Below are 56,607 nucleotides of genomic sequence, written 5' to 3'. Positions count from 1 at the left end.
GGGCCATGGAGATGCCGCCCGCCATGATCTTGGGATCGCCGGTACCGAACTGGGTGATGGCCTGGAAGGTGCCGATCATACCGGTCACTGTCCCGAGCAGACCCAGCATGGGGGCGATGGCCGCGATCACCTTGACCATGCCGATGCCGCGCTCCAGGCGAGGGGTCTCCTGCAGGATCGCCTCATCCAGACGCAGTTCGAGGGTCTCCATGCTCAGTTCTGGATGCTTGTCAGCCACCGTCAGCACCCGGCCGAGGGCGTTGTCGGCATGATATTCACCGCTCTTGAGCTGGCGACGAACCCGACCCAGTTCGCGAGAGAGGCTCCACAGCCGTACTCCAGCGATCCCCAGGCCGATGGCTGCCAGCAGCACGATGATGGCGCCGACCTGGCCGCCCTGCTGGACTTGCTGCCAGAAGGTGGGCGCCTGGGCCAGCATATCGAGCAGAACACCGTGGGAGGGATCCAGCGGCAACGCTTCTCCCTCCTGACCCTGATAAGCGGCCACAGCGGAAAGCACGCTGCCTGGCAGGCCCAGCACCGGACTCAGGCCTTCGGCCCCCGGTTGCAAGAAACCAGCATCGCCCAGCAGGGCGAAGCTGCCGATCCGGGTCAACGTCTGCTCGCTGGCAACGCCCTGGGCATCAAGCACCTTGCCGTTGAACTGGGCAACCCGGCCCGATTCGCGGATCTCCTGCAGCAAGGTGGCTGGCAGCAGGGCAAGGGCGGCGCGATCAGGCACCTGTTTATCCTGTGCCATGGTTTTCAGCGGGGCGAGACGATCAGGATACTGGCCCTCGACGGCGGATTCGCTCAGCAACTTGACCGCATCGCTGGCGCCCTGACGGGTGACCGCAAAGATGTCGTTCATGTCGCCGGAGGCTTGCTCCCATTGGGTATTGAGCTCCACCAGCTGCTTTTCATTGGCCGCGAACTGGCTGGCCAGCTCCTTGCTCAGGCGCTGGGCCTCGGCCAGCTTGGTACGGGCACTGCTCAGCTCCCTGGAGACAGACGCCAGATCCTGCTGAGCCTTCTGCTCACGGGCCTGTTCCTGCTGCTGCCAGGCTTCCTCGGCCACGGCGGCTGTGGTGCCCAGAGAGAGGGCGAGGGCAAGGGGTAACCACTTCATGGTGACGCTCATGACTGGACCTCCTGACCACGGCTGACGGAAAGGGGGACATTCAACAACTGGGGAACTTTCTTGTCGGCAGCCATTTCCAACGCCTCGGCGATGGGGGAGAGCCACTGGCCGTCGAGGGCTTGCCACTGCTTGTGCTCGGCAGACCAACGCCACGCCTGGGAGCGATCGGCGGTCATCGCCAGCAGGGAGACCCGACCCAGAGCCAGCACATCGACCCGGCGCGGTGCGCCATCCAGCACCAGCTCGGCGGAATAATGGTCCAGCCTGCTGCCGTATTCGGCTTCAATCTGATAGGCCTGCAATAGCTGGCGGAACTTCTCCGCCTCGCTCACATCGGCTCTGGCCAGCGTCGCTTTCAAGGCAGCAACCCGCGCCAGACGATCCTCCCTGCGCAGCGGGATGTCATCCTGTACCAGCTGTTCCAGATCGGCTTGCATCTGCAGCATCAGGGGGACAAGCCCCTGTCTGGTCTCCTGTACCGCCTCCAACTGCTGGCTCAGCTTGCCCAGCTCGTTTTGCTGATCGGCCACCAGAGACTGCATGTAGCGGTTGTAGGCTTCCAGATCCCGCAGTTGCAGTTGGGCATTTTGCAGCTCAATCCTGGCGGCGACGGCGCCATCGGCGGCTTTCTCCACACGCAGCTGGGAGGCTTTCCCGTCGGCGATACTGTTCTTCAATGCTGGCGCAACCACCTCTTCGGCGGACACGACGCAATGAACGGCCATGGGTAACAAGGCCAGACCCCAAAACTTGTTCATGATATAAATCTTAACAATGATAACTATTCTCATTGTCTCAAAGAGTAGGGTCACTGGCAATCAGATGATTTTCTTGGCCTCTGGCCGAAAAAACAGGATACTTTTTAGACAAGTACGGGAATAACTGGCGTTGGTAGTCGCAACACCATTTTAAATAACTAAAAAATGTCTTTTCGATCAGCAAGATAAGTGATCGAAAAAGGAGACTTACATGTTTAACGATGCGATCTGGGAACACATAGATCGGTTCACCAAGGCGAAGAAGACCAGCGAGATCCAGCAACAACTGGAGCGCTTCAGTCATCAGATGGGGTTTGATTACTTCCGTTTGCTGATTATTTTCCCCATCAGCATGCAGAAATCCCATGTGGCCTTGTTCAACAACTGCCCCACCAGCTGGTTTGATGCCTATTCGGAACGGCACTACCTGACCCAGGATCCGGTCGTCTTCCTGGGACTGAAGCAGACCCAGCCCATCTTCTGGAACAAGCTCGATTGTGATGCCCCCTGGTTGCCCAGCGCCAGCAGGGAGGTGATGAACCTCGCCGCCGACTTCGGGGTGAGGAACGGCGTCTCCTTCCCGCTGCACACGCCGCAGGGGGAACACGGCATCCTCTCTTTCATCAGCAAGGAGAAGTCCAATTCCGATCTGATGTTTGAAAACGTTCCCCTGCTGTCATTCTGCGCCAGCTACATCTTCAACTCGGCCCTGACCCTCATCAAGGCCAGGCCAGATCTGATGAAATACCTGGCCGAGCTGTCGGATCGGGAGAAGGAATGCCTTTTCTGGGCCAGCGAGGGCAAGACCTCCTGGGAGATCGCCACCATCCTCGGCATCAGCGAGCGAACCGTGAACTTCCACCTCAATCAGGTCACCAACAAGACGGATTCGCGCAACCGCAACCAGGCAATCGCCAAGAGCATCTCCAGCGGCATCATTGTGCCTTCTCTGGACGACGTGACCATCACCAACCTGCGGCTGTCGTAGCCTGTTTTGCCAAAACAAGAAGAGCCGCAATGCGGCTCTTTTTTCATTTCCGGCGACGGCTTATTCCACAGTCACGGATTTGGCCAGGTTGCGCGGCTGATCCACGTCGGTGCCCTTGATGAGGGCGACGTGGTAGGAGAGCAACTGCAACGGCACGGTATAGACGATCGGCGCGATCATCTCTTCCACGTGGTTCAGGCTCATCACCCGCATGGTCTCGTCGCTCTTGAAGCCGGCGTCCGCATCGGCGAACACGTAGAGGATTCCGCCACGGGCACGCACCTCTTCCACGTTGGACTTGAGCTTCTCCAGCAGATCGTTGTTCGGCGCCACGACGATGATGGGCATCTCGGCATCGATCAGCGCCAGCGGGCCGTGCTTGAGCTCACCGGCGGCATAGGCCTCGGCGTGGATGTAGGAGATCTCTTTGAGCTTGAGCGCCCCTTCCATGGCGATGGGATACTGGCTGCCACGACCGAGGAACAGGCTGTGGTGCTTGTCGGCAAACTCTTCGGCCAGGGCTTCGATATCCTTAGCCAGCGCCAGGCTCTCTTTAATACGCAGCGGCAGGGCTTGCAGCGCCTTGACCAGTTCGGCCTCGGCGGCGGCACTCAGGTTGCCACGGCAGTGACCGACCGAAGCCACCAACATCAGCAGACCAGCCAGCTGGGTGGTGAACGCCTTGGTGGAGGCCACCCCGATCTCGGCACCAGCCCGGGTCATAAAGGCCAGGTCGGATTCGCGCACCAGGGAAGAGCCCGGCACGTTGCAGATGGCCAGCGAGCTCATGTAGCCGGACTCCTTGGCCAGGCGCAGGGCGGCCAGGGTATCGGCGGTCTCGCCGCTCTGGGACAGGGTCACCAACAGGCTGTTGGGGCGCACCACCGACTTGCGGTAGCGGAACTCGGAGGCGATCTCCACGTCGCAGGAGACGCCGGCGATCTCTTCAAACCAGTAGCGCGCCACCATGCCGGAGTTGTAGGAGGTGCCGCAGGCGACGATCTGGACGTGCTCGACCTTGTCGAAGATGGCGCGGGCGCCGTTGCCGAACGACTCGACCACCACGTGATCCGAACCCAGACGACCTTCCAGGGTATTGGTGATGGCCTTGGGTTGCTCGTAGATCTCTTTCAGCATGTAGTGACGGTATTCACCCTTGTCACCGGCATCGTGGGAGAGCTCGGACTCCAGCTCCTCGCGCACCACGACCTCGCCGTGGGTATCGAAGATGTGTACGTCGCGGCGGGTCACTTCGGCCACGTCACCCTCTTCCAGGAAGATGAAGCGGCGGGTCACCGGCAGCAGTGCCATCTGGTCGGAGGCGATGAAGTTCTCGCCGATGCCGCGGCCGATCACCAGCGGGGAGCCGGAGCGGGCCACCACCACACGGCTGTCGTCACGGCTGTCCATCACCACGGTACCGTAGGCGCCGCGCAGCTGCTTCACCGCTACCTGCATGGCCGCCAGCAGGCTGGGAGCGGATTTCAGCTCGTGGTGCACCAGGTGGGCAATCACCTCGGTGTCGGTGTCGGAGCTGAACACATAGCCCAGCGCCTTGAGCTCTTCACGCAGCTCTTCGTGGTTCTCGATGATGCCGTTGTGCACCACCACGATATGCTCGGAGACGTGAGGGTGAGCGTTGCGCTCGGACGGCTCGCCATGGGTAGCCCAGCGGGTGTGGGCAATGCCGGTACCACCGTGGACGGACTGCTCTTCCAGCGCCTTGGCCAGTTCGGCCACCTTGCCCAGCCGACGCACCCGCTGCAGCGGCTGGTTGGCGCTGAACACGGCGACACCGGCCGAATCGTAGCCACGGTATTCCAGACGGCGCAGGCCCTCTACCAGGATTTCAGCCACATCACGTTGGGCGACGGCCCCGACGATGCCACACATACACTTCTCCTTGAGACGTAAGACGTTAATTCGGTTGGATAATGGTTTGTTCAGGTCAAACGGCCACGGGGGCGCAAATCAGCTGGATCCCCCTGGCCTGGATCTGTTCTCTGGCCGCACTGGCCAGCCCCTCGTCGGTCACCAGGGTATGGATGCCGGACCAGGGCAGTTCGAGATTGGGGATCTTGCGGCCGATCTTCTCCGACTCCACCATGACGATGACCTCCCGCGACACCTCGGCCATGACCCGGGAGAGGCCCACCAGCTCGTTGAAGGTGGTGGTACCGCGCTCCGGATCGATGCCGTCGGCACCGATGAACAGCTGGTCGAAGTCATAGGAGCGCAGCACCTGCTCCGCCACTTGTCCCTGGAAGGATTCGGAGTGGGGATCCCAGGTACCGCCGGTCATCAGCAGGGTGGGTTCGTTCTCCAGCTCGCGCAGGGCGCCGGCCACGTTGAGGGAGTTGGTCATCACGATGAGACCGCGCTTGTTGCCCAGCATGGGGATCATGGCGCTGGTCGTACTGCCGCTGTCGATGATGACGCGATTGTGATCACGGATCCGTTCGGCGGCGGCTCGGGCGATCGCCAGCTTTCGTTTCGAAACTTGCTCGGGATTGCTCTCCACCACCATCTCTGAGGGCAGGGGAACGGCACCGCCGTAACGGCGCAGCAGCAGGCCACCGGTCTCCAGCACCGCCAGATCTTTGCGGATGGTCACTTCGGAGGTGGCGAAGTGTTTGGCCAGGGCATCGACGCTGACTTCACCTTGCTCCTGCACCAGGCTCACTATGGTGTGACGGCGCTGCTGAGTATTACGTTTGGTCATCTTTAAGTTTCGATTCGAAAGAATTGCGAAATATTAATACCTTTTTTGAAAAAATCAAACGGCAAATAGGATCCGATTTGGTTCGATGCCAGAATGGGGCAGCTGATTTGCGACGAGGATGCCATGCAAAAACGAACCATCTGGCTGGTGGAAGATGAAGCCAGCATCGCCGACACCCTGATCTATGCGCTGCAGACCGACGGTTTCGAGGTGGAGTGGTTTCCCCTCGGTCAGCCGTTGCTGGCGCGACTGGAACAGACGCGACCGGATTTTTTGATCCTGGATGTGGGGCTGCCGGATATCAGCGGTTTTGAACTGTGCAAGCGGGTGCGGGCACTGACCGATATTCCCCTGATGTTTCTCACCGCTCGCAGCGAGGAGATAGACAGGCTGATCGGGCTGGAGATAGGGGCAGACGACTATGTGGCCAAACCCTTCTCACCCCGTGAGGTGTGCGCCCGGGTGCGGGTCATCCTGCGCCGCAGCCAGCCCGCCCCCTACCAGCCGATACAGCCACTCGCCCTGGACGAGGAGCGGGCACGAATCTGCTTCCTGGGCCAGCCCCTGACGCTCACCCGCTATGAGTACCTGCTGCTCAAGACCCTGATGCTGGCGCCGGGTCGGGTCTACTCCCGCCAGCAGCTGATGGATCTGGTGTGGCAGGATGCGGAAGAGAGTCTGGATCGCACCGTCGATACCCACATCAAGACTCTGCGGGCCAAGCTGCGGGAGCGGGACCCTGACGCCAACCTGATCCTGACCCACCGCGGGCTGGGCTACAGTCTGGAGCTGGCATGAACTCGGGGTGGCCGGGCATCGGCAGGGGGATGAGATGAGAATCGGATTGCAACTGCTGTGCGGCCTGGTGCTGATCTTCGCCCTGGCCGCCTGGTTCGTGCTGGAGATCTTCGTCGAGGAGATCAAGCCCGGGGTACGCAGCGCCACCGAAGATACCCTGGTGGACATGGCCCAGATGCTGGCCCCCCTGGCCCTGGACGACATGCAGGAAGGCAAGATGGCGAATGGCCGGCTGGCCAGCGCCTTCGCCCGCCTCAACCAGAGTCCCATCAATGCCCTCATCGATGGCCACCTCAAGCAGCAGGCGGAGTACCGCATCTATGTGACCGACGCAAAAGGCAGGGTGGTCTACGACTCGGACGGGGTGGATCTGGGCAAGGACTACTCGCGCTGGAACGACGTCTACCTGACCCTGCGTGGCGAATATGGCGCCCGCAGCACCCGCAGCGACCCCGACGATCCCGCCAGCTCGGTGATGCACGTGGCCGCCCCGCTGCGGGAAGGGGATGACATCCTCGGCTCCCTCACCGTCGCCAAGCCCAACAGCACCCTGCAGCCCATGATAGAGCGCAGCGAAGACCAGTTGCTGAAAGGGGCGGCCCTGCTGCTGTTCATCTCGCTGCTCATCGGCGCCTTGCTGGTGTGGTGGCTCAACCGCGCCATCGGCAAGCTGGTGCACTATGCAGATGCAATCAGCCAGGGTCAGCCCGCCAGCCTGCCGCGCCTCTACAGCCCCGAACTGGACAGGCTAGGCCACTCCCTGGAGACCATGCGCCGCCAACTGGACGGCAAGGCCTATATCGAGGCCTATGTCCACAGCCTGACCCACGAGCTCAAAAGCCCGCTGGCGGCCATTCGCGGGGCGGGGGAGATCCTGGCCGAGGCGCCGCCGCCGGACATCGCAAAGCGCTTTATCGGCAACATCAATCTGGAGACGGCCCGCATGCAGCAGCTGATCGAGCGCATGCTGCAACTCGCCCGCCTCGAATCAGGGCAGGGGCTGGACAGACAATCCGTCGAGCCTGCCCGGCTGGGCAGACGGGTGCTCGACGCCCGCCAGATCCAGGCCCAGCGCCGCCAGATCTCCCTGCACGCCGAGCTGGGGGAAGGTCAGAAGCAGAAGTGGGATCCCCTGCTGGTGGAGCAGGCCCTTGGCAACCTGCTGGACAACGCCCTCGATTTTGCCCCCGCCGGCAGCACCCTGGTGCTGAGCGGCGCCATGGAGGAGGGGGGTTACTGCTTCCGGGTGCGGGATCAGGGTCCAGGCATTCCCGACTTTGCGCTGCCCAGGATTTTCGAGCGTTTCTACTCCCTGCCAAGGCCAGACAAGGGAAAAAGCAGCGGCCTCGGGCTCAGTTTTGCCATGGAGGTGGCACGCCAGCATGGCGGCCATCTTGCTCTTGCCAATCAGCCGGGCGGGGGGGTGATGGCCACACTCTGGCTGCCCGGCAACTGAGGACACTTCACACCAAGCACACAGAGCCGGGCTAAGCTGCACCTCCTCGATGACGACCGTCCCCGTCGATGCGCATTCATATTAATCAAGGAGATAGATATGCCCCGTATGCTGTTGTCCGGTCTGCTTGCCGCCGGCCTCTTCTGTGCACTGCCTGCCAGCGCCGCTTCTGGCTGCATGCTGTTTGCCGATGGCACCGGCAAACCCGTCAGCACCCAGGGGGACTGTGCCGCACAGTTGACCCCGGCCTCCACCTTCAAGATCCCGCTGGCACTGATGGGCTATGACAGCGGCTTTCTGGTGGATGAACAACTGCCGGCCCTGCCGTTCAAGGCCGGTGATCCTGATTTCCTGCCGGAGTGGAAACAGACCACCACCCCGAGCAGCTGGATGCAATTCTCGGTCATCTGGTACTCGCAGCGCCTCACCGAGTGGCTGGGAGAGGCTCGCTTCCAGCACTACGTGGACAGCTTCGACTACGGCAACCGGGATCTCGAAGGCAACCCGGGCAAGCACGACGGTCTGACCCAGGCCTGGCTCAGCGCCAGCCTCGCCATCAGCCCCCAGGAGCAAGCCCGCTTCCTTGGGAAAATGGTGAGCGGCAAGCTGCCGGTCTCCGCCAAGACCCTGCGCCATACCGCCAACCTGATGCGTCAGCCCGACATCGACGGTTGGCAGATCCACGGCAAGACCGGCATGGGTTACCCCAAGCTGCTGGATGGCAGCCTGGACAGGGAGCAGCAGATCGGCTGGTTCGTCGGCTGGGCCAGCAAACAGGACAAGACGCTCATCTTCGTCCACACCGTTATCCAGAAGCCGGGCAAGCAGTTCGCTTCCCTCAGGGCCAGGGAGGAGGTGTTCGCCGCCCTGCCGGCCCGGTTGAAGACACTCTGATGCCAGCAACACCGGCGCCTGGCGCCGGTTTTTTTATCCCCCTTCACCACCACTTCACACTGCCCCATCCTCCCTTCACGCGACCCCGGCACACTCCCGTTCAACAACAAGGAGACGTGTCATGGTCAAACAGATTTTCACCCACAAGATCGCCCTGCTGCTGTTGCTCTGCCTGCTGATGATGATCCCGGTTCACGCCATCATGGAGCTGAATCGGGAGCGCCAGGCCTATCGCAATCAGGCCATTCACAGCATCATGGCCAGCCACAGCGGGCCTCAGCGCCTGATGGGGCCCGTACTGGTGCAGCCCTATACCCGGGCCGTCACCGTCGAGCAGGATGGCAAACATTTCGTGCGCAAGGAGCAGGTCTATCGCTACCTGCTGCCCCAGAGGCTGGACGTGCGGGCCAGCATGGAGGTGACCCCGCGCAAGCTCGGCATCTATCAGGCCCAGATTTATCACAGTCGCCTCTCCCTCTCCGGCCTGATGCCCACCAGCCTGGCTGACAAGGGGCTGGTGGCCGGCAACCCGAACCTGAGCTTCGACCCGGCGGATCCCGCCCTGGTGCCGGGCAAACCCTATCTCAGCCTGATCCTCTCCGATGCCCGGGGCATCAGCCGCGTACCCGAACTGCAATGGGGAGAGCAACGCATCCCGTTTGCCCCTGGTGCCCAGCTGGGGGACGGGCGAGTGGGGATCCATGCCCCGCTCGACGCCTTGCCAGACGAAGATGGCCGCTTTCACATCGAGCTGGATCTGCAGGGCATGAATGCGCTGGAAGTGGTGCCGCTCGGACAGGACAGCCGGTTTCACCTGAACGGCAACTGGCCCCATCCCAATTTTCTCGGCGACTTTCTGCCCGGTGAACGCACCCTTGCGGATCAAGGGTTCGAGGCAAGCTGGCAGACCAGCTGGTTCGCCACCGACATGGAGAGCCGCTTCAACCGCATGATGAAGGGAGCCGGTACCAAACTGCCGTCATTCAGCGTCAGCCTGGTGCAACCGGTGGATCACTATCAGCTGAACGAGCGGGCCGCCAAATATGCCCTGCTGTTCATCGGCCTCACCTTCATCAGTTTCTTCATGTTCGAGCTGCTCAAGGGGCTGCGGGTACACCCCATCCAGTACGCACTGGTGGGCATGGGGCTGGCCATCTTCTATCTGGTGCTGCTGGCGCTGACCGAGCATCTCGGCTTTGCCTGGGCCTATCTCATTGCCGCCCTGGCCAGTGTGGCCCTCAACGGCTTCTACCTGAGCCATGTACTGGGCGGCCCGAAACAGGGCATGGGATTCGCCGCCCTGCTGGGGCTGGTCTACGCCATCCTGTTCGGGCTGCTGCAGGCCGAGGAGACAGCCCTGTTGCTCGGCGCCCTGCTGCTGTTCGCCACCCTGGCGCTGGTCATGGGGCTGACTCGCAAGCTCGACTGGTATCAGGTGATGGAGAACAGTCCCTCCGCCACCGCATGGGCGGCCCCCCAGCCATCGACCAGTGACACCAGTCATCAGCCATAAGCAAAAAAACCGGCGCCCTCGGGCGCCGGTTTGCATTTCATTGATCGGGCATCACTTCTTCTTGACCGGGCGAGCCCAGTTCGGAATGTGGCGCTGGGGCACCCGGGTGATCACCAGCTCGTTTTCCGCCACATCCTTGGTGATGGTGGAACCCGCTCCCAGGGTCGCCCCCTTGCCGATCCGCACCGGCGCCACCAGCTGGGTATCGGAGCCGACGAAGACATCGTCCTCGATGATGGTCTGGAACTTGTTCACCCCGTCGTAATTGCAGGTGATGGTGCCAGCACCGATGTTCACCTTGGCGCCGACGTCCGCATCCCCCAGATAGGTCAGATGACCGCACTTCGAGCCCATACCCAGCCGCGCCTTCTTCATCTCGACGAAGTTGCCGACATGGGCATCCTGCTCCAGCACGGCACCCGGGCGCAGGCGGGTAAAGGGCCCGACCGAGCACTGGTCGGCAATTTGCGCACCTTCGATGACGGAGTAGGGTTTCACCTCGGTGTGGTCGCCGATGACGCAATCCTTCAGCACGCTGCCGGCACCGATGCGCACGTGATTGCCCAGCACCACCTTGCCTTCGATGATGACGTTGACGTCGATCACCACCTCCTCCCCGATTTCCAGGGTGCCGCGCAGATCGAAACGGGCCGGATCGATCAGGGTGGCGCCGGCGATCATCAGCTTCTCGGCCTGCATTTGCTGGTAGCTGCGCTCAAGCGCAGCCAGCTGCACCCGGTTGTTGGCCCCTTCCACTTCCATGGCGCTGTCAGGGTGGACGGCGGCGATGGCACAGCCATCCCCATGGGCCATGGCGATGACGTCGGTCAGATAGAACTCGCCCTGGGCATTCTTGTTGTCCAGGCGGGAGAGCCAGCTACGCAGCTGACCACCGTTGGCCACCAGCACGCCGGTGTTCACTTCGCGGATGGCCAGCTGCTCGGCGTTCGCATCCTTCTGCTCGACAATGCCGACCACCTGACCATGTTCCCGCACGATGCGGCCATAGCCGGTCGGGTTGTCCAGTACCACGGTCAGCAGCGCCATGCCATCGTCGGTCTTGGCGGCCAGCAACCGTTGCAGGGTCTCGGGCTGGATCAGCGGGGTATCGCCGTAGAGCACCAGCACGTCGTCTTCGTCATGCCAGAACGGAATGGCCTGGGCAACGGCATGGCCGGTTCCCAGTTGCTGGGCCTGCAGCACCCAGTTCAGGTCGGATGCCTGGATCCGCTCCTTCAGCAGTTCGGCGCCGTGGCCATAGACTAGGTGCAGCTGTTCGGCACCGATCTGGCGGGCGGTCTCGATCACATGGGAGACCATGGGCTTGCTGGCAACGGGGTGCAGCACCTTGGGCAGGGAGGAACGCATGCGGGTGCCTTTGCCCGCAGCCAGGATCACGACGTTGAGAGACATAGCTAGCCTTTGAAACAGGTGGAAATGCTGGGCGGAGTCTATCCAACGGGCAAAAAAAAAGCGACCCGAAGGTCGCTTTTTGCATCTTTTGCATCACCGTGATTAACGGTAATTCTTTTTGACGATATCGATAACCCGCAACTGGGCCATCGCTTTGGCCAGCTCGGCAGACGCCTGAGCATAGTCGATATCACCATGGGAGCTGTTGATCCGCTCTTCGGCACGACGCTTGGCTTCCTGGGCTTTCGCCTCATCCAGATCGTCGGCGCGAATGGCGGTATCGGCCAGCACGGTCACGGCTTCGGGTTGTACTTCCAGCATGCCGCCGGAGATGTACAGCACCTCTTCGCTACCATTTTGCTTGATCAAGCGGACCAGGCCCGGCTTGATGGCAGTCAGCAACGGAGCATGACCGTGGCGGAGACCCAGCTCACCTTCGGAGCCTGATACCTGGGCAGATTGCACGCGACCGGAAAACAGTTTTCCTTCGGCGCTCACCACATCCAGGTGAAAGGAGATCATCTCAGCCATGGGCCCTCCTATCGAGGCTTACAGTTTCTTGGACTTCTCGACGACTTCGTCGATGCCGCCAACCATGTAGAACGCCTGCTCCGGCAGATCGTCATACTCGCCCTTCAGGATGCCCTGGAAGCCACGGATGGTTTCCTTCAGCGGCACGTATTTGCCCGGAGAACCGGTAAACACTTCTGCCACGAAGAACGGCTGGGACAGGAAACGCTCGATCTTACGGGCACGGGCTACGGTCAGTTTGTCTTCTTCTGACAGTTCATCCATACCCAGGATGGCGATGATGTCCTTCAGCTCCTTGTAGCGCTGCAGTACGGTCTGAACGCCACGAGCGGTCTCGTAGTGCTCCTTGCCAACCACCAGCGGATCCAGCTGACGGGAGGTGGAGTCCAGCGGGTCAACGGCCGGGTAGATACCCAGAGCCGCGATCTGACGGGACAGTACGACGGTCGCATCCAGGTGGGCGAAGGTGGTCGCCGGAGACGGGTCGGTCAAGTCATCCGCAGGCACGTAAACGGCCTGTACGGAGGTGATGGAACCGGTCTTGGTGGAGGTGATGCGCTCTTGCAGAACACCCATCTCCTCGGCCAGGGTCGGCTGGTAACCTACTGCGGAAGGCATACGGCCCAGCAGTGCGGATACTTCGGTACCGGCCAGGGTGTAACGGTAGATGTTGTCCACGAAGAACAGCACGTCACGACCTTCGTCACGGAACTTCTCGGCCATGGTCAGGCCGGTCAGCGCCACGCGCAGACGGTTTCCGGGCGGCTCGTTCATCTGACCGTAAACCAGAGATACTTTGTCCAGTACGTTGGACTCCATCATCTCGTGGTAGAAGTCGTTACCCTCACGGGTACGCTCACCTACACCGGCGAACACGGAGTAACCGCTGTGCTCGATCGCGATGTTACGGATCAGCTCCATCATGTTGACGGTCTTGCCTACACCGGCGCCGCCGAACAGACCAACCTTACCACCCTTGGCGAACGGACATACCAGGTCGATAACCTTGATGCCGGTCTCCAGCAGCTCGGTGCTGTTGGACTGATCTTCGTAGCTGGGGGCTTCGCGGTGGATGGACCAACGCTCTTCTTCGCCGATCGGACCCTTCTCGTCGATGGGGTCGCCCAGTACGTTCATGATACGGCCCAGGGTCGAGGTACCGACCGGTACCTGGATGGCCTTGCCGCTGTTAACTACTTCCAACCCACGACGCAGACCGTCGGAGGAACCCATGGTGATGCAACGCACGACGCCGCCGCCGATCTGTTGCTGAACTTCCAGTACCAGACCCTGGCCTTGGCCTTCGCTGACAACCTTCAGTGCATCGTACACCTGGGGCACGGCATTCTGCGGGAACTCGATGTCCACCACAGCGCCGATGATTTGGACGATGAAACCGTTACTCATGTCAAATCCTCTAAACCTTTGATAACCCTTGCCTTACACCGCAGCAGCACCGGAAACGATCTCTGTGAGCTCCTGGGTAATACTGGCCTGACGGGCCTTGTTGTATACCAGTTGCAGATCGTTAATCAGGTTGCCGGCGTTGTCAGTCGCGGCTTGCATGGCAACCATTCGGGCTGCCTGTTCACTTGCCAAGTTTTCTACCACACCCTGGTAGACCTGGGATTCGACGTAGCGAATCAGCAGGGTATCCAGCAGTTGCTTGGGATCCGGCTCATAGAGGTAGTCCCAGTGGTGCTTCTTGGCGAGCTTGCTGTCTTCTGTTACGGGCAAAGGCAGCAGTTGATCGACTTTTGGTTGCTGAACCATGGTGTTGACGAACTTGTTGTACACCAGATACAGCCTGTCAATCTCACCGTTGTCGTAAGCCTTCAGCATGACCTTCACTGAACCGATCAGGTCATTGACGCTCGGGTTGTCACCCAGTCCGGAGACGTGGGCTTTCACCTTGGCGCCGTGCCGTTCAAAGAAGTTGGAGGCCTTGTTACCGATCAATGCCAGGTCAACCTTGGCACCTTTCGCGCTCCATTGCTTCATATCATTGAGGGCAGCCTTGAACAGGTTGATGTTCAGACCACCACACAGGCCACGGTCGGTGGAGACGACGATGTAACCCACTCGCTTCACCTCACGTTCGATGAGGTAGGGGTGCTTGTATTCCAAGTTCCCCTGAGCGATATGGCCGATCACCTTGCGCATGGTTTCAGCGTACGGACGGCTGGCAGACATGCGTTCCTGCGCACGGCGCATCTTGCTCGCTGCCACCATTTCCATAGCGCTGGTGATCTTCTGAGTGTTCTTCACACTCCCGATCTTGTTACGTATCTCTTTTGCGCCGGCCATCTCTTCTCTCCATCAGGTGGCAGCTTGCGCTGCCACACACGCTTACCAGGTCTGGGTTGCCTTGAAGTCATCCAGCAACGCAGTCAGCTTGCCAACGATCGCGTCGTTGTAGTCGGCCTTGGCATTGATTTCAGCCATCAGCTCGGCATGCTGGGTATTGGCGTAAGAGAGCAGAGCGGCTTCGAAGTCGACGATCTTGCTCAGTTCGACATCGGCGAGATAACCCTTCTCGGCGGCGAACAGCACCAGGGATTGCTGGGCCACGCTCATCGGAGAGTACTGCTTCTGCTTCATCAGCTCGGTGACTTTCTGACCGTGATCCAGCTGCTTGCGAGTAGCATCGTCCAGGTCGGAAGAGAACTGGGCAAATGCCGCCAGTTCGCGGTACTGGGCCAGCGCGGTACGGATACCACCGGACAGCTTCTTGACGATCTTGGTCTGAGCAGCACCGCCCACACGGGATACGGAGATACCCGGGTCAACCGCCGGACGAATACCGGAGTTGAACAGCTGGGAGGTCAGGAAGATCTGGCCATCGGTGATGGAGATCACGTTGGTCGGAACGAACGCGGAGACGTCACCGGCCTGGGTTTCGATGATCGGCAGGGCGGTCAGGGAACCGGTCTGGCCTTTCACGGCACCGTTGGTGAACTTCTCTACGTACTCGGCGTTGACGCGAGCAGCACGCTCCAGCAGACGGGAGTGCAGATAGAAGACGTCACCCGGGTAAGCTTCACGTCCAGGCGGACGGCGCAGCAGCAGGGAGATCTGGCGATAGGCAACGGCCTGCTTGGACAGGTCATCATAGATGATCAGTGCGTCTTCGCCGCGGTCACGGAAGTACTCGCCCATGGAGCAACCGGCGTAGGGAGCCAGGTACTGCAGAGCAGCCGCTTCGGAGGCAGAAGCCACGACCACGATGGTGTTGGCCAGGGCGCCGTGCTCTTCCAGCTTGCGCACCACGTTGGCGATGGTGGAGGCCTTCTGGCCGATCGCAACGTAGACGCACTTAATGCCGGAATCTTTCTGGTTGATGATGGTGTCGATGGCGATGGCGGTCTTACCAACCTGGCGGTCACCGATGATCAGCTCACGCTGGCCACGACCGATAGGGATCATGGCATCGATGGCTTTCAGACCGGTCTGGACTGGCTGGTCAACAGACTTACGCTCGATAACGCCCGGGGCGATCACTTCGATCGGCGAGAAGCCGTCGTTGTCTACCGGACCCTTACCGTCGATCGGCTGACCCAGGGTGTTGACCACCCGGCCCAACAGACCACGACCGACCGGCACTTCCAGAATGCGGCCGGTACCCTTTACCTTCATCCCTTCGGCCAGATCGGCATAGGGACCCATTACTACGGCACCAACGGAGTCACGCTCCAGGTTCAATGCCAGAGCGAAGCGGTTGCCCGGCAGCTCGATCATCTCACCCTGCATGGCATCGGCCAGACCGTGGATACGAATGATACCGTCGCTTACAGAAACGATGGTACCTTCGTTACGCGCTTCGCTTTTGACATCAAACTGCGCAATGCGCTGCTTGATCAGCTCGGCGATTTCAGTGGAATTCAGTTGCATGCTCTAATACCCCAATCAAGATTGCAGCGCATCGGCCATGCGATCCAGCTTACCGCGGACCGTGCCGTCGATAACGAGATCACCGGCCTTGATGAGCACCCCGGCCATCAAGGACGCATCTGTGCTGCAATTCAGCTTCACTTTGCGCGCGAGACGTTGTTCCAGAGAAGCCTGAATATTGGCTTTCTGCTGGTCGGTCAGTTCGATCGCCGAAATCACGTCAGCCTGAACTTCTTTGTCCAGTTCAGCCTTGAGCGCGACGAATTCGGCAACGACCGCCGGCAGCACACCCAAGCGACCATTCTCGGCCATCACCCGGATCAGGTTCTGACCGTGCTCGTTGAGCTGCTCACCGCAGACACCGACAAACAGCTTTGCCAGTTCTTCGGCAGCAACGGAGCCGTTTACCAGGCTGTGCATGGTCTCGTTTTCTGCCACCTGAGCGGCGAAATCGAGCATCTCCAGCCATTGGTCAACCGCCTTGTGCTCAACGGCAAACTCGAAAGCAGCCTTGGCGTAGGGGCGAGCGATTGTAGTCAGTTCAGACATAGCCCCGTTCCCGTTACAGTTCTGCTACCAGTTTGTCGACGATGTCGCTGTTGGCAGCCTGGTCGATTTGGCGTGCCAGGATCTTCTCTGCACCCGCGATGGCAAGAGCAGCAACCTGCTTGCGCAGTTCTTCTTTGGCACGATGACGTTCAGCTTCGATCTCTGCACGGCCCTGAGCCAGGATTTTCTCCCGCTCAGCTTGGGCTCCGACAGCGGCCTCATCAATGATCTGGGCCTTGCGTTTGTTGGCCTGATCGATGATTTCAGCAGCCTGAAGCTTGGCTTCTTTCAGCTGATCGGTGGCGTTGGCCTTGGCCAGCTCCAGATCTTTCTTGGCACGCTCTGCAGAAGAGAGGCCGTCAGCGATTTCTTTCTGACGGGCTTCGATGGCAGCCATCAGCGGCGGCCATACGTACTTCATGCAAAACACTACGAAGATGAAAAAAGCAACTGCTTGGCCGAGGAGGGTGGCGTTGATATTCACAGCCGATGTCCTCTTTAGTTAGTTAATGGGTTCTGCGTGAGTCGTAATGACTTAGGCAACCGCAAACATCACATACAGACCCAGACCAACGGCGATCATCGGGATCGCATCCACCAGACCCATCACGATGAAGAACTGGGTACGCAGAACAGGGATCAGGTCAGGTTGACGAGCTGCACCTTCCAGGAACTTGCCACCCAGGATACCGATACCGATGGAGGCGCCGATAGCCGCCAGACCCATCATCATTGCAGCAGCGATGTACAGCAGGTCCATGTTCAAGTTTTCCATGAGGATCTCCATTTATTTAGATGTAATTGATTGTATAAAAAGGATTATTTGAGTTGCATCAACCATGGTCTTCCTGCGCCATCGACAGATAGACGATGGTCAGAACCATGAAGATAAACGCCTGCAAAGTGATGATCAGGATGTGGAAGATTGCCCAAGGCACGGACAGGATCCACTGTGACCACCAGGGTAACAAACCCGCAATCAGGATGAAGATCAGTTCGCCAGCATACATGTTGCCGAACAGTCGCAGACCCAATGAAACAGGCTTGGAAATCAACGTGACGGTTTCAAGGATGAAGTTAACCGGGATGGCAGCAGGGTGATTGAAAGGCTGAAGCGTCAGCTCCTTCACGAACCCGCTGATACCCTTGACCTTGATGCTGTAGTACAGGATCAAGAAGAACACGCCCAAAGCCATGGACATGGTGATGTTAACGTCAGCAGAGGGAACCACACGCAGATAGGGAACACCCATCAACTGTGCAGCGTGAGGGATAAAGTCAACGGGGATCAGGTCCATGAAGTTCATCAGGAAGATCCACACGAACACCGTCAGGGCCAAAGGTGCGATGACCTTGTTGCGACCATGAAAGATGTCCTTGACGTTACCATTCACAAACTCGACCAGCATCTCCACAAAGCACTGCAGCTTACCGGGCACACCGCTGGTGGCCTTGACGGCAACCTTGCGGAACAACCAGATAAACAGGGCGCCTAGCACGACGGAAAATATCATGGAATCGATATTCACCGTCCAGAACCCGGACCCTACCTGCAGGTGGGTCAGGTGGTGGGAGATATATCCCTGAGGAGTCAGGACTTCTCCGGTTGCAGACATGAGTTTTCCTAATAGTGGTTGTTAAGCGTGAATGAAACTATCCACTGTACAACGAGGGCGAGGATATAAGTGGCGAAGAACGAGGCGGTGTCGACCTCAATCCCGGCGCCAAACAGCAGGGCGAAAAGTCCTGTTGTAGTAATGAGCTTAATCCCTGCCCCACCATAAAAGTCCCGCAAAACCAGGCCTACGCTCTCTTTCGTCACCTTGCGGCGCAGAACCCAGAGCGTGAACAGGGCTTGAGGAACCCAGTACATCCCCCCTCCGTAGAGAGAGGATTGTCCGGCGAACTCTCCCGCCTGATAAAACCAGACGGTGGCGATCGCCAGGATCAGGACCAGCTGACAAACGAGCATAGCCAAGGCCAGCGTCAAACCTTCCAAGGCTATTTTCTGCTTCACCAACCTACCCCTGAACATTACAGAACTGTAAAAAATCGGGATCCGAAGACCCCAGGTTCACAGCTCGAAAAGCCGGTCAAATTATACCCGTGAAGACGGCTATTGCAACATGGCAAAAATCCTTAATTTTTGCGGCTTTCCGCGCGAAATTAAGGTTATGTTCATATCGAAAGTAATGGATGTTTTATTACTACAAAAAGCGTAAAAATCACGATTCTGACAGGCCAAAATAGCCCAATACCCTGTCCAAATCTGCCAAGTTATCGTAACTTATTACTAACTTGCCGCTATCTTTCTTGCCCGGCTGAAGTTGCACCTGATTGCCAATTTTTTCAGAAATCTGGCGCTCGAGATAACCAAACTGCGGATCGCGGACGGGTTCAACCCTGGTTTTTGCCGGTTCCAGTGCTTTTTGCACCAGCTTCTCGGTATCTCGCACTGTCAGCCCCTTCTGGGCCACCAGTTTGGCCAGCTCTGACTGGGCCTGACCGCTCAGGGCCAGCAGGGCACGGGCATGCCCCATGTCGAGGTCGCCGTGTTCCACGAAGCGCTTCACGTCCTCGTTGAGCTGGTTGAGACGCAGCAGGTTCGTGACCGTGGTGCGGGACTTGCCTACCGCCTCGGCAACCTGCTGGTGAGTCAGTTCGAACTCCGTCAGCAGGCGCTGGAGGGCGACGGCCTCCTCGATGGCGTTGAGATCTTCACGCTGGATGTTCTCGATGAGTGCGATGGCGACGGCCGCCTCGTCGGCGACATCCTTGACCAGGCAGGGCACCACTTCGAGACGGGCCAGCTGGGAGGCGCGCCAGCGGCGTTCACCAGCAATGATTTCGAAACGGTTTTCACCGATGGAGCGAACCACGATGGGCTGGATCACCCCTTGTGCACGGATGGAGTTGGCCAGCTCCTCCAGCGCATCCTGGGACATATCCTTGCGCGGTTGGTATTTGCCGGACTGCAGCCACTCCACCGGCAGCTTGCGCAATTCCCCCTGATTGGTCGGGGCCATGGCCTGTTCGGTGCGCTGGTCGCTCATCACCTGTTTCTGGCGGGCGGCCGTGCTGGTGCTGAGCAGGGCGTCCAGCCCCTTGCCCAGCCCACGTTTCTTCGGCGTCATATGCTCTCTCGATCTGCGGTGAGCGGCTGGGACTCCTGCTCCTGGCGGCGCAGGATCTCGCCAGCCAGGGCCAGATAGGCCTTGGCCCCCACCGATGATTTGTCATAGTGCATGGCTGGCGCGCCAAAGCTCGGCGCCTCCGCCAGTCTTACGTTGCGGGGAATGATGGTGCGATAGACCTTGTCCCCGAAATGCTGTTTCAGCTGATCGGACACATCATTGGCCAGCCGGTTGCGATGATCGAACATGGTGCGCAGCACCCCTTCGATCTTCAGCTCCGGATTGACCACGGCTGCCAGCTTGCTGATGGTGTCCACCAGGGCGGTCAGCCCTTCCAGCGCATAGTATTCGCACTGCATGGGCACCAGCACGGAGTCGGCGGCGGCCATGGCGTTCACCGTCAGCATGTTGAGAGAAGGCGGGCAGTCGATGAAGACGTAGTCGTACTTGTCCCTGACCGAGGCCAGGGCGTTGCGCAGGCGGATCTCGCGGGCAAAAAACTCCATCAGGCGGATTTCTGCCGCGGTCACGTCGGCATTGGCGGCAATCAGGTGATAGCCTCCCGAGGTTTCGGGGATGATCACCTCGCCGATGGGGGCATCTTCGATCAGCAGTTCATAGGCGGTGCGCTCGACATCGTACTTGTCGACGCCACTGCCCATGGTGGCATTGCCCTGCGGATCCAGATCGATCACCAGCACCTTGCGCCGGGTAGCGGCCATGGAGGCGGCCAGATTCACACAGGTGGTGGTTTTACCCACTCCACCCTTCTGGTTGGCTATGGCAATGACTTTTCCCACACTGTCCCCTAAATGAATGCGGCGGCCCTATTCGGGCTGGATGGCTTTAAACTCCAGCAGATGGCGTTCGCCTTCCAGTTCCGGCACCACCAGCTTGTGGGTGGCAACCAGACGAATGCTGTCAGGCAACTGTGCCAGCTCCTGCTCGGGGTATTGTCCCTTGAGCGCCAGGAAGCTGCCCTCGGGTGACGGCAGATGATGACACCAGCTCAGCATGTCCTCCAGGGAGGCGAAAGCCCGGCTCAGTACACCATCAAATCCGGTCTCGGGTTGATACTCCTCCACCCGGGATTTGACGGGGGTCACATTGGTCAACCCCAGCTCCAGGATCACCTGGCGGATGAAGTTGATTCGCTTGCCCAGGCTGTCGAGCAGCACGAACTGTTTGTCCGGATTGATGATGGCCAGCGGCAGTCCGGGCAGACCCGGACCCGTTCCCACATCGATGAAGCGTTCACCGTGCAGGTGAGGACTCACCACCAGGCTGTCAAGGATATGCTTGACCAGCATGGCGTCCGGATCTCGCACCGAGGTGAGATTGTAAGCCTTGTTCCACTTGTGCAGCAACTCGACCAACTGCACCAACTGGGTCTTCTGGGTTTCGGTGATAACAATTCCGGCCTGCATGAGCAGGCCGTTCAATCTTTGCAGCATGTTGTCCAACGGGGAATTCCTCAGGCGGTTTTACGCAGCAGGCCGTGTTTCTTCAGGTGCACCAGCAAGATGGAGATGGCGGCAGGGGTGATGCCGGAGATGCGGGACGCCTGACCAATGGTCTCTGGCTTGGCATCGTTGAGCTTGGCGATCACCTCGTTGGAGAGACCGTTCACGTCGCGGTAGTTCATATCCAGCGGCAGCAGGGTGTTTTCGTTGCGCAGCTGTTTCTCCACCTCGTCGTGCTGACGCTCGATGTAACCGGCGTACTTGATCTGGATCTCCACCTGATCCGCGGCAGCCGCATCGGTCAATGCAGGCCCCACACCCTCGATGGCCATCAAGGCATCGTAGGTCACCTCGGGGCGACGCAGCAGCTCTTCCAGGCTCTGCTCCCGGGTCAGGGGAGTGTTGACCAGGGCGTTGACCGCCTCCAGAGACGGATGCTGCGGGTGGATCCAGGTCGAGCGCATGCGCTGACGTTCCTGCTCCACCTGTTCCACCTTGGCATTGAACAGGCTCCAGCGATGATCATCCACCAGACCCAGCTCGCGGCCGATGGCGGTCAGGCGCAGATCCGCGTTGTCTTCCCGCAGCAGCAGGCGATATTCGGCACGGCTGGTGAACATGCGATAGGGTTCGCGGGTCCCCAGTGTGGAGAGATCGTCCATCATCACGCCCATGTAGGCCTGATCCCGGCGTGGGTGCCAGGCTTCCTTGCCCTGGACGCGCAAGCCCGCGTTCAGACCGGCCATCAGGCCCTGTGCAGCGGCCTCTTCATAGCCGGTGGTGCCGTTGATCTGGCCGGCGAAGAAGAGGTTCTCGATGCACTTGCTCTCCATGTTGGCCTTGAGATCCCGCGGATCGAAGAAATCGTACTCGATGGCGTAGCCAGGGCGAGTGATATGGGCATTCTCGAAGCCACGGATCGAGCGGACGATCTGCACCTGCACGTCGAACGGCAGGCTGGTGGAGATCCCGTTCGGGTAGAGCTCGTGGGTGGTCAGGCCTTCCGGTTCCACAAAGATCTGGTGCGCCGTCTTGTCGGCAAAGCGGGTGATCTTGTCCTCGATCGACGGACAGTAGCGCGGACCTATCCCCTCGATCACCCCGGCGTACATGGGGCTGCGATCCAGGTTGTTGCGGATCACCTCGTGGGTTTGCTCATTGGTATGGGTCACGTAGCAAGGCATCTGGCGCGGATGCTGGCTGGCGTTGCCAATGAAGGAGAAGACCGGGCGAGGATCGTCACCATGTTGCTGCTGCATCACGGAAAAATCGACGGTGCGTGCATCGATGCGTGGTGGCGTGCCCGTTTTGAGGCGATCGATGCGCAGCGGCATTTCACGCAGGCGCTGGGCGAGGGCAATAGAGGGAGGATCCCCGGCGCGGCCCCCTTTGTAGTTCTCCATGCCGATGTGGATCAGACCATTGAGGAAAGTGCCAACGGTCAGTACGACCGTCTTGCCGCTGATGCGGATCCCGCTCTGGGTAACGACCCCGGCGACGCGATCCCCGTCCATGACCAGATCGTCGCAGGCCTGCTGGAAGATCTTCAGGTTCGGGTAGTTCTCCAGGGTCTGACGCACCACAGCCTTGTACAGCAGGCGATCAGCCTGGGCACGAGTAGCCCGCACCGCAGGGCCCTTGGAAGAGTTGAGCGTGCGGAACTGGATCCCGCCGAGATCGATGGCCTGCGCCATGATCCCGCCAAGGGCGTCGACTTCCTTGACCAGGTGTCCCTTGCCGATCCCGCCGATCGCCGGATTGCAGGACATATGCCCCAGCGTATCTATGTTGTGGGTGAGCAACAGGGTATTGAGACCCATGCGGGCTGCCGCTGTTGCTGCTTCGGTTCCTGCATGACCGCCACCGACGACGATCACATCAAATTGTTCATGGTATTGCATTGGGGATCACCTTGATCTGCACGCCTGAAGATCTTTGTTTGCCTGGTCTGAAGGGCGGATCATTCTATCTGTTTAGCATCCGGAGGGGAACGTCTACTTCAGGATCAGTATGGATCAGGGATCGGTTAAATAGATCTTAAGGATCTTTAGATCGATCTTTTATTGGATCTTTTATTAGGATCCGAGACTTCTGTTGATAAGGCATTTTTGATCATAAAGATCATTCGGTTAAGGTCGATCGCTGCTTGTGGAAAAGCTTGGATCCAGAGGGGGCAAACGGGGGGATAACATGGGTTTTTATACACAGATACATGGTCGACAAGATCTAATACATGAATAACTATAGGTTTTGCAGAGCTTAGCACCTAAGTTATGCACAATTATCCGAGCTCATGTGGGGAGCTCTCGGGAAAAACTTATCCGGATCCCCCTGTTAATAACCTGGTGGATAGGGATCTGGGGATAACCAGGGAGATCGGGGGTCGTGACCGGATCTCCCTGGCCCTGATCAACCGATCAGGGTCATCCAGTCGTGGATCCAGGTTTCTGCGGCATCTTCGGGGATCTCGTGCTGGGTCACGTCTATTTCCAGGAGATCCCCCAGTCGGCTGGCACCGCACCCGGCCAGCAGCCGATCCAACGTCTTGCCGCCCTGGCAGAAGGTGTCATAACTGCGATCCCCCAGGGCGATCACTCCGTACTTGAAGGCGGCGAGATCCGGCTGCTGTTCGGCAAGATCCCGGGCAAAGGGCTGCAGATTGTCGGGTACATCCCCCGCACCATGGGTGGAAGTGACCACCAGCACGATGGCTTCTGGCTCGGTCAGGATCCTGGCCAGGCTGGCGGGGTTGTGGATCTCCGCCTGGTGGCCCGCCTGTTCAAGCAGGCCGACCACATGATCTGCGACATATTCGGAGGCCCCCAGCATGGAGCCGACGACGAGGTTGAGTTTGGCCATGGAATGGATCCTGATGTCATCGAAAAAGTGAAGAGCGGGGATCTTACCGCCAAAGCATGTGGATAAATATGGATAAAGCTTGGGGATAAGGATCCTGTCCACTTTTTTGCAGCCAAAACCGGTCTCGTGGCCGTCATGCTGCCTTCTTTCCGACAGTTGCGACCTCATCGCACCTTTCGTTGTCAAACGACACTTCAAAGTGTCAATTAACAATGCAGATGCAAATGATTAGCAATTATTGAATCGATTCGATCACGGCACCTGTAGTAGCATGGCGCTGCTTTATTCGCCTGAGGCGCCGGGCTGACCGGTCCAATTGGGCACCCATAATAAGAAATCAAACATAAATTATTGATATTTGAGACACTTATATGATTGCGCAAAAAAATACCCCGAATGCCGTGATGCGAAAGAGAGGCGCACAGCTGCTGCCGCTCTCCTGTCTGCTGGCGTCCCTGCCCGTGTTGGCGGCGGAACAGGCGGATAAAGAGTTGCCCAAGGCGGGCGAAACCATGGTCGTGACCGGGACCGCCATGAAGGTCGAGGTCCCCATGGCAGAGACCCCCCGTGCCGTCTCCGTGGTCAATCGCGAAGAGCTGGACCAGCACGCCGTACTCAAGCTAGACGAGTCCCTGCGCTATCGCTCCGGCGTCCTGTCCCAGTCCTATGGTTCGGACACGGATGCTGACTGGTTCAAGGTGCGCGGCTTCGATGCGGCTTCTTACCTGGATGGCAACCGTCTTTTCAGCACCGGTTACTATGTCTGGACCCCGGAGCCCTTCGGCCTTGAGAGCGTGGAAGTGCTCAAAGGCCCGGCCTCCATTCTGTATGGCGAAGCCCCTCCCGGAGGCGTCATCAACGCCATCAGCAAGCGTCCGACCGCGACCCCGCAGGGACTGGTGAACCTGCAACTGGGCAACCGGGATCTGCGCCAGGTCGGGGTGGATGTCTCCGACACCCTTACCGACAACAGCCGTTATCGTCTGGTGGCCCTCTACAACGAGCGGGACGGCGTGCTGGATGGCACCTACAACGAGCGCGCCTATCTGGCGCCGAGCGTGACCCTGGATATTTCGGATCGCACCACGCTGACGCTGCTTTCCAGCTTCAAGCACGATGAAGGGGTGCCGACCAACGGTTTCTTCCCGGTTTACGGCACCCTGAATACCTCCGGAGGCCAGATCGATCCCTCCACCAACCTGAGCCAGCCGGATTACGATCGCAATCGCAATACCCAGATCTCCGCCGGGTACGAGCTGGCCCACCAGCTCAACCAGACCTGGGAGTTCAAGCAGAACGTTCGCTTCAACTACAACGATCTGCTGCTGCGCCAGACCTATATCTTCCCGACCTATGAAGGCACCACCGCCTACCGCGGCCTGGTCTACCGGGATGGGGATACCAAGAGCGCCACCATGGACAACCAGATGGTGGGCTACTGGAACACCGACAGCACGGAGCAGACCCTGCTGCTGGGGGTGGATCTGCAGCGCCATGTGAATGAAGGCCAGGAAGCCGACAACTATGGCATGGGCGCCATCAACACCATGAACCCGGATTACAGCGGTTTCCCCGGTTTTGATGAATCCACCGCGACCCATCAGAAGAGCACCAAGGGTCAGAGCGGCCTCTATGCCCAGCACCAGATCCGCTGGGATGATCGCTGGCTGCTGACCGCGGGCGGTCGTTTCGATTACGTGGAAACCCACAACATCAGCGAAGCCAAGAGCAAGAACGAGAAACAGTACGACGACAACCTCTCTCTCTCCGGCAGCCTGATGTACCTGGCCGACAACGGTCTCTCCCCTTACTTCGCCTATGCGGAATCCTTCGAAGTGCTGCCGGGGATAGACCCCAACACCGGCAACTCCTACAAGCCGCTGGAAGGCAAGCTCTACGAGACCGGGGTCAAGTACGCACCCAGCTTCCTCGATGGCTACATCAACCTGGCGCTGTTCGATCTGGAGCAGACCAACTCCCTGGTCTCTACCGGCTCCGGCCAGCAGACCCAGGCCGGTGAAGTGACCTCTCAGGGGGTCGAGCTGGAAGGGAGCGTGCAGGCCACCGAGGCGTTGCGCCTGACCGCTGCATATACCTATACCGATGCCAAGACCAACGACACCGGCAACGGCGATCGTCGTGCGAGCCTGATCCCGCGCCACCAGGCCTCCTTCTGGGGCAACTACAAGGTGCAGCAGGGCCCGGTATCCGGTCTTGAGCTGGGTTCCGGCGTGCGCTATGTGGGTTCCAGCGTCGGCATCGGCGCGGTGAATGCGGACTACACCCCCATCTATGGTTCCGCCCAGGTACCGGCACACACCGTATGGGATGCGATGATCGGGTATGACTTTGCCAAGAACTGGCGTGCCCAGATCAACGTCAACAACCTGCTGAACGACACCTATGTGGCGAGCTGCGACTACTACTGCTACTACGGCGAGCCGCGCAGCATAGTCGGCACCGTCAACTACCGCTGGTAAGCGACAGGCCGGGCGGGGGCGAAGGCTCCCGCCCTCCTTCCATTCATCTACAGGCCTGTCATGGAACTCTTGTCACTGGTTTATCGCCAATACCGTTGGCCCTTCATCGCCATTACCCTGCTCAGCCTGCTGAGTGCTGTCAGCGGGATAGGCGTCATTGCCTTCATCAATCAATCACTTATCGAATCAGTCGGGGATCCGCTGCCGATCCTGGGTCAGCTTGTCGGCCTGGTCTTGCTGCTGCTGGTGATCACGCTCGGATCCCAACTTGCCCTGACCACCCTGGGTCACCATTTCGTCTACCGGTTGCGTGGCCGCCTGCTCAAGCAACTGCTGGATACCGACGTCGCCCGTCTGCGTCAAATAGGGCAGGGGCCGCTCCTGGCCTCCCTTTCCAGCGACATCGGTCAGATCACCATCGCCTTCGTGCGCCTGCCGGAACTGGTACAGGGTCTGGTGCTCACCCTGGGCTCCATCATCTACCTTGGCCTGCTCTCTCCCGCCTTGCTCGGTGTTACCGCCCTCTGGGTCACCGTGACCATGGTGGTGGGCTGGCTGCTGGTGAACCGGGTCTATCGCCACCTGGCGCACATGCGCCAGGCCGAAGACAGGCTCTACCAGAACTACCAGTCCATCATCGCCGGGTGCAAGGAGCTGGCGCTCAACCGCGAGCGTGCCCACTTCGTCTACCACCAGCTCTATGAGCAGAATGCCCGGGACTACCGGGAGCAGATCATCCGCGCCGATACCTACCACCTGAGCGCGGTGAACTGGTCGAATATCATGATGCTGGGTGCCATCGGCCTGGTCTTCTTTCTGGCCAACGGGCTGGGCTGGGCCAACACCAATGTGGCCGCCACCTTCGCCCTGACCCTGTTGTTCCTGCGCACTCCCTTGCTGCAAGGTATCGGAGCCTTGCCGACCCTGATCGCCGCCCAGGTGGCGTTCGACAAGATAGCTGCCCTCAATCTGGCAGAGCCTGACGAAGCGTTCCCGTTGCCGCCTGCGCCTTGCTCCTGGCAGCGCATCGAGCTGGAGCAGGTGAGCTTTCACTACCAGGGGGAGGGCGGTTTCTCCGTGGGCCCCATCAATCTGGTGATCGAGCGGGGGGAGCAGATATTCCTCATCGGTGGCAACGGCTCCGGCAAGTCGACCCTGGCCATGCTGCTGACCGGGCTCTATCAACCGGTCTCTGGCCGGATCCTGCTGGATGGGGAGCCGGTCACCGATCGCAACGGCTATCTGGCGCTCTTCTCCGCCATTTTCACCGACTACCACCTGTTCCAGCATTTGCTGGGGCCCGAGCCGAAAGAGGCGTTGGTCGCCGAGTGGCTTGAGCGGTTGCAGATGGGCAGCAAGCTTGCCATCAAGGATGGCTTCATCGCCGATATCGACCTCTCCCAGGGCCAGCGCAAGCGGGTCGCCCTGCTGCTGGCCCTGGCAGAGCAGCGGGAGGTGATGCTGTTCGACGAGTGGGCTGCGGATCAGGATCCCCAGTTCCGCCGCATCTTCTATCAGGTGCTGTTGCCGCGCCTGAAAGAGATGGGCAAGACGGTGATCGCCATCAGCCACGACGATCACTACTTCTCTCTGGCCGATCGCCTGCTGGAGATGCGCCAGGGCCGCCTCACCGAACTGACCGGTGAGCAGCGCGAGCAGGTGAGCCGGGATGCGGTCGCCCATCTGGATGGCAAGGTGCCGGCCTGATGCTGGCACCGATGAGACTGGCAGCAAGCCAGCACAGGAATTGCTTATGTTCGAGATGAAATCCGCCAGCTTCGCGGTCAATGACCGCACGCTGCTGCACCCCACCAGCCTTCGCTTCGAGCAAGGTCGGGTCTATGGCCTCATCGGCCACAACGGGTCGGGCAAATCGACCCTGATCAAGCTGCTGGCGCGCCAGCAACCCCACAGCGGCGGGGAGATCCTGTTCGATGACCAGCCGTTGTCTGCCTGGGGCAACCGGGAGTTTGCCCGTCAGGTGGCCTATCTGCCCCAGCACCTGCCGAGTGCCGAAAACCTGCTCGGCCGCGAACTGGTGGAGATGGGGCGCTACCCCTGGCGCGGACTGCTGGGCCGGATGGGAGCGGAAGATCACCGTCAGGTGGAGCGTGCCATCGCCCTGACCCACACCGAACGCTTTGCCGATCGGCTGGTGGATACCCTCTCCGGCGGTGAGCGGGGGCGAGTCTGGCTCGCCATGCTGCTGGCTCAGGAGAGCCGTTTCATCCTGCTGGACGAGCCGCTGGCCGCCCTGGACGTGGCCCATCAGGTGGAGGTGCTCACGCTCGTCAAGCAGCTCAGCCGCCAGCTCAACCTCGGGGTCATCATCGTCATTCACGACATCAACATGGCCTCCCGTTTCTGCGATCGGCTGGTGGCGCTGCACTCCGGCCGTCTGCTGACCCACGGCGAGCCCGAACAGATCATGACAGGGGAGACCCTGAACGCCATCTATGGCATCCCCATGGAGGTCATTCGCCATCCGGCCCATGACCACGCCATCGCCATCGTCTGACCGGGGGCCGCTCTTGAACCGTTTATTGAAGATGGCGCCCTGTCTGCTCAGTCTGCTGCTGCCCCTGGCAGGGGAGGCCGGGCAGCTTGTCACCGCCACCGACGCCACCAGCGCCACCCCCCGCATCGCCACCGTGGACTGGACCATAGCCGAAACCCTGCTGGCGCTCGGAGTGACACCGATGGCGGTGGGGGATGTGGCCCCCTATCGCGCCTGGGTCGGTGAACCCCAGCTTCCTGCCGGGGTGATCGATATCGGGCTGCGTGCCCAGCCCAACCGGGAACTGCTGGCGGAGCTCAAACCGGATCTTATTCTCATCTCGCCGCTGGCGGCCCCCCTGGCGCCGACCCTCTCCCGCATCGCGCCGGTGCACTCCATCGCCCTGTATGAACCGGGCACCGATCTGTGGCAGCGACTGCGGGAAGCGACCCTGACCATAGCCGCCCTGGTCAACAAAGAGGCGGAGGCTGAACGCCAGCTCGCCGCGCTGGAGCAGGATCTGGCACAGATGCAGGCGGCGCTGCCCGCCGATCTGCCCCCCTTGCTGGTGGTGCAATTCATCGATGAGCGCCATGTGCGGGTGTTTGGCCGTGGCAGCCTGTTCGAGGCAGTGATGCAGCGCCTCGGCCTTCGCAACGCCTGGCAGGGAGAGACCAATGCCTGGGGATTCTCGGTCGCGAGCCTGGAGCAGTTTCTCGGGATGTCGGAGGCCAGGCTGGTGGTGGTGGACCCCGTGCCCGTAGGAGTTGGTGAAAAACTTCAGGAGCCTGGATTGTGGCAGCATCTCCCGCTGGTACAGAACAATTCGGTGATCCATCTGCCTGCGACATGGAGTTTTGGTGGCATATTGGCGGCCCGCCGCTTCGCCACCCTGCTGGACGGTGCCTTGCGGGAGCAGGCTGTCCACAGAGCAACCGGGGGATCAAATCAATGAGCTCTTCTCTTTCTTCGCCCCTGCTGCGCCCGGGTCTCTGCCTGTTGGTGCTGACACTGGGGCTGGCTTGCGCCGAGCTGGCGCGTCAACTGCCGGGGGCGCTCTGGTGGCAGGCCCTGTTCTCCCCCGAGCTGGACGATGCCCGCCAGGCGGTGGTCCATTTCAGCTGGCTGCCGCGCCTTGCCATCTGCCTGCTGGCCGGTGCCGCCCTCGGGCTCGCCGGTACCCTGATGCAGCAGGTGCTGCGCAATCCCCTGGCCTCGCCCACCACCCTGGGGGTGGCCTCCGGCGCCCAGCTGGCGCTGATGATGGTGACCCTGCTCGCTCCCTCCTGGCTGCTGATCGGGCGGGAGTGGATCGCCATGGCCGGGGGAAGCCTGGCCATGGGGCTGGTCTTCGCCCTGGCTTGGCGCCGTCAGCTCAATCCCGTGGTCATCGTCTTTGCAGGGCTGGTGATCAACCTCTATCTGGCCGCCATCAGCATGGGATTGCTGCTGTTCTTCCAGGAGGAGCTCAAAGGGTTGCTGGTGTGGGGGAGCGGATCTCTGGCCCAGAACAGCTGGAGCGGCGTCGGCTATCTGCTGCCACGGTTGCTGCTGGCCGCGATGCTGGCGGCGGTGCTGGTGCGCCCGCTGGCAGTGCTGGAGCTGGACGATGCCAGCGCTCGCAGCCTGGGGGTCTCTCTCAAGCACCTGAGATTCGCCGGTCTCGGCCTCGCGGTCTTCATCACCGCCTGCGTGGTGAGCGTGGTGGGGCTGATCGGTTTTATCGGGCTGGCGGCGCCCGCCATGGTGCGGCTGCTGGGGGTCAGAAAACTGGCCCAGCGGCTGCTGTGGGCACCCATCCTCGGCGCCCTGTTGCTGGCGGCCACCGATCTGCTGCTGCAGACCCTGAGCCGGTTCTGGCCTGTGCTGATCCCGACCGGCGCCATGACGGCCCTGTTGGGGGCGCCGCTGCTGCTTTGGCTGATCCCGCGTCTTGGCATCAAGCAGAGTGCGCCTAAGGCGAACTCCTCTCTGTTGTTGGCCCGCCATCCGGCGCCGACTCGCCTTGTTGGCCTGATGGTGTTGGGGCTGGCTGCGGCGGTGATCGCCTCCCTGTTGTTTGGGCAGGGGATGGGCGGCTGGGGTTGGCCGAGCTGGCTGCGGTGGCAGGCCCAACTGGAGTGGCGCTTGCCGCGCACGCTGGCTGCGGGTGCCGCAGGCGTGTTGCTGGCGCTGGCTGGCACCCTGTTGCAGCGAGTCAGCAACAACCCCATGGCGAGCCCCGAGCTGCTGGGGGTGAGCGGTGGCACCTTCATGGGGGTGATTGCGGCGGCCCTGTTGCTGCCCGCCTTGCCGCTGCCCATGATGCTGCTAGGGGGACTGGTGGGCGCCTTCGCCTGCCTGTTGCTGCTGGTGCTTATCAACCGGCGCAACGGCTTCCAGCCGGAGCGGATACTGCTGTCTGGCATCGCCATCACGGCGCTGTTCGAGCCGTTGCAGGCCATCGCCCTGGCCAACGGCGACCTGCGGGTGCAGCAACTGCTCTCCTGGATGTCCGGCTCCACCTATTACGTCACCCAGCCGGTGGCCCTTGCCCTGGTGGTGTTGGCGCTGCTGATGCTGGCAGCCTGCCTGCTGGCGAGCCGCTGGCTCGACCTCATGCCCATGGGGCCGGCGGTAGCGACGGCTCTGGGGATCCATCTCGGCCGCGCCCAGCTCACCATCCTGCTGCTGGTGGCCGTGCTCACCGCCAGTGCCACCATGGTGATAGGCCCGCTCTCCTTTGCCGGTCTGCTGGCGCCGCACCTGGCCAGATTGATGGGGTTGGTGAGGGCGCGCTGGCACCTGCTCGGCGCCGCAGGCTGTGGCGCTTTGCTGATGGTGTCGGCGGACTGGATCGGCCAGCAGATCCTCTTTCCCCAGGAGGTGCCCGTCGGTCTGGTCTCCACCCTGTTAGGGGGCGCTTACTTCATGTGGTGCCTGCGCCGTCTCTAGGTTGGTGGATGAAAAGCGCACAAAAAAAGCCCGGGGTGAACCCGGGCTTTTCATTGCCTGCTCTGCGGATTTACTTGCCGATGCAGAAGCTGGAGAAGATGCGGCCCAGCAGATCGTCGGAGCTGAACTCGCCGGTGATCTCGGACAGGGACTCCTGGGCCAGGCGCAGCTCCTCGGCCACCAGTTCGCCAGCCACATAGACCTCAAGCTGCTCCCTGGCTACCAGCAGCCGTTCGGCGGCGCGCTCCAGTGCGTCCAGGTGGCGGCGGCGGGCCATGAAGCCCCCTTCGGTGTTGCCCTGGAAGCCCATGCAGGCCTTGAGGTGCTCGCGCAGGGCGGGCAGCCCCAGCTCGGTCTTGGCGGAGATGCGATAGACGGCATGGCCCTGCTCCTGGCTCGGTGCCAGATCCTCGCCGGTCAGGTCCGCCTTGTTGCGCACCACGGTGAGGCCGATGTTTTTTGGCAACCGATCAACGAATTCCGGCCAGATGTCGTGGGGGTCGACGGCATCCGTGGTGGTGCCGTCCACCATAAACAGCACCCGGTCGGCCTGTTCGATCTCGGCCCAGGCGCGCTCGATGCCGATCTGTTCCACCTTGTCCTGGGTATCGCGCAGGCCCGCGGTGTCGATGATGTGCAGCGGCATGCCATCCAGATGGATGTGCTCGCGCAGCACGTCGCGGGTGGTACCGGCGATCTCGGTGACGATGGCGGACTCGCGGCCTGCGAGGGCGTTGAGCAGGCTCGATTTGCCGGCGTTTGGACGACCGGCGATCACCACCTTCATCCCCTCTCGCAGCAGGGCACCCTGCTTGGCCTCGCCGCGTACGTCATCCAGCTCGGACATGATGGCGTAGAGGTCACCCGCCACCTTGCCGTCGGAGAGAAAGTCGATCTCTTCATCCGGGAAGTCGATGGCCGCTTCCACATAGATGCGCAGCCGGGTGAGGCTCTCCACCAGCTGTTGAACCTTGCCGGAGAACTGCCCCTGGAGGGAGTGCATGGCGCTGCGGGCGGCCTGCTCGCTGGAGGCTTCGATGAGATCGGCGATGGCCTCGGCCTGGGCCAGATCCAGCTTGTCGTTGAGGAAGGCGCGCTCGCTGAACTCGCCCGGGCGGGCGGGGCGGATGCCATCGATCTGCAGGATGCGGCGGATCAGCATGTCGAGAATGACGGGGCCGCCATGGCCCTGCAGCTCCAGCACATCTTCGCCGGTGAAGCTGTTGGGGGCCTTGAACAGCAGGGCGATGCCCTGATCCAGCGCCTGGCCCTGCTCGTCCCTGAACGGCAGATATTCGGCATAACGCACCCTGGGGAGCTTGCCGAGCACTATCTCGGCGACCCGCTCGGCGGCAGGGCCGGAGACGCGGACTATGCCGACGCCGCCACGGCCGGGGGCGGTGGCCTGGGCCACGATGGTATCTGTTGTCATCTTGCTTGACTCGCTGGTTGGCTGAATGAGTAAGAGGGTGGAGGACATTGTAATAAAAAAGGCGGCCCGAAGGCCGCCTCTTTTGTCATTAGGAAAGATGGGCTGCGCATCAGTTGCGTGAGTGCAGGCCTTTCTTCTCCAGCTGACGATAGATGATGGTCTGCTGGATGATGGAGATGACGTTGCTCACCAGCCAGTACAGAGTCAGACCTGCCGGGAACCAGAGGAACATGAAGGTGAAGATGATCGGCATGAACTGCATCACCTTCTGCTGCATCGGGTCCGTGATGGTAGTCGGGCTCATCTTCTGCAGATACCACATGGAGGCACCCATGAGGATTGGCAGCACGAAGAAGGGGTCCTTCACCGACAGGTCGGTGATCCACAGGGCGAACGGCGCGTGGCGCAGCTCGACAGACTCCATCAGTGCCCAGTAGAGAGCGATGAAGATGGGCATCTGTACCAGGATGGGCAGGCAGCCGCCCAGCGGGTTGACCTTCTCCTTCTTGTACAGCTCCATCATGCCCTGGGACATCTTCTGACGATCGTCACCGAAGCGTTCCTTGAGCGCAGCCAGCTTGGGCTGGAGCATGCGCATCTTGGCCATGGAGGTGTACTGGGCCTTGGTCAGCGGGAACATGATGCCGCGCACCAGCAGGGTCAGCATGATGATGGCCAGACCCCAGTTCTGGACGAAACCGTGGAACACGGTCAGCAGCCAGTGCAGCGGTTGGGCGATGAACCAGAGCCAGCCGTAGTCGACAGTCAGATCCAGGTGGTTTGCCACCTTGGCCATCTGATCCTGCAGCTTGGGACCGATCCACAGCTTGCCGCTCACTTCGGCCTGCTGGCCGGCAGCGACGTCAACCAGCGGCGCCTTGTAGCCGATGATGGCCTGGTCCTTGCCCGGGATCACGCGGCTGTAGAAGCTGTTGGTGTCGTTGGCATTCGGGGCCCAGGCAGAGACGAAGTAGTGCTGCAGCATGGCGACCCAACCACCCTGGGTGGTCTTGTTCAGGTCGGCATCCTTCATCTCGTCAAAGGTGTACTTCTTGTAGCGGGAGTCTTCGCTGGAGAAGGCTCCACCACGGTAGGCACTGGCCACCATGGCATGACCTTCCTGATCCTTCGGCGTGGTCATGGTCTGCTTCAGCTGACCGTAGAACTGTACCTGGACCGGCTCGGCAGACTTGTTGTCGATCTTGTAGTCGACGCCCACGGCGTAATCACCGCGCTTGAGCACGAACTCCTTGGTGAAGACCACGCCCTTGCTGTCGGTCCAGGTCATCGGAACGACGACTTGATCCTGACCATCGGCCAGCTGATAGCTGGTCTGGGCGGCTTCATAGGTGGGACGACCCTGGGCCTGGCTGTCCGGACCATCGCGACCGACCAGACCGCTCTGGGCCACATAGAGGTGGGCAGGCTGGCTGGTCAGCAGGGTGAACGGCTGTTCCTTGCCTTCTTCCAGCTTGTGGGCCAGCAGTTCGGCAGAGACGATGTCACCGCCCTGGGTGTCCAGGGTCAATTTGAGCACGTCGGAGGAGACGGTGATCAGCTTGCGCGCGGCGTTACCATTTGCTTGCTCGGAAACCTGAGGAATATCACCGGTCTGACCGGCTTCAGGTACGAAATGTTCGGTTTGGGCCACGGTAGTCGGGGCCGGCTTCGGAGCCTTGTCGGACTCCCACTGTTGCCAGAGCAAGAAGCTCACGAACAGCAAACCGATCAGGAGTAAATTGCGTTGTGATTCCATAGTCTTCAGTTTCTTCGCTTTGGTTGCGGAACCGGGTCATAACCACCCTCGGATAAGGGATGGCATTTTAATAGACGTTTGCTGGCTAACCAAACGCCTTTTATGAAACCGTGAAGTCGGATTGCTTCTATCGCAAATTGGGAACAAGTCGGGGTGAAACGGCAGCGCGGCCCGAGCAGGGGACTAATGATTAGCTGATACAGGCGTATCAGTTTGATTGCTACCCATTGCAACGGCGTGACAGAGTGCGCCATAGCTTTTCCAGTAACTTGAACAGCGCTTCGTTGTCCATTTCCTTCACGCCACCCTTGGCGATCACGACGATGTCGATAGCGGGCAGATTGGCTTGATTGAGGCGAAAACTTTCCCGAACCACTCGTTTTACACGGTTGCGCCAGACGGCACGCTTGAGCGCCTTTTTGGGCACGGCGAGGCCAAGACGGGGGTGTTCGAGGGAGTTGGGGCAAGCAAGAAGCGTAATTTGCGGAGAAGCGGCCCGGACAGGCTCGGCGAAAACGCGTTTGAAGTGTTCGGGAGTTAACAGACGTAACTCCCGAGAGAAGGTGTGCTGGGTAGGCATTAGACTACCAGGCGGGCACGACCCTTGGCACGACGAGCGGCCAGAACTTTGCGGCCGTTGGCAGTAGCCATGCGAGCGCGGAAACCGTGAGAGCGCTTGCGCTTCAGGTTGGACGGTTGAAAAGTACGTTTCATGATTCGATTCCGTATTTCTGTACAGTTTTGATTGTCACACTTAGCCGACGCGCCAGCTATAGCGTGTGACGACTAGCAAAAGAGGCCGAATTCTAAACAGAGTTCAGCTTCTCGTCAATCCGCCGTTCCTTTCCATCTCGCCCCGTTCGTCGACCGAGCGGGATAATCTGGCAGGATCCGGAGGATCAAGGGCCCCGAATTATACTGGCAACCCGGGGTTAAACAAGGATCCCTCAAGAAAAAAGGCGGCCAGGCCGCCAAAGAGAGAGCTATTTAAGTACTTTGCGCAGGAACTCCCGGGTACGGGGATCCTGCGGATCGACCAATATCTGATCCGGCGGGCCCTGCTCCACGATCCGGCCTCCTTCCATGAAGATCACCCGATCGGCGACATCACGGGCAAACTCGATCTCGTGGGTCACCACCACCATGGTCTGGTGCTGGCGGGCGAGCTGCTTCATCAGGCCCAGCACCTCGTCGACCCATTCGGGATCGAGGGCGGAGGTGGGCTCGTCAAACAGGATCACCTTGGAGTGGGCCGCCATGGCCCGGCCGATGCCGACGCGCTGTTGCTGGCCGCCGGAGAGGGAGGCCGGGTAGGCATCCTGTTTCTCGGCGAGGCCGATGTCCTTGAGGATGCCCAGGGCAGTGGCACGAGCCTCCGCCTTCGGCTGCTTCCAGACGGTGATCAGCCCCTCGGCGATGTTGTCCAGCGCCGTCTTGTTGGCGAACAGGGCGTAGTTCTGGAACACGAAAGAGGCGCGTTTGCGCAGTTCGATGGCCTGCTGGTCGCTGGCCTTGGCCAGATCCACGGCGAGGTCATCGATGACGAGCCGCCCTGCATCCGGGGTTTCCAGCAGGTTGAGGCAGCGCAGCAGAGTCGACTTGCCGGTACCGGAAGGACCGATGATGACGACAATCTCCCCCTTCTTTACCTCAAGATCGATGCCGTTGAGCACCTGATTTCCGTCATAGGCCTTGGAGAGACCCGTTAGGTTGATCATGACAGGCCTCCTTTAATAAGCACGGTTCAGCCGCACTTCCAGCAGATGCTGCAAGCGAGTGAAGAAGATGACCACCACCCAGTAGATCAGCGCCACCGCCATGAAGCTCTCGAAGAACTTGAAGGAGGAGGCCGCTTCCATCTGGGCCTTGCCCATGATCTCCGCCACTCCCAGGGTAAACGCCAGGGAGGTGCTCTTGATCATGTCGATGAAGTAGTTCATCAACGATGGTGTCGCGATGCGGGCCGCCTGGGGCAGGATGATCCGCTGCATCGCCTGCAGCCGGCTCATGCCGATACTGAGGGCGGCTTCCATCTGGCTCTTGTGGATGCCGAGAATGGCTGCCCGGATCGACTCGGCCATGTAGGCGGCAAAGTGCAGGGTCAGGCCGATGATGGCGGCGGTAAAGGCATCCATCCCCACGAAGATGGGGAAGAGCTGCGGCAGCCCGTAATAGAGCAGGAACAGCTGGACGAGCAGCGGTGTACCCCGGAAGAACGAGATATACAGCATCGCCAGCCAGTGAAGTGCGGGAACGCGAAACACCCGTACTATTGCCAGGATCAGCGACAGTACGAGTGCCAATACGAATCCCCACAGGGCCATTTCCATCGTGGTGCCCAGGTATTTGAGCAGGATGGGAAACAGCCCTAGCGTGTACTCGAGGTCAAATTCCATCATTTATTTGCTGGTGATGTCCGCTGCGAACCATTTTTCGGAGATTTTGGTCAGGGTGCCGTCTTTGCGCATGGCGGTGAGGGCATCGTCAACCTTCTTCAGCACGGCCTGCTTTTCCGGGGTCTTCAGGAAGGGCAGGGCGTTCTCGATGGTTTCGAACGGTGCACCGGCCTGTTGCAGCGGCAGCTTGGATTCCTTGATCAGCTGGGCGGTGGAGACGCGGTCCATCACGAAGGCGTCGATGCGGCCCAGGGCGACATCCTGCTCGAAGGCGGAGTCATAGGTACGGATATCGATCTTCTTGTTGGGGTCGTTCTTGCGCAGCAGCTCTTCGAAGTTGGAGCCCAGGTTGACGGCGACTTTCTTGCCTTCCAGGTCTTTGATGCCGTGGATGGTGTTGTTGCCCTTGCGGACCACGATCTGGGCACCGTCATAGACATAGGGCTGGGAGAAGGCGTACTTGGCCTTGCGCTCGTCGGTGATGGTGATCTGGTTGGAGATGGTGTCGACGCGGCCGGTTTCCAGCATGCCGAACAGGCCGGAGAAGCTGGCGGTCACGAACTCGACCTTGTAGCCGGTGCGCTCACCGATCTGGTTCCACATGTCCACCTCGAAGCCCTGCAGCTTGTCCTGCTTGACGAAGGTGAACGGGAAATATTTGCCGGACATGCCGACCTTGATGGTTTCCTGGGCGATGGCCTGGCCGGACAGGCTGGCCAGCAGAATGGCGGCGCCGGAAATCAGCTTGATGGTGGTTTTCATGGGGATTCCTCTCTCTGTAGTGCTGTATTTTTAGTTGTAATCACGGGTTGGCGCTGATGTTATTGGAATAAAATATAAAAAATAAATGATATTTGGTTATATAAAATAACTATGGTCGCAGCGCGCCATTCTGTCCACATTGACGATATCCGGCTGTGGGTAACTTTGGGGATGAAATGGGATCCTGGGGCGTTGGATCCTTGAAAGTCAAGGATCTTATTTGCTGGATCCGTGCGGCAGCAACTGGAGATCCGGCCACTAAAAACGTAGAATAGCCGGTCTTTACTTAATCAATTGACGGGAGTCTAGAGTGACTGCTTCGCTATGGCAGCAGTGCCTTAACCGGCTGCAAGATGAGTTGCCCTCGGCAGAATTCAGCATGTGGATCCGGCCGCTTCAAGCGGAGTTGAGTGACAATACTCTGACCCTGTATGCACCGAACCGCTTTGTTCTGGACTGGGTACGCGACAAGTACCTGCTCCGGGTCAACGGCATCATCAACGAGCTGTGCGGAGCCGACGCTCCCACCCTGCGTTTTGATATCGGCAATCGCCCTCATCCCGTCGCGGTCGCCAGGGCGCCGGCCCGTGGTGTCGATCCTGTGAATAACTCTCCCAAGAGCTGGGAAAACAAGGCCGAAAACAAGCCCGAGCCAAACCACAAGAGCAACACCAACGTGAACTATACCTTCGAGAATTTCGTCGAGGGTAAGTCCAACCAGCTGGCCCGTGCGGCCGCCCGTCAGGTGGCCGACAATCCGGGTGGTGCCTACAACCCGCTGTTCCTCTATGGCGGCACCGGCCTGGGCAAGACCCACCTGTTGCACGCCGTTGGCAATGCCATCAAGGATCGCAAGAAAGACGCCAAAGTCATCTACATGCACTCCGAACGGTTCGTGCAGGACATGGTGAAGGCGCTGCAGAATAACGCCATTGAAGAGTTCAAGCGTTATTACCGTAGCGTCGATGCCCTGCTCATCGATGACATCCAGTTCTTCGCCAACAAGGAGCGCTCCCAAGAGGAGTTCTTCCACACCTTCAACGCCCTGCTTGAAGGCAACCAGCAGATCATCCTGACCTCGGACCGTTATCCGAAAGAGATCAACGGGGTGGAAGATCGTCTCAAGTCCCGCTTCGGCTGGGGCCTGACGGTGGCGATCGAACCGCCCGAGCTGGAGACCCGGGTGGCGATCCTGATGCGCAAGGCGGACGAGAACCAGATCCACCTGCCGGACGAAGTGGCCTTCTTCATCGCCAAACGACTTCGCTCCAACGTCCGTGAACTGGAAGGTGCCCTCAACCGGGTGATCGCCAATGCCAACTTCACCGGCCGCGCCATCAACATCGACTTCGTGCGCGAGGCGCTGCGCGATCTCCTGGCCTTGCAGGAGAAGCTGGTTACGATCGACAACATCCAGAAGACGGTGGCGGAGTACTACAAGATCAAGCTGGCGGATCTGCTCTCCAAGCGTCGCTCCCGTTCCGTTGCCCGCCCGCGCCAGCTGGCGATGGCGCTGGCCAAGGAGCTGACCAACCACAGCTTGCCTGAGATAGGGGATGCCTTTGGTGGCCGTGACCACACCACGGTTCTTCATGCCTGCCGCAAGATTGAGCAGCTGAAGGAAGAGAGTCACGACATCAAGGAAGACTATTCCAACCTGATCCGTACCCTTTCTTCCTGATAACGGAACGGAGTGCACAGATGCAGATTGCATGTTCCAGCCTGATCCGAATCCTTTCCTCCCAATAACAACGGAGAGCACAGATGCAGCTCGAAATTAGCCGTGAGGCCCTGTTACGTCCCCTGCAACTGGTGTCCGGTGCCCTGGGTGGCCGGCCGACCCTGCCCATCCTCGGCAACGTCCTGCTCGATGTCAGCAATGGCCTGCTGTCGCTGACCGGGACCGATCTCGAGGTGGAGATGATCGGACAGGTCTATCTCAACAGCGACAGCCAGGATGGCCGCACCACTGTGCCGGCGCGCAAGCTGCTGGACATCTGTCGCGGTCTGCCGGAGGGGGCGGAGATCCGCCTCAGCACCGAGGGAGAGCGCCTCATCATCCGTTCCGGTCGCTCCCGCTTCAACCTGTCGACCCTACCGGCGACCGAATACCCGAACATCGAGGATTGGGAATCCGTGCTCGAGTTCGACATCAGCCAGCTGGAGCTGAAAAAACTCATCGACGCGACCCAGTTCTCCATGGCCAGCCAGGACGTGCGCTACTACCTGAACGGCATGCTGTTCGAGAGCGAAGGACACGGCCTGCGTACCGTGGCGACGGACGGTCACCGGCTGGCCACCTGCCGCCGCGAGGTGGTGGGGGAATCGTTGCCCGATCATCAGGTCATCCTGCCGCGCAAAGGGGTGCTGGAGCTGGTGCGCCTGCTGGAAGCGGAAGACAAGCCGGTACGGCTGCAAGTGGGCCGCAGCAACCTGCGCGCCGCCCTGGATGGCTTCATCTTCACCTCCAAGCTGGTGGATGGCCGTTTCCCGGACTGGCGCCGCGTCATCCCGAGAGGGAGCGACAAGGCCCTGATCGCCGGTCGCGAGGATCTGCGCCAGGCCTTTGCTCGTGCCGCCATCCTCTCCAACGAGAAATTCCGTGGGGTGCGTCTCAATCTGCAGGAAAACCTGCTGCGCATCACCGCCAACAACCCGGAACAGGAAGAAGCCGAAGAGCTGCTTGACGTACAATACGCCGCTGGCGAGATGGAGATCGGCTTCAACGTCTCCTATGTGCTGGACGTGTTGAATACGTTAAAATGTGACCAAATCCGGATCAGCCTGAGCGATTCCATCAGCAGCGCCATTATTGAGGATTTTGAGAACCAAGATGCCCAGTACGTGGTGATGCCGATGCGGATCTAGTCGTGTCCCTGGTCAAACTCCAGCTCAGCGACTTTCGCAACATTCAGCACGCCAGTCTCGCGCTGTCTCCCGGCCTCAATATCCTGGTCGGGAGTAACGGCAGCGGCAAGACCAGCGTGCTGGAAGCCATTCATTACCTTGGTCTCGGCCGCTCGTTTCGTACCCATTTGACCGGGCGGGTCATCCGCCAGGGCGAGCGGGCCTTTACCCTGTTTGCCCAGTGCGAGCTGGAGGGGCGTCAGGTGCCCATCGGGCTTGCCAAGGACAAGGGGGGCGAAACCCAGCTCAAGATCGCCGGTGCCCAGGCCCAGCGCCTGGCCGATCTGGCGGAGCTGTTGCCGGTACAGTTGATCCACCCCGATGGTTTCAGCCTGCTGACCGGTGGGCCCCAGGCTCGCCGGGCCTGGCTCGACTGGGGTGTTTTCCATCAGGAGCCGACCTTCTTCTCCCTCTGGGGGCGGGTGCGTCGGCTGTTGAAGCAGCGCAATGCCTTGCTGCGCCAGAGCACCCAGTATCGTCAACTGGCATTCTGGGATCAGGAGCTGGTGCGACTGGGTGGCGAGCTGGCGGGGTTTCGCGCCAGTTATTGTCAGGCCATTACACCCCTGATCAAGGAGATGACGGCAGATTTTCTGCCGGAGTTCGATATCAGTCTTGGATTCTATCGAGGCTGGGAAAAAGACACTCCCCTCGATGCATTGCTGGAGGCGGGGTTCGAACGGGATCGTTCGCTGGGGTACACTGGGGTCGGTCCGCAGAAGGCGGACGTGCGGCTCAAGGCGAACGGCGTGCCCGCGCAGGATATTTTGTCCAGGGGTCAGCTGAAGTTGCTGGTCTGTGCCATGCGGCTGGCCCAAGGGCTCTATTTGAATCAACATAGCAGCCGCGGCTGTATTTTTTTAATTGATGATTTTGCCTCTGAACTGGATGTCGACAAACGTCGTCTGCTGGCCGCAAGGCTGAAGCAGTGCGCGTCCCAGGTGTTCATCACCGCCATCGATACCGGTCAGCTCGCAGACATGATGGATGCGAGTGACTGCAAGCTGTTCCACGTGGAACAAGGCAAGATCTCCGAAACGTTAGAGAAGGCAGAGAGTAAGCTATGAGTGAAAATACTTACGACTCCTCGAATATCAAGGTGCTCAAGGGCCTGGATGCGGTCCGCAAGCGCCCGGGGATGTATATCGGCGATACGGACGATGGATCGGGCCTGCACCACATGGTGTTCGAGGTCGTCGACAACTCCATCGACGAGGCTCTGGCTGGCTACTGCTCCGATATCCAGGTCAAGATCCATTCCGACGGCTCCGTCTCCGTGCGCGACAACGGTCGCGGCATTCCGGTGGACATCCACCCGGAAGAGGGCCGCTCCGCCGCCGAAGTCATCATGACCGTGCTGCACGCCGGCGGCAAATTCGATGACAACTCCTACAAGGTGTCCGGCGGTCTGCACGGTGTAGGCGTCTCCGTGGTGAACGCGCTTTCCGACAAGCTGCTGCTGACCATCCGCCGCAACGGTCATGTTTACGAGCAGACCTATCACCTGGGCGAGCCGCAGGCACCCCTCAAGCAGATTGGTGACAGCACCGGCACCGGGACCGAAGTTCGCTTCTGGCCGAGCCCGACCATCTTCAGCGACACCCTGTTCCACTACGAGATCCTGGCCAAGCGTCTGCGCGAGCTCTCCTTCCTCAACTCCGGCGTCTCCATCCGTCTGATGGACGAGCGTGACGGCCGCGAGGCGCACTTCTGCTACGAAGGGGGCATCAAGGCCTTCGTCGAGTACCTGAACCAGAACAAGACCCCGATCCATCCCAAGGTGTTCCACTTCACCACAGAGCAGGACGGCATCGGTGTCGAAGTCGCCATGCAGTGGAACGACGCCTATCAGGAAGGGGTCTACTGCTTCACCAACAACATTCCGCAGCGAGATGGCGGTACCCACCTGGTGGGCTTCCGTACCGCGTTGACCCGGACGCTGAACAACTACATGGACAAGGAGGACTACAGCAAGAAGGCCAAGTCCGCCGCCAGTGGTGACGACGTCCGTGAAGGTCTGATTGCCGTTATCTCCGTCAAGGTGCCTGACCCTAAATTCTCCTCCCAGACCAAGGACAAGCTGGTCTCGTCCGAGGTGAAGACCGCCGTGGAACAGGCGATGGGTGAGAAGCTGGCGGACTTCCTGCTGGAAAACCCGGGCGATGCCAAGATCGTGGTCAACAAGATCATCGATGCGGCCCGTGCCCGCGAAGCGGCCCGCAAGGCCCGCGAACTGACCCGCCGCAAGGGCGCGCTGGATATCGCCGGTCTGCCCGGCAAGCTGGCGGACTGTCAGGAGAAAGACCCGGCGCTCTCCGAACTCTACATCGTGGAAGGGGACTCTGCTGGCGGCTCCGCCAAGCAGGGTCGCAACCGGAAGAACCAGGCCATCCTGCCCCTCAAGGGTAAAATCCTGAACGTGGAGAAGGCCCGTTTCGACAAGATGATCTCCTCCCAGGAGGTGGGCACCTTGATCACCGCTCTGGGCTGTGGCATCGGTCGCGACGAGTACAACCCGGACAAGCTGCGCTACCACAACATCATCATCATGACCGATGCGGACGTCGATGGTGCGCACATCCGTACCCTGCTGCTGACCTTCTTCTATCGTCAGATGCCGGAAATCATCGAGCGTGGCTATGTCTTCATCGCCCAGCCGCCGCTCTACAAGGTGAAGAAGGGCAAGCAGGAGCAGTACCTGAAAGACGAAGACGCATTGTTGCAGTACCAGACCGCCATGGCGCTGGACGGTGCGACCCTGCACGTCAACGAGTCTGCCCCGGCCATCGGTGGCGAGGCGCTGGAGCGTCTGGTCAACCAGCATCGCGCCGTGACTCACCTGATCACCCGCATGTCCCGTCGCGCCCCGGAAGCCGTGCTGACCCAGCTGATCTATCAGCCTGAGTTGAACGAAACCCTGCTGGCCAGCGAGAGCGATCTGCTGGCCTGGTGCCAGAGCATGGAGGCCGTGCTCAACGAGAGCAACCACGGCATCCAGTACCAGATGCAGGTACGCCGCGACGAGGAGCGCAGCCTGTTCGTGCCCCACGCCGTGGTACGCCAGCACGGGGTCGACCGCGAATACCCGCTCAGCTACGACTTCCTGCAATCCTCCGAGTACCGTCAGCTGGTCTCCCTGGGCAAGGAGATCGCCAACCTGATCGAGGAAGGCGGTTACATCAAGCGTGGCGAGAAGGTGAAACCGGTCGCCAGCTTCGTTGAAGCGGTCGAGTGGCTGATGGGCGAAGGCAAGCGTGGCATCTACATCCAGCGCTATAAAGGGCTGGGGGAGATGAACCCGGAGCAGCTGTGGGAAACCACCATGGATCCGGAAGCCCGCCGCATGCTGCGTGTCACCATCGACGACGCGGTCGGCGCCGACCAGCTCTTCTCCACCCTGATGGGTGACGCCGTAGAGCCCCGTCGCGACTTTATCGAGACCAACGCCCTGCGGGTTGCCAACCTCGACGTCTAATCAGACGGTCCGACAACCATCAAAAGCCGCTCCTCGTGAGCGGCTTTTTGTTTTCTGGATGGAAGGGAGAGGGCGCGTTCCACGTGAAACATGAGGGACCTAGACTCTGTCACCGCGAAAGGTGCGGCGCCACTCCCGCGGCGGCACCCCGAAGCGGGCGCGAAAGTGCTTGCGCAATATGGTGGCAGACCCGAGCCCCACCAGTTCGGCGATGCGTTCCACGGTGTGGGCGCTGGACTCCAGCAGCGTCTGGCTGCGGCGCAGGCGCTCCGCCATCAGCCACTCCCCGAGGGAGAGACCGGTGGCGAGCTGGAAGCGGCGGCTAAAGGTGCGTCGGCTCATCATGCAATGTTCCGCCAGGCTGTCCAGGGTATGGGGCGCGGCCAGGTGCAGGCGCAGGTGATCGAACAGCTGGTTGATCCTGGCATCCCGGGTGGAGGCGGGTACCGGCTGCTCGATGAACTGGGCTTGGCCACCCTCCCGGTGGGGAGGCACCACCAGCCGCCTGGCCAGCTTGTTGGCAATCTGGCTGCCGTGATGCTGGCGAACCAGATAGAGGCAGCAGTCCAGGCTGGCGGCGGTGCCAGCCGAGGTGATGAGCCCGTCGTCGTCGACGTAGAGGGCATTGGTATCGAGCCGCACCCGGGGGAAGCGCTGGACAAACTCCTGTTCAAATTCCCAGTGGGTGGCGGCACCGCGCCCGTCCAGCAGGCCGGCATAGGCCAGCACATAGGTGCCGAGACAGAGCCCCACGAGCTGGGCTCCCCTGATCCGGGCGGCAACAAGGGCATCGAGCAAGGGTTGGGCGGGGCGCTCGGCCGGATCGCGCCAGAAGGGGATGATGATGATATCCGCCTCCAGCAGACCCTCCAGGCCATAGTCGGCCTCCATGCGAAAGCCCTGGGAGGAGGCGGGTTGCCGCGTGTCATCCCCGGCGCAGAGTCTCAGCTCGAACAACGACTGGCCCGGCATCATCTTGTCGCCAAAGATGAGGCAGGGCACCGAGCAGTGAAAGGGGCTGAAGCGATCGAAGGTGATGACGGCGACGATGAGAGGACGGGGCATGGTGGCAGACTCCTTTGCACTCGGATCCCCATCATACGGGGCAGCAACAGAAAGCCGAAGAGCCATGTGGTACCCGGCCTCTCGCTCAGAGCACCATGGTGTCGCCATCCTCGGGCACCCGTACCCGGGCGGCCATCCCCTGGCTGTCCAGATAGTCGCGCAGCTCCCGCCGGGACAGCAGGGCATGATTGACCGCCTCCATGTGGCTGGCGATCAGGGTGGCCTGCGGGGCGGCCTGATAGACGGCGGCCACATCCTCCTTGCCCATGATGATGGCGCCCAGACCCGTCACCTGGGCATCGCCGCAGTTGAGGACGACAACCTCGGGTTGGTGCCTGTGCAGCGCTTGTTCAACCTGGGCATTCCAGACGGTGTCGCCGGCCAGATAGAGGGTCTTTTCGGCGGGATGGGAGAAGACCACTCCGCTGACCTCGCCAAGGCGATCCCCCAGCATGGCCATGATGGTATCGCTGCCGTGCCGGCCTTCCGTCTGTTGCAGGCGAATGCCGGCGAACTCGCCGACCTCGCCCAGCAGGCGCACATCCTCGAAGCCGCATCCCCTCATGGTGTCGGCATCTTTCTGATGCTGCACGAATAGGGGAAGGTGCCTGGGGATCGTCGCTTTCGCGACATCGTCCCAGTGATCCAGATGGTCATGGGTGACAATCACCGCATCCACCTCCAGCAGGGTCGCCATGGGCAGCGGCAGCTCGACCAGGGGGTTGCGAAGATGGCTGTTGGCCATGCCTTCGAAGCCGGGGTAGCTCCCCTTGGGGGCCAGCATGGGGTCGATGAGGAAGCGGGTTCCTGCGTAGTGGATGAGCAGGGTGGCGTTGCGAACCTGGGTAATCTTCATGGCGTGCTCCGGTTTCTCGTTGGGGACACGGCCAGTATGGAGGGGTGAGGGACGGATCATGAGTGGCCCGTAGGCCTATTATCGATCTAATCGGGCCATTCTTGATGGCCTGCATTTCTTTTGTTTTTACCCCTTGAAAGCCAAATGCTGGCCCCTATATAGATAACAAGGCCGGAACGCTCGACAGAGGTTTCGACCAGGCGCCCGTCCATCAGGAGGGCAAACAATCCGTTATCGCTCACAAGAGGGTAATACTATGCGTTCTATCGACTTTTCTCCGCTCTATCGTTCTGCCATCGGCTTCGATCGTCTGGCCACTCTCATCGAATCTGCGGCCAGCAATGGCAATGCCGGCTATCCCCCCTACAACATCGAGCAGCTGGGTGACAGCGACTACCGCATCAGCATGGCGGTGGCGGGCTTTACCCAGGAAGAGCTGGAGCTGAGCTTCCAGGAAAATCTGCTGACGGTGAAGGGCAGCAAGCAGGCCGACACCGAGCGCAACTACCTCTATCAGGGGATCGCCGAACGCGGTTTCGAGCGCCGCTTCCAGCTGGCCGACTATGTACGGGTGAAGGGGGCCGACCTCAAGAACGGTCTGCTGCACATCGACTTGGTGCGCGAAGTGCCCGAGGCGATGAAGCCCCGCAAGATCGAGATCAACGGCTGACAGCCTGACCTCGTCGCATTGCTGATGTTTCCCGGGTGCCGATGGCGGGCCCGTGGAGAGTAAACCCTGTTGCTTTATAGAAGGATAGGATCATGCGTAACCTCGATTTTTCTCATCTCTATTCCAATGCCGTCGGCTTCGAGCGGATGGCCCGCGAGCTGGAAGGCCTGTTCGATCAGAAGACCTCGGCCTACCCCCCGTACAACATCGAAAAGCGGGATCACGACAGCTACCTCATCACGGTTGCCGTGGCCGGTTTCGATCGCAATGAGCTGGAGCTGGAGACCGAAAATGGCACCCTCAAGGTGAAGGGGCGCAAGGTCGCCACCATGGGCGAGCGCCAATTCCTCCATCAGGGGATCGCCGAGCGGGACTTCGAGCTCGCTTTCAAGCTGAGCCAGCACGTGGAAGTGCAGGGGGCCAGGCTGGAGCACGGTCTGCTGACCATAGAGCTGGCCCGGGAGCTGCCGGAAGCGCTCAAGCCCCGTGCCATCCCCATCGGCAAACCCGATCAGCTGGCTCTGCCCGGTTAAACAACATCGCTGACCACCTGATAGAAAAGAGGCCTGCATCTGCAGGCCTCTTTTTTTCATGCCGAAGGGGAAATCAACCGGCGTAGAGGACGTTGATCTCGTCGGCCAGGATGGCGATGCCACGACGCACCAGATCTTCGCTCTGGGCATAGTTGAGGCGGATGCACTCCTGGCTGTGGCGCCACTCGGGGTCGTCGATGCCGGGGAAGAAGTAGTGGCCGGGCACGATCAGCAGGTTCTTCGCCTTCAGTCGCTCATACAGCTCCTGGCAGTGGATCGGCAGGTCTTCGAACCAGAGCCAGAGGAAGAGGGCTCCCTCCGGCTTGTGGATGTGGAAGCGCGGATCCGGAATGGCCTCGCGCAGCAGCTGGACCGCGAAGGTGGCTTTCTGCTGGTAGAAGGGTTTCACCACCTGTTCGCTCAGGGTGATGATGTCACCGCTCTCGATCATCGGAATGGTGATGGCCGGACCCAGGCTGCCCGGCGCCAGATTGATGATGCCGCTCAGGTTGGTGATGGCCCGGATGATCTTCTCGTCGGCGATGACGATGCCGCAACGGGTGCCAGGCAGGCCGAGCTTGGAGAGGCTCATGCAGAGGATGGTGTTGGCGTTCCAGAACGGCTTGGCGTCGCTGAAGATGATGCCGGGGAAGGGCACGCCGTAGGCATTGTCGATGAGCAGCGGGATCCCCTTGTCACGGGCAATCTGATCGAGGTGCTCGATCTCCTCGTCGGTGAGCACGTTGCCGGTGGGGTTGGTCGGCCGGGAGACACAGATCACCCCGATGTCGTCGCCCACCTGCAGGCTCTCGAAATCCACGTGGTATTTGAACTGGCCGTCGGGCAGCTTCTCGATGGTGGGCTTGTAGGCGACGAAATGATCGTCCGAGAGGGCCGAGTCGGCATAGCCGATGTATTCGGGGGCCAGGGGGAACAGCACCTTCTTCTTGCGACCGTCGGCGAACTCGCCGGCCAGCAGATTGAACAGATAGAAGAAGGCGTTCTGGCTGCCATTGGTCAGGGCGATGTTACGGGCGGAGATCTCCCAGCCCAGCTCCTTGCTGAGCAGGGCGGCCAGCGCCCTGGTGAACCTGTCCTTGCCCTGGGGGCCATCGTAGTTGGCCATGGCCTTGATCAGTTCGCCGTTGTCGAGCAGGGTATTGGCCTCGGCCTGAAAGCGTTCCAGCATGGCGGGGATGGGGGCCGGATTGCCGCCTCCCAGCATGATGGCGTCGGGATTCAGCAGCCCTTGATTGAGGTCGTCCATGAGTTGGGTAATACCGGCGTGGCGAGTGAACTTCTCGCCGAACAAGGAGAATTCCATTCGGTGGCAAATCCAGAGTCAGTTAAGGGGGGAGCTAGCACCATAGCTCACTTCAAAAGCGGGTGTCGATCAAAAAAACGGGGCGTTTCACGTGGAACAGGGTTGCCATGATGGAGGTGGTAAAAAAAACCATTTATAGGTTTTAAAATAACCAACATTCGATTCAGGAAGGGGGGTGGCAGCATCAAAAAATTATTTATATCAATAAAATCATGCTGTTATAAATCTGGCACAACTATTGGAGTAGCTATCTGGTCATCTCAACCACACCGGAGCACGCCAGATGAAGATCCTGATCGCTACCCTGATTGCCAGCAGCCTGAGCCTGAATGCCATGGCCGCCGAGAACCCCAGACCCGAGCTGGACAGCGCCGCCCTGCAACAGGAGATGCTGGCCTTGCAGCAGCAGGCCTCCCATGACGTGGTGGCAGAGGCCATCCACAACCTCAAGCCGCTGGCCCTGGAGACCCTGGTGGTGGAGGCGAGTTCGGCCGATGCGACTCATCCCGAGAGTTGAGGTAGCGCAAGGGGGTCTGCCCCGTGTGCTGCCTGAAGAAGGCGATGAAGGCGCTGTCGCTGGCGAACTCCAGCGCAGCGGCCACCCGGCTGATGGGCTCGGCTTCGGCCAGCAGTTCCATGGCCCGAAGCAGTCGCCACTGCTGGCGCCAGGCCTGGTAGCTCATACCGGTCTCCCGCATGAAGATGCGGCCTATGGTCTTGTCGCTGGCACCCACCCGCTCGGCCAGCCGGTTGAGCCGATCGGGCAGGGTGTCACCCCGCTTTATCTCCTGCAGCCAGCCGATCAGACGCCCGTCTGACGGCAGCGGCAACTGCCAGGATTCCCGCGGCGCTTGCGCCAGCTCTTCTTTCAATAATGCCAGTGTGCAGGTTTGCTCTGCTTCCGGCTTGTCCCAGGGCCAGAGCGCCATCCGCTCGATGATCTCCCGCAGCAGCGGGTTGACCGCCAGCACCGCCATCTCGTTTGGCAACGCGGGCTCCGGCTGGAAGTAGAGGGAGCGATAGGCCACTACCCCGCGCATCAATACCCGGTGGGGCAGGCCTGCTGGCAACCAGGCCGCTCGCGTCGGCGGCAGCAGGCAGACCTGATCGTCCAGCTCTATGGTCATGCAGCCTGCCTGGGCGAACAGCAGCTGGTGGCGCTGGTGCTGATGGCGGCCGGAGTCGTGCCAGCCGAGGGCGGCGGCAATACCGATGGCGCTGCCGTCGTGCTGGTCCGGATCAAAGGGGTGATCGGGAAGAATAAAGGCCATGTGTCCGATTCTTGCTGTTTATAGTCCGCCTTATTGTAATCGGACATGTTATCCCTCTCTAGAATGGCGACCTCTTGTGAAGGAGGTGTGTCATGAACAACAGGTTGCCACCGCGCTGGCTGGTGGTCGGATTGATGATGTTTCCCCAGATGGTGGAGACCATCTACAGCCCGGTGCTGACCCATATCGCCACTGAGTTTCGGGTGAGCGAGGGGCAGGCGTCCCAGACCCTGTCGGTCTATTTTCTGGCGTTTGCGGCGGGCGTGGTCTGCTGGGGCCGACTGTGCGATCTCATCGGGCGGCGTCCCGCCATGCTGGCGGGGTTGCTGACCTATGGCGCCGGCACCCTGCTGGCGTTGCTGGCCACTCAATTTGAAACCCTGCTGCTGGCCCGGGTCATCGCGGCCTTCGGCGCCGCCGTGGGATCGGTCGTGACCCAGACCATGCTGCGTGACAGCTATCAGGGCAGCGATCTGGCGCGGGTCTTTTCGGTGATGGGCATCGCGCTCTCCCTGAGCCCGGTGCTGGGGCTGGTGAGCGGTGGCCTGCTTGCTGATGGCTTGGGTTATCTCGGGGTATTCGGCGCCCTGCTGGCGCTGGCAATCGGCTTGTTGCTGATGGCTTGCTGGCAACTGCCGGAAACCCGCCCGGCCATCACCCAAAGGGTCGCACTCTGGCCGCTGGCCTGCCGGATGGTACGTGATACCGGCTTGTGGCGCAGCGCTGCCCTGGTGGCGCTGTTCAACACCATGCTGTTCGGCTACTACAGCCTGGCGCCGTTTCTGTTTGCCGGTCTGGGGCTGAGCGCGGGCGAATTTGGTTACTCCGGCATCGTGCTGGCGCTGGCAACCCTGGTGGGCAGCCTGCTCAACAAGCGTCTGCTGGGCCGTGGCTGGACGCCTGCCTCGTTAATACGGCTCGCCGTCGTGCTGGCGTCGGGTTCGGGTTGGCTGGTGTGGGCCAGTCAGGCATCGCTCTGGTTCCTGTTGCCTATGACGGGAGTGGTGGTGGCGTTCGGGCTGGCTATCCCCAATGTGCTGAGCCAGGCGCTGCTGGCCTATCGGGAGGTGGCGGGCAGTGCCGGTGCCCTGTTCGGGCTTGGCTACTACCTGTTGCTCAGCCTGGGGCTGGCGGTTTCAGCCAGCTTGCAGGATCTCGGTCTGCTGCTCGGTGGTTGCGGTCTGCTGGCCTTGTGCTGCGGTTGGCGTCGTTCCACGTGAAACATCAGCTGCCGATAAAGCGGTAGCCGATGCCGGATTCGGTCTCGATCAGCGTGGGTTGCTGGGGGTTATCTCCCAGCTTCTTGCGCAGGCTGGCGATGACGATGCGCAGGTAGTGGGTATCTTCCTTGTGGCTCGGTCCCCAGATGTCGATGAGCAGCTGGGTCTGTTGCACCAGCTTGCCGGGGTGGCACACCAGCGCCTGCAACAGGGCGAACTCCTTGCGGGAGAGGGGCACCTCTTCCTCCCCCAGGGTGACCCTGTGGCTGCTGCTGTCCAGGGTCAGCCCGCACTGGGGGAAGTGGCGCTGCTCGCCATTGCTGACCCCGGCCCGCTGGCGCAACAGTACCCGGATGCGGGCCATCATCTCCCCGACGCCGAACGGCTTGCTCATGTAGTCGTTGGCCCCCGCATCCAGCAGCCGCACCTTCTCCTGCTCCGAGTCCCGCGCCGAGAGCACCAGCACGGGATTGGCGTGGTGCTCGCGGATGGCGTGCAGGATTTGGATGCCATCACCGTCCGGCAGGCCCAGATCCAGGATCACCAGGTCGGGGTTGAGGTGGCGATACTGCGTCATCCCCTCGGTGACGCCGACCGCCTCACTCACCTGATGTCCTTCGGCGATCAGGCTGATCCGCAAAAAACGGCGGATGGCCGCCTCGTCGTCGATGACCAGTATGTGAGCCATTCAGCCTCCCGTTTGCTGATTGAAAAGGGCGGCGACCATCAGGCCGCCGGTGCGTTGAGGGCCAGCGGCAGGGAGATGCGCATGCAGGTGCCGTTGCCGTTGGGGCCGGCGAATGCCCAGATGCGGCCGCCGTGGACCTCTATCATAGCGCGGGAAATGGCGAGGCCAAGCCCGGTGCCGCGGCTGCCGCAGTCGCCGACCGGCTGGGTGTAGAACAGATTGAAGATCTTGTCCCGATCCGACTCGGCGATGCCGACCCCGATATCGATGATGTCGATGATGAGGTCGGGATCCGCCAGCATCACCTTGAACTCGATGGGGGTGCCGGCCGGCGAGTAGCGGGAGGCGTTGTCGAGGATGTTGACCAGCACCTGCTCGATCAGGGCGCCGTGCACATAGAGCCGGGGGATCTGCTGATCGAAGTGCACCAGCAGCTTGTGCTGGCGCCAGGAGGAGTCGAGCCGGCGGCGGGCGCTCTCCACCAGATCCGCCAGGTCGACCCAGTCCCGTTTCAACTGGAAGTCCGGTGAGCCGATGCGAGTCATGTCCAGCAGGTTTTGCACATAGCCGTGCAGGCGGCGCGCCTCGTCCTGCACCGAGTGCAGCAGTTCGATGCGGTCCTCCGCACTTATCCGGTCCCCGTATTCCAGCAGGGTGCTGCCAGCCCCCATGATGGTGGCCAGCGGCGTCTTCAGGTCGTGGGAGACCGAGGAGAGCAGGGCGGCGCGCATCCGGTCGGTCTCCGCCTGCAACTGGCTGTCCGCCAGCCGCTCGTTGAGATCGATCCGCGCCAGGGCGGCGCGGATATCGGTGAGCAGGGCCTGCAGCTGGTGCTCGGCGGCGGAGGTGAGCGGGCTGGCCAGCCGGATGCCCAGCACCAGGTCATCCCCGAGGTGATGATACTGAGCCTCGGCGGCGTTGAGGGTGGCGGTATGGGCACCGGCGCTCTGCTTCTGGGCCAGGCACCAGTCGATGGCGGCCTTGTCGGTCTGGCCCGGCCCGGTCTGGGTGTCACCGGCCCGGTACTGGTAATCCCCATCGAGCGCGAACACGGGCTGCCCAAGGGCGAGGGCGATGGCCTGGGTTCCCTGTCTCAGCACGTCCACCGGGCTGCTGGCGGTGGCCAGTCCCTGGCTCAGGGAGAGCAGGGCGTTGCCCAGTTGCTGGGTCTCGCGCAGACTGACCAGTTGCTGACGCTGGCGGGAGGCGAGGCGCCCGGCCGCGATGCCGACGATGAGCAGCACGAACAGGGTGAGCAGGTCGCTGTGGCTGGCCACGCTCAGGGAGAAGTAGGGGACGGTGAACAGCAGGTTGTGGCCGACGAAGCCTAGTACCGCAGCCAGGATGGCGGGGACCAGGCTGGTGGTGAGCGCGGTGGCCAGCACCCCCAGCACGAACAGCATGGGCAGGGAGGCGGGGGGCAGCCAGTGGGAGAGGGCCCAGACCGCGGCCGAGGTCCCCCCCATGATGGCCACCGCCAGCAGGCTCTGGCGAATGTCCTTGGGGTGGAGCGGCTGCAAGCCCAGGCTGGGCTTGCGCTTCTCGGTATCCACCAGCGTGATCTCGAGTCCTTGCGCTTGCTTGAGCAGGTGTTGCACCAGCGAGCGACGCCAGGGGGCCTTGTGGGGTTTGCCCAGCAGCAGTTGCGATACCTGCTGCTGCTCGGCGGTCTCCAGCAGGGTGTCGGCCACCGCCGGACTGGAGAGGGTCAGCACCTTGGCCCCCAGCTGGGAAGCGAGCGCCAGCGCCTGCTCCAGCTCGACCGAGCGCTGCCCCTTGCTGTCGATGTGCACCACCAGCCAGGGTAGCTGGCGGCGCTGGGCGAAGCGGTGACCGTAGCGCACCAGGGCCGCGCCGTGCTGATCGCCGAGGCAGACCATCAGCTTGCCCCGCAGCGGCAGAGTGGTCTTGCCGGCGGCCTGCCACTGCAGCTGCAGATCCCCCTCCACATGGCTGGCGGCGGTCTGCATCGCCAGCTCGCGCAGGGCGGTCAGGTTGTTGAGAGAGAAGAAGGATTGCAGGGCGGCCTTGGCCTGATGGGGCACATAGACCTTGCCCTCCTTGAGGCGGCCCAGCAGCTCCTTGGGGGGGAGGTCGATCAGCACCAGGCTGTCGGCCTCCAGCAGCACCTGATCCGGCAGGGTCTCCTTGACCCTGACCCCGGTCAGCTGCCACACCAGATCGTTGAGGCTCTCCAGGTGCTGCACGTTGAGGGTGGTGTAGACGTCGATGCCGGCACCCAGCAGCTCCTCCACATCCTGCCAGCGCTTCTCGTGGCGGCTGCCGGGGGCGTTGCTGTGGGCCAGCTCGTCCACCACGGCGATGGCGGGCTTGCGGGCCAGCAGACCGTCCAGATCCATCTCCTCCAGTCGCTGCTGGCGGTGCAGGTGCAGCTTGCGCGGCTGGATGGCGAGCTTGTCGAGCAGGGCCAGGGTCTCCTGGCGGCCGTGGGTCTCCACCACCCCGATCAGGATGTCGACTCCCTCCTTGGCCTGCTCCCGCACCGCTTGCAGCATGGCGTAGGTCTTGCCGACGCCGGGGGCGGCACCGAGAAACACCTTCAGCTTGCCCCTGTGCTCCTGTTCCAGGCTCGCCAGCAGGGCGTCCGCCCTCATCTCATCACGCATCCCCGTGCTCCCGTTGCATCGGCCGAACCGCGGCCGTGACCTCATTGCTCATGCTTGTCCCCGTTGTCGAAAGGGAGCCCGTCCCGAACGGCAAGGAGCGCCCTCAGGCGCCCTTTTGATGATCGAGTTGCAGGTTCAACTGGAGAATGTTGACCACCTGCGGGCCAAGGATACCAGCTTGTGCCGCCGACTTGACCTGCTCCGTCAATTGAACGGGATCCAGCCCGCGTTGCCCGGCGACCCGCTTTACTTGAGCCAGGGCTGCATCGATCGGCAGATGGGGATCGAGGCCGGAGGCGGAGCGGGTCAGCAGGGCGGGGACTCTGGCTTCTGGCTGCGCCCTGGCTGCCGCGGCGGCAAACTCGGCCCGCAGCGGCGAGCTCATCCCTAGGTTGCTGGCGCCTCCGCCTATGGTGGCGAAGTCGCTGGCGGAGGGGCGGGAGTGGAAGTAGTCGGCCCGCTCGAACTTCTGTGCCAGCAGGGCGCTGCCGACCACCTGCTGTTTGGCGTTGGTGAGCAGGCTGCCGTTGGCCTGCCAGGGGAAGAGCAGCTGGGCCATCCCGGTGACGGCCAGCGGATACGCTACCCCCAGCAGCAGGGTCAGGGTCAGCAGGGTTCTGATTGCGATCATGTTTCTTTGCTCCAAAAGATTGATGGGGTACAAGCCAGGCCTGCACCCCGCTATGTCGTTACACCAGCCCCAGGCCGGTGATAACCAGGTCGATCAACTTGATGCCTATGAAGGGCACTATCAGGCCGCCGACGCCGTAGATCAGCAGGTTGCGGCGCAGCAGGCTGGCGGCCGAGCCCTGCAGGCTGACCCCGCGCAGGGCCAGCGGCACCAGCGCGACGATGATCAGGGCGTTGAAGATGATGGCCGACAGGATGGCGCTTTCCGGGCTGCCTAGCTGCATCAGGTTCAGCACCCCCAGCTGCGGATAGGCGGCGATGAACAGGGCCGGCAGGATGGCGAAGTACTTGGCCACGTCGTTGGCGATGGAGAAGGTGGTCAGGGCGCCACGGGTCACCAGCAGCTGCTTGCCCACCAGCACCACGTCAAGCAGCTTGGTGGGGTTGGAGTCGAGATCCACCAGGTTGCCCGCCTCCTTGGCGGCCTGGGTCCCCTCGTTCATGGCCAGGCCCACGTCGGCCTGGGCCAGCGCCGGTGCGTCGTTGGCGCCGTCCCCGCACATGGCGACCAGCCGGCCATCGGCCTGCTCCTGACGGATGTAGGCCAGCTTCTTCTCCGGCGTCGCCTCGGCGATGAAGTCGTCCACCCCAGCCTCGGCGGCGATGGCGGCGGCGGTCAGCGGGTTGTCACCGGTGATCATCACGGTGCGGATCCCCATGTGGCGCAAGATCTGGAAGCGTGCCTTGATGCCTGGCTTGATGATGTCCTTGAGGAACACTACCCCCAGCAGCTTCTCGTGTGTGCAGACCAGCAGCGGGGTACCGCCCTGGCGGGCGATGTTGTCCACCGATTTGAGGATGAGCTCGGGCACCGCCTTGCGATCGAGCGAGAGGTAGCGCAGCACAGCATCCACCGCCCCCTTGCGATAGTGATGGCCGTTGCGATCCAGCCCGCTCAGCCGGGTCTCGGCGCT

The 56,607-nt window shown here is 61.1% G+C and carries 53 protein-coding genes (2 of these 53 only partly in view); 18 read left to right on the top strand and 35 right to left on the bottom strand.

Annotated elements, in window-relative coordinates; all coding sequences use genetic code 11:
* Both AB5Y89_RS18930 and AB5Y89_RS18925 read right to left on the bottom strand, forming a co-directional pair.
* A protein-coding gene (locus AB5Y89_RS18930; protein ID WP_323932672.1) for a MotA/TolQ/ExbB proton channel family protein crosses the window boundary here: on the bottom strand, nt 1-1,141 show its 5' portion. It extends 167 nt beyond the left edge of the window; 1,141 of the gene's 1,308 nt are visible here — the first part of the coding sequence; its start codon is at nt 1,139-1,141; its stop codon lies beyond the left edge, outside the window.
* On the bottom strand, nt 1,138-1,899 hold the full coding sequence (locus AB5Y89_RS18925; RefSeq protein WP_368224277.1) for a DUF3450 domain-containing protein: 762 nt from the start codon (nt 1,897-1,899) through the stop codon (nt 1,138-1,140). Before AB5Y89_RS18925 ends, AB5Y89_RS18930 begins: the two co-directional genes overlap by 4 nt.
* 211 nt (nt 1,900-2,110) lie before the next feature.
* On the opposite strand from AB5Y89_RS18925, the gene AB5Y89_RS18920 reads away from it, so the two are divergent.
* Complete coding sequence (locus tag AB5Y89_RS18920; protein WP_010672236.1) at nt 2,111-2,887, top strand: LuxR family transcriptional regulator; 777 nt, start codon at nt 2,111-2,113, stop codon at nt 2,885-2,887.
* A gap of 60 nt (nt 2,888-2,947) precedes the next feature.
* Here AB5Y89_RS18920 and glmS read toward each other — a convergent pair whose 3' ends face one another.
* Both glmS and AB5Y89_RS18910 read right to left on the bottom strand, forming a co-directional pair.
* A complete protein-coding gene (glmS, locus tag AB5Y89_RS18915) occupies nt 2,948-4,780 on the bottom strand; it encodes a glutamine--fructose-6-phosphate transaminase (isomerizing) (protein WP_319873379.1) in 1,833 nt (610 codons plus the stop codon).
* A 55-nt stretch (nt 4,781-4,835) separates the two neighbouring features.
* Nucleotides 4,836-5,609: a DeoR/GlpR family DNA-binding transcription regulator gene (locus AB5Y89_RS18910; protein ID WP_017410463.1), complete on the bottom strand. Its 774-nt coding sequence runs from the start codon at nt 5,607-5,609 to the stop codon at nt 4,836-4,838.
* Nucleotides 5,610-5,732: 123 nt separating this feature from the next.
* On the opposite strand from AB5Y89_RS18910, the gene blrA reads away from it, so the two are divergent.
* The 4 genes from blrA (at nt 5,733) to creD (ending at nt 10,270) form a co-directional block, all read left to right on the top strand.
* Complete coding sequence (gene blrA / locus AB5Y89_RS18905; protein WP_319873380.1) at nt 5,733-6,407, top strand: beta-lactam response regulator transcription factor BlrA; 675 nt, start codon at nt 5,733-5,735, stop codon at nt 6,405-6,407.
* A 34-nt stretch (nt 6,408-6,441) separates the two neighbouring features.
* On the top strand, nt 6,442-7,863 hold the full coding sequence (gene blrB, locus AB5Y89_RS18900; RefSeq protein WP_368224276.1) for a beta-lactam sensor histidine kinase BlrB: 1,422 nt from the start codon (nt 6,442-6,444) through the stop codon (nt 7,861-7,863).
* A gap of 99 nt (nt 7,864-7,962) precedes the next feature.
* Nucleotides 7,963-8,757: a class D beta-lactamase OXA-1161 gene (locus AB5Y89_RS18895; RefSeq protein WP_151027527.1), complete on the top strand. Its 795-nt coding sequence runs from the start codon at nt 7,963-7,965 to the stop codon at nt 8,755-8,757.
* Nucleotides 8,758-8,878: 121 nt separating this feature from the next.
* Nucleotides 8,879-10,270, top strand: coding sequence for a cell envelope integrity protein CreD (creD, locus tag AB5Y89_RS18890; protein WP_216944865.1), 1,392 nt, complete (start codon nt 8,879-8,881; stop codon nt 10,268-10,270).
* Between the two features lie 51 nt (nt 10,271-10,321).
* Here the strand turns inward: creD and glmU are convergent, their stop codons facing one another.
* From glmU to mioC, 15 genes are all read right to left on the bottom strand, one after another.
* Entirely contained in the window at nt 10,322-11,683 is a 1,362-nt protein-coding gene (gene glmU / locus AB5Y89_RS18885) for a bifunctional UDP-N-acetylglucosamine diphosphorylase/glucosamine-1-phosphate N-acetyltransferase GlmU (protein ID WP_216944866.1), read from the bottom strand.
* A gap of 102 nt (nt 11,684-11,785) precedes the next feature.
* Nucleotides 11,786-12,214 (bottom strand): F0F1 ATP synthase subunit epsilon, encoded by a 429-nt coding sequence (locus tag AB5Y89_RS18880; RefSeq protein ID WP_010672259.1) that lies wholly within the window; start codon nt 12,212-12,214, stop codon nt 11,786-11,788.
* An 18-nt stretch (nt 12,215-12,232) separates the two neighbouring features.
* On the bottom strand, nt 12,233-13,621 hold the full coding sequence (gene atpD / locus AB5Y89_RS18875; RefSeq protein ID WP_010672260.1) for a F0F1 ATP synthase subunit beta: 1,389 nt from the start codon (nt 13,619-13,621) through the stop codon (nt 12,233-12,235).
* A gap of 33 nt (nt 13,622-13,654) precedes the next feature.
* Nucleotides 13,655-14,521, bottom strand: a complete 867-nt coding sequence (gene atpG, locus AB5Y89_RS18870) for a F0F1 ATP synthase subunit gamma (protein WP_010672261.1) — start codon at nt 14,519-14,521, stop codon at nt 13,655-13,657.
* Between the two features lie 42 nt (nt 14,522-14,563).
* Nucleotides 14,564-16,105, bottom strand: a complete 1,542-nt coding sequence (atpA, locus tag AB5Y89_RS18865) for a F0F1 ATP synthase subunit alpha (RefSeq protein ID WP_010672262.1) — start codon at nt 16,103-16,105, stop codon at nt 14,564-14,566.
* Between the two features lie 15 nt (nt 16,106-16,120).
* On the bottom strand, nt 16,121-16,654 hold the full coding sequence (gene atpH / locus AB5Y89_RS18860) for a F0F1 ATP synthase subunit delta (RefSeq protein WP_010672263.1): 534 nt from the start codon (nt 16,652-16,654) through the stop codon (nt 16,121-16,123).
* A 13-nt stretch (nt 16,655-16,667) separates the two neighbouring features.
* Complete coding sequence (gene atpF / locus AB5Y89_RS18855; RefSeq protein WP_010672264.1) at nt 16,668-17,138, bottom strand: F0F1 ATP synthase subunit B; 471 nt, start codon at nt 17,136-17,138, stop codon at nt 16,668-16,670.
* A gap of 51 nt (nt 17,139-17,189) precedes the next feature.
* Nucleotides 17,190-17,429 carry a F0F1 ATP synthase subunit C gene (gene atpE, locus AB5Y89_RS18850; protein WP_010672265.1) on the bottom strand — a complete coding sequence of 80 codons (240 nt, stop codon included), beginning with the start codon at nt 17,427-17,429 and terminating at the stop codon, nt 17,190-17,192.
* 58 nt (nt 17,430-17,487) lie between these two features.
* Nucleotides 17,488-18,270: a F0F1 ATP synthase subunit A gene (atpB, locus tag AB5Y89_RS18845; protein ID WP_010672266.1), complete on the bottom strand. Its 783-nt coding sequence runs from the start codon at nt 18,268-18,270 to the stop codon at nt 17,488-17,490.
* An 8-nt stretch (nt 18,271-18,278) separates the two neighbouring features.
* Complete coding sequence (locus AB5Y89_RS18840) at nt 18,279-18,689, bottom strand: ATP synthase subunit I (protein WP_010672267.1); 411 nt, start codon at nt 18,687-18,689, stop codon at nt 18,279-18,281.
* 190 nt (nt 18,690-18,879) lie between these two features.
* A complete protein-coding gene (locus AB5Y89_RS18835) occupies nt 18,880-19,788 on the bottom strand; it encodes a ParB/RepB/Spo0J family partition protein (protein ID WP_010672268.1) in 909 nt (302 codons plus the stop codon).
* Complete coding sequence (locus tag AB5Y89_RS18830) at nt 19,785-20,588, bottom strand: ParA family protein (RefSeq protein WP_029313362.1); 804 nt, start codon at nt 20,586-20,588, stop codon at nt 19,785-19,787. Before AB5Y89_RS18830 ends, AB5Y89_RS18835 begins: the two co-directional genes overlap by 4 nt.
* A gap of 27 nt (nt 20,589-20,615) precedes the next feature.
* Nucleotides 20,616-21,242, bottom strand: a complete 627-nt coding sequence (gene rsmG, locus AB5Y89_RS18825) for a 16S rRNA (guanine(527)-N(7))-methyltransferase RsmG (protein WP_010672270.1) — start codon at nt 21,240-21,242, stop codon at nt 20,616-20,618.
* Between the two features lie 20 nt (nt 21,243-21,262).
* Nucleotides 21,263-23,152 carry a tRNA uridine-5-carboxymethylaminomethyl(34) synthesis enzyme MnmG gene (gene mnmG / locus AB5Y89_RS18820; protein WP_323951226.1) on the bottom strand — a complete coding sequence of 630 codons (1,890 nt, stop codon included), beginning with the start codon at nt 23,150-23,152 and terminating at the stop codon, nt 21,263-21,265.
* 508 nt (nt 23,153-23,660) lie between these two features.
* On the bottom strand, nt 23,661-24,110 hold the full coding sequence (mioC, locus tag AB5Y89_RS18815; RefSeq protein WP_039040628.1) for an FMN-binding protein MioC: 450 nt from the start codon (nt 24,108-24,110) through the stop codon (nt 23,661-23,663).
* Between the two features lie 371 nt (nt 24,111-24,481).
* On the opposite strand from mioC, the gene AB5Y89_RS18810 reads away from it, so the two are divergent.
* The 5 genes from AB5Y89_RS18810 to fhuB are packed head-to-tail and all read left to right on the top strand — an operon-like array spanning nt 24,482 to nt 32,021.
* Nucleotides 24,482-26,590: a TonB-dependent siderophore receptor gene (locus tag AB5Y89_RS18810; protein WP_029313364.1), complete on the top strand. Its 2,109-nt coding sequence runs from the start codon at nt 24,482-24,484 to the stop codon at nt 26,588-26,590.
* A gap of 60 nt (nt 26,591-26,650) precedes the next feature.
* Nucleotides 26,651-28,297, top strand: coding sequence for a multidrug ABC transporter permease/ATP-binding protein (locus AB5Y89_RS18805; RefSeq protein ID WP_261999507.1), 1,647 nt, complete (start codon nt 26,651-26,653; stop codon nt 28,295-28,297).
* A gap of 46 nt (nt 28,298-28,343) precedes the next feature.
* Nucleotides 28,344-29,108 (top strand): ATP-binding cassette domain-containing protein, encoded by a 765-nt coding sequence (locus tag AB5Y89_RS18800; protein ID WP_010672275.1) that lies wholly within the window; start codon nt 28,344-28,346, stop codon nt 29,106-29,108.
* Nucleotides 29,109-29,139: 31 nt separating this feature from the next.
* Nucleotides 29,140-30,042 carry an ABC transporter substrate-binding protein gene (locus AB5Y89_RS18795; protein ID WP_322131121.1) on the top strand — a complete coding sequence of 301 codons (903 nt, stop codon included), beginning with the start codon at nt 29,140-29,142 and terminating at the stop codon, nt 30,040-30,042.
* Nucleotides 30,039-32,021, top strand: coding sequence for a Fe(3+)-hydroxamate ABC transporter permease FhuB (gene fhuB, locus AB5Y89_RS18790; protein ID WP_029313369.1), 1,983 nt, complete (start codon nt 30,039-30,041; stop codon nt 32,019-32,021). Before AB5Y89_RS18795 ends, fhuB begins: the two co-directional genes overlap by 4 nt.
* A 70-nt stretch (nt 32,022-32,091) precedes the next feature.
* Here fhuB and mnmE read toward each other — a convergent pair whose 3' ends face one another.
* The 8 genes from mnmE to AB5Y89_RS18750 all read right to left on the bottom strand — a co-directional run bounded on the left by mnmE (nt 32,092) and on the right by AB5Y89_RS18750 (nt 38,367).
* On the bottom strand, nt 32,092-33,453 hold the full coding sequence (gene mnmE / locus AB5Y89_RS18785; RefSeq protein ID WP_010672278.1) for a tRNA uridine-5-carboxymethylaminomethyl(34) synthesis GTPase MnmE: 1,362 nt from the start codon (nt 33,451-33,453) through the stop codon (nt 32,092-32,094).
* Nucleotides 33,454-33,562: 109 nt separating this feature from the next.
* Nucleotides 33,563-35,209 carry a membrane protein insertase YidC gene (yidC, locus tag AB5Y89_RS18780; RefSeq protein ID WP_041214180.1) on the bottom strand — a complete coding sequence of 549 codons (1,647 nt, stop codon included), beginning with the start codon at nt 35,207-35,209 and terminating at the stop codon, nt 33,563-33,565.
* Between the two features lie 5 nt (nt 35,210-35,214).
* Nucleotides 35,215-35,463, bottom strand: coding sequence for a membrane protein insertion efficiency factor YidD (gene yidD / locus AB5Y89_RS18775; protein WP_010672280.1), 249 nt, complete (start codon nt 35,461-35,463; stop codon nt 35,215-35,217).
* Nucleotides 35,430-35,789 (bottom strand): ribonuclease P protein component, encoded by a 360-nt coding sequence (rnpA, locus tag AB5Y89_RS18770; RefSeq protein ID WP_010672281.1) that lies wholly within the window; start codon nt 35,787-35,789, stop codon nt 35,430-35,432. The genes yidD and rnpA overlap by 34 nt, the downstream gene beginning before the upstream one ends.
* Entirely contained in the window at nt 35,789-35,923 is a 135-nt protein-coding gene (gene rpmH, locus AB5Y89_RS18765; RefSeq protein WP_005307156.1) for a 50S ribosomal protein L34, read from the bottom strand. Before rpmH ends, rnpA begins: the two co-directional genes overlap by 1 nt.
* A 269-nt stretch (nt 35,924-36,192) precedes the next feature.
* Nucleotides 36,193-36,927 (bottom strand): amino acid ABC transporter ATP-binding protein, encoded by a 735-nt coding sequence (locus AB5Y89_RS18760; protein WP_010672282.1) that lies wholly within the window; start codon nt 36,925-36,927, stop codon nt 36,193-36,195.
* Between the two features lie 12 nt (nt 36,928-36,939).
* Nucleotides 36,940-37,608 carry an amino acid ABC transporter permease gene (locus tag AB5Y89_RS18755; protein ID WP_010672283.1) on the bottom strand — a complete coding sequence of 223 codons (669 nt, stop codon included), beginning with the start codon at nt 37,606-37,608 and terminating at the stop codon, nt 36,940-36,942.
* Nucleotides 37,609-38,367 carry an amino acid ABC transporter substrate-binding protein gene (locus AB5Y89_RS18750; RefSeq protein ID WP_010672284.1) on the bottom strand — a complete coding sequence of 253 codons (759 nt, stop codon included), beginning with the start codon at nt 38,365-38,367 and terminating at the stop codon, nt 37,609-37,611.
* A gap of 310 nt (nt 38,368-38,677) precedes the next feature.
* Between AB5Y89_RS18750 and dnaA the strand changes: the two genes are divergently transcribed.
* The 4 genes from dnaA to gyrB all read left to right on the top strand — a co-directional run bounded on the left by dnaA (nt 38,678) and on the right by gyrB (nt 44,749).
* Entirely contained in the window at nt 38,678-40,048 is a 1,371-nt protein-coding gene (dnaA, locus tag AB5Y89_RS18745) for a chromosomal replication initiator protein DnaA (RefSeq protein WP_039040645.1), read from the top strand.
* An 83-nt stretch (nt 40,049-40,131) separates the two neighbouring features.
* A complete protein-coding gene (gene dnaN / locus AB5Y89_RS18740) occupies nt 40,132-41,235 on the top strand; it encodes a DNA polymerase III subunit beta (RefSeq protein ID WP_039040646.1) in 1,104 nt (367 codons plus the stop codon).
* A gap of 2 nt (nt 41,236-41,237) precedes the next feature.
* Nucleotides 41,238-42,341, top strand: coding sequence for a DNA replication/repair protein RecF (recF, locus tag AB5Y89_RS18735; protein ID WP_010672287.1), 1,104 nt, complete (start codon nt 41,238-41,240; stop codon nt 42,339-42,341).
* Complete coding sequence (gyrB, locus tag AB5Y89_RS18730) at nt 42,338-44,749, top strand: DNA topoisomerase (ATP-hydrolyzing) subunit B (RefSeq protein WP_052814513.1); 2,412 nt, start codon at nt 42,338-42,340, stop codon at nt 44,747-44,749. Before recF ends, gyrB begins: the two co-directional genes overlap by 4 nt.
* Nucleotides 44,750-44,848: 99 nt before the next feature.
* On the opposite strand, the gene AB5Y89_RS18725 is transcribed toward gyrB, so the two are convergent.
* Both AB5Y89_RS18725 and AB5Y89_RS18720 read right to left on the bottom strand, forming a co-directional pair.
* Nucleotides 44,849-45,814 (bottom strand): GlxA family transcriptional regulator, encoded by a 966-nt coding sequence (locus tag AB5Y89_RS18725; protein WP_368224275.1) that lies wholly within the window; start codon nt 45,812-45,814, stop codon nt 44,849-44,851.
* Nucleotides 45,815-45,899: 85 nt separating this feature from the next.
* Complete coding sequence (locus tag AB5Y89_RS18720; protein WP_368224274.1) at nt 45,900-46,670, bottom strand: MBL fold metallo-hydrolase; 771 nt, start codon at nt 46,668-46,670, stop codon at nt 45,900-45,902.
* Between the two features lie 256 nt (nt 46,671-46,926).
* Here AB5Y89_RS18720 and AB5Y89_RS18715 point away from each other — a divergent pair, with 256 nt between their 5' ends.
* Nucleotides 46,927-47,340, top strand: a complete 414-nt coding sequence (locus AB5Y89_RS18715; RefSeq protein ID WP_010672291.1) for an Hsp20 family protein — start codon at nt 46,927-46,929, stop codon at nt 47,338-47,340.
* 92 nt (nt 47,341-47,432) lie between these two features.
* Nucleotides 47,433-47,873 carry an Hsp20 family protein gene (locus tag AB5Y89_RS18710; RefSeq protein WP_010672292.1) on the top strand — a complete coding sequence of 147 codons (441 nt, stop codon included), beginning with the start codon at nt 47,433-47,435 and terminating at the stop codon, nt 47,871-47,873.
* A gap of 73 nt (nt 47,874-47,946) precedes the next feature.
* On the opposite strand, the gene AB5Y89_RS18705 is transcribed toward AB5Y89_RS18710, so the two are convergent.
* Entirely contained in the window at nt 47,947-49,197 is a 1,251-nt protein-coding gene (locus AB5Y89_RS18705; protein ID WP_368224273.1) for a valine--pyruvate transaminase, read from the bottom strand.
* 283 nt (nt 49,198-49,480) lie between these two features.
* Between AB5Y89_RS18705 and AB5Y89_RS18700 the strand changes: the two genes are divergently transcribed.
* A complete protein-coding gene (locus tag AB5Y89_RS18700) occupies nt 49,481-49,714 on the top strand; it encodes a hypothetical protein (RefSeq protein ID WP_041214189.1) in 234 nt (77 codons plus the stop codon).
* Here the strand turns inward: AB5Y89_RS18700 and AB5Y89_RS18695 are convergent.
* A complete protein-coding gene (locus tag AB5Y89_RS18695; RefSeq protein WP_128313065.1) occupies nt 49,644-50,468 on the bottom strand; it encodes a helix-turn-helix transcriptional regulator in 825 nt (274 codons plus the stop codon). The two genes, AB5Y89_RS18700 and AB5Y89_RS18695, sit on opposite strands and share 71 nt — an antisense overlap.
* 92 nt (nt 50,469-50,560) lie before the next feature.
* Between AB5Y89_RS18695 and AB5Y89_RS18690 the strand changes: the two genes are divergently transcribed.
* Nucleotides 50,561-51,688: a multidrug effflux MFS transporter gene (locus tag AB5Y89_RS18690; RefSeq protein ID WP_368224272.1), complete on the top strand. Its 1,128-nt coding sequence runs from the start codon at nt 50,561-50,563 to the stop codon at nt 51,686-51,688.
* Nucleotides 51,689-51,692: 4 nt separating this feature from the next.
* Here AB5Y89_RS18690 and AB5Y89_RS18685 read toward each other — a convergent pair whose 3' ends face one another.
* The 4 genes from AB5Y89_RS18685 to kdpB all read right to left on the bottom strand — a co-directional run.
* Nucleotides 51,693-52,376, bottom strand: a complete 684-nt coding sequence (locus AB5Y89_RS18685; protein ID WP_368224271.1) for a response regulator — start codon at nt 52,374-52,376, stop codon at nt 51,693-51,695.
* 38 nt (nt 52,377-52,414) lie between these two features.
* Complete coding sequence (locus AB5Y89_RS18680) at nt 52,415-55,003, bottom strand: DUF4118 domain-containing protein (RefSeq protein WP_368224270.1); 2,589 nt, start codon at nt 55,001-55,003, stop codon at nt 52,415-52,417.
* Between the two features lie 103 nt (nt 55,004-55,106).
* Nucleotides 55,107-55,634 (bottom strand): potassium-transporting ATPase subunit C, encoded by a 528-nt coding sequence (locus AB5Y89_RS18675; RefSeq protein ID WP_368224269.1) that lies wholly within the window; start codon nt 55,632-55,634, stop codon nt 55,107-55,109.
* Nucleotides 55,635-55,692: 58 nt separating this feature from the next.
* A protein-coding gene (kdpB, locus tag AB5Y89_RS18670; protein ID WP_368224268.1) for a potassium-transporting ATPase subunit KdpB crosses the window boundary here: on the bottom strand, nt 55,693-56,607 show its end. It continues 1,143 nt past the right edge of the window; the window shows 915 of its 2,058 coding nt (coding positions 1,144-2,058); the start codon falls outside the window, past its right edge — the gene reads right to left on this strand; the stop codon is at nt 55,693-55,695.

This window comes from Aeromonas sp. s4, assembly GCF_040907855.1.
GTDB classification, from domain to species: domain Bacteria; phylum Pseudomonadota; class Gammaproteobacteria; order Enterobacterales; family Aeromonadaceae; genus Aeromonas; species Aeromonas caviae.
Note: the sequence above shows the minus strand (reverse complement) of the source record. Positions and strands in the feature narration are given on the sequence as shown.

Coding starts and splice junctions, on each gene's coding strand:
- mnmG (WP_323951226.1), bottom strand. CDS start 23,152: ATGCAATACCATGAACAATTTGATGTGATCGTCGTCGGTGGCGGTCAT.
- AB5Y89_RS18925 (WP_368224277.1), bottom strand. CDS start 1,899: ATGAACAAGTTTTGGGGTCTGGCCTTGTTACCCATGGCCGTTCATTGC.
- AB5Y89_RS18675 (WP_368224269.1), bottom strand. CDS start 55,634: ATGATCGCAATCAGAACCCTGCTGACCCTGACCCTGCTGCTGGGGGTA.
- atpE (WP_010672265.1), bottom strand. CDS start 17,429: ATGGAAAACTTGAACATGGACCTGCTGTACATCGCTGCTGCAATGATG.
- AB5Y89_RS18695 (WP_128313065.1), bottom strand. CDS start 50,468: ATGGCCTTTATTCTTCCCGATCACCCCTTTGATCCGGACCAGCACGAC.
- AB5Y89_RS18920 (WP_010672236.1), top strand. CDS start 2,111: ATGTTTAACGATGCGATCTGGGAACACATAGATCGGTTCACCAAGGCG.
- yidD (WP_010672280.1), bottom strand. CDS start 35,463: ATGGCGCACTCTGTCACGCCGTTGCAATGGGTAGCAATCAAACTGATA.
- AB5Y89_RS18680 (WP_368224270.1), bottom strand. CDS start 55,003: ATGCGTGATGAGATGAGGGCGGACGCCCTGCTGGCGAGCCTGGAACAG.
- AB5Y89_RS18840 (WP_010672267.1), bottom strand. CDS start 18,689: ATGTTCAGGGGTAGGTTGGTGAAGCAGAAAATAGCCTTGGAAGGTTTG.
- AB5Y89_RS18795 (WP_322131121.1), top strand. CDS start 29,140: ATGGCGCCCTGTCTGCTCAGTCTGCTGCTGCCCCTGGCAGGGGAGGCC.
- rpmH (WP_005307156.1), bottom strand. CDS start 35,923: ATGAAACGTACTTTTCAACCGTCCAACCTGAAGCGCAAGCGCTCTCAC.
- mioC (WP_039040628.1), bottom strand. CDS start 24,110: ATGGCCAAACTCAACCTCGTCGTCGGCTCCATGCTGGGGGCCTCCGAA.
- blrA (WP_319873380.1), top strand. CDS start 5,733: ATGCAAAAACGAACCATCTGGCTGGTGGAAGATGAAGCCAGCATCGCC.
- AB5Y89_RS18690 (WP_368224272.1), top strand. CDS start 50,561: ATGAACAACAGGTTGCCACCGCGCTGGCTGGTGGTCGGATTGATGATG.
- atpH (WP_010672263.1), bottom strand. CDS start 16,654: ATGTCTGAACTGACTACAATCGCTCGCCCCTACGCCAAGGCTGCTTTC.
- AB5Y89_RS18800 (WP_010672275.1), top strand. CDS start 28,344: ATGTTCGAGATGAAATCCGCCAGCTTCGCGGTCAATGACCGCACGCTG.
- AB5Y89_RS18705 (WP_368224273.1), bottom strand. CDS start 49,197: ATGGAATTCTCCTTGTTCGGCGAGAAGTTCACTCGCCACGCCGGTATT.
- yidC (WP_041214180.1), bottom strand. CDS start 35,209: ATGGAATCACAACGCAATTTACTCCTGATCGGTTTGCTGTTCGTGAGC.
- AB5Y89_RS18710 (WP_010672292.1), top strand. CDS start 47,433: ATGCGTAACCTCGATTTTTCTCATCTCTATTCCAATGCCGTCGGCTTC.
- fhuB (WP_029313369.1), top strand. CDS start 30,039: ATGAGCTCTTCTCTTTCTTCGCCCCTGCTGCGCCCGGGTCTCTGCCTG.
- AB5Y89_RS18750 (WP_010672284.1), bottom strand. CDS start 38,367: ATGAAAACCACCATCAAGCTGATTTCCGGCGCCGCCATTCTGCTGGCC.
- AB5Y89_RS18700 (WP_041214189.1), top strand. CDS start 49,481: ATGAAGATCCTGATCGCTACCCTGATTGCCAGCAGCCTGAGCCTGAAT.
- creD (WP_216944865.1), top strand. CDS start 8,879: ATGGTCAAACAGATTTTCACCCACAAGATCGCCCTGCTGCTGTTGCTC.
- AB5Y89_RS18725 (WP_368224275.1), bottom strand. CDS start 45,814: ATGCCCCGTCCTCTCATCGTCGCCGTCATCACCTTCGATCGCTTCAGC.
- gyrB (WP_052814513.1), top strand. CDS start 42,338: ATGAGTGAAAATACTTACGACTCCTCGAATATCAAGGTGCTCAAGGGC.
- rnpA (WP_010672281.1), bottom strand. CDS start 35,789: ATGCCTACCCAGCACACCTTCTCTCGGGAGTTACGTCTGTTAACTCCC.
- blrB (WP_368224276.1), top strand. CDS start 6,442: ATGAGAATCGGATTGCAACTGCTGTGCGGCCTGGTGCTGATCTTCGCC.
- atpA (WP_010672262.1), bottom strand. CDS start 16,105: ATGCAACTGAATTCCACTGAAATCGCCGAGCTGATCAAGCAGCGCATT.
- AB5Y89_RS18835 (WP_010672268.1), bottom strand. CDS start 19,788: ATGACGCCGAAGAAACGTGGGCTGGGCAAGGGGCTGGACGCCCTGCTC.
- atpD (WP_010672260.1), bottom strand. CDS start 13,621: ATGAGTAACGGTTTCATCGTCCAAATCATCGGCGCTGTGGTGGACATC.
- glmU (WP_216944866.1), bottom strand. CDS start 11,683: ATGTCTCTCAACGTCGTGATCCTGGCTGCGGGCAAAGGCACCCGCATG.
- rsmG (WP_010672270.1), bottom strand. CDS start 21,242: ATGCTGCAAAGATTGAACGGCCTGCTCATGCAGGCCGGAATTGTTATC.
- AB5Y89_RS18715 (WP_010672291.1), top strand. CDS start 46,927: ATGCGTTCTATCGACTTTTCTCCGCTCTATCGTTCTGCCATCGGCTTC.
- AB5Y89_RS18755 (WP_010672283.1), bottom strand. CDS start 37,608: ATGATGGAATTTGACCTCGAGTACACGCTAGGGCTGTTTCCCATCCTG.
- mnmE (WP_010672278.1), bottom strand. CDS start 33,453: ATGACAACAGATACCATCGTGGCCCAGGCCACCGCCCCCGGCCGTGGC.
- AB5Y89_RS18805 (WP_261999507.1), top strand. CDS start 26,651: ATGGAACTCTTGTCACTGGTTTATCGCCAATACCGTTGGCCCTTCATC.
- AB5Y89_RS18895 (WP_151027527.1), top strand. CDS start 7,963: ATGCCCCGTATGCTGTTGTCCGGTCTGCTTGCCGCCGGCCTCTTCTGT.
- AB5Y89_RS18810 (WP_029313364.1), top strand. CDS start 24,482: ATGATTGCGCAAAAAAATACCCCGAATGCCGTGATGCGAAAGAGAGGC.
- glmS (WP_319873379.1), bottom strand. CDS start 4,780: ATGTGTGGCATCGTCGGGGCCGTCGCCCAACGTGATGTGGCTGAAATC.
- dnaN (WP_039040646.1), top strand. CDS start 40,132: ATGCAGCTCGAAATTAGCCGTGAGGCCCTGTTACGTCCCCTGCAACTG.
- AB5Y89_RS18685 (WP_368224271.1), bottom strand. CDS start 52,376: ATGGCTCACATACTGGTCATCGACGACGAGGCGGCCATCCGCCGTTTT.
- AB5Y89_RS18760 (WP_010672282.1), bottom strand. CDS start 36,927: ATGATCAACCTAACGGGTCTCTCCAAGGCCTATGACGGAAATCAGGTG.
- atpB (WP_010672266.1), bottom strand. CDS start 18,270: ATGTCTGCAACCGGAGAAGTCCTGACTCCTCAGGGATATATCTCCCAC.
- AB5Y89_RS18910 (WP_017410463.1), bottom strand. CDS start 5,609: ATGACCAAACGTAATACTCAGCAGCGCCGTCACACCATAGTGAGCCTG.
- AB5Y89_RS18880 (WP_010672259.1), bottom strand. CDS start 12,214: ATGGCTGAGATGATCTCCTTTCACCTGGATGTGGTGAGCGCCGAAGGA.
- atpG (WP_010672261.1), bottom strand. CDS start 14,521: ATGGCCGGCGCAAAAGAGATACGTAACAAGATCGGGAGTGTGAAGAAC.
- AB5Y89_RS18720 (WP_368224274.1), bottom strand. CDS start 46,670: ATGAAGATTACCCAGGTTCGCAACGCCACCCTGCTCATCCACTACGCA.